This is a genomic window from Novipirellula galeiformis, from assembly GCF_007860095.1.
Classification (GTDB): Bacteria; Planctomycetota; Planctomycetia; order Pirellulales; family Pirellulaceae; genus Novipirellula; species Novipirellula galeiformis.
On sequence record NZ_SJPT01000003.1, the window covers coordinates 261,107 to 318,777 of the forward strand.

Here is a 57,671-nt window from a genome sequence, read left to right on the forward strand (position 1 = left end):
AATCAATCCGATCGGATCCAAATTCAATTGCCCGTCGCTACAACAAAAACGCTGACGCCGAACTCGCGCGTCTCATTGCACCGAGCATGGTAGACGGCAACGCTTGGGGGTTGCCCATTGTCGCGACGACAGCGAAAACGGCCGCAGGACTAACCAACGATGTTGACGAGATGAAGCCGCACGCGGAAGACGCTTGAAGTCGCCTCAGCGGAAGTCACCTCAGCGATCGCAACGTCCTCTCATCGACTGCGCCGCATCGCAAATCAGACGCCATCGTTCCACCGATTGATAATGAGTTTCATTAACCGGAAATGGGACGTTTGCCGGCTTCTTTATGAATCGTTTCGCAACAAGCCGTTTCTCGCTTGTCATGCCATGGACGCGCCGATAGAGTCCCAATAGAGGCGTACGGAGATCGGCCAGCGAGTTGGATCCCCCGAGTACGCGTCTCACCTTGCTTGAACAACCCCCTACAGTGGAAGATGCTTTCGCGTTTTCCGCTTATAACAACTCACTCATTAGGATATCGATCATGAATAGCGATGCCGTCATTACTCAGCTCAACGAAATCCTCAAGCATGAATGGACCGGAGTAGCTCAGTATTCGCAAGCGTCCTTTATTATCGAAGGGCCTTGGCGAGAGGTTTACTCGGCAAAGTTTGAAGAAGACGCCGAAGAGTCGTTCAATCACGCCAAGCTCATTGGCAACAAGATTGTTTCGCTCGGAGGCGTTCCCGTTGCCCAACGCAATGAGATCAAGCAAACACGCGATCTAAGAGAGATGCTCGAAAACGCACTTGCGTTTGAGTCCAAGGCGGTCGAGATGTACGAAAAGGCCCTCGAATTGGCCGAAGGCACCCGCTCGCTGGTCGTCTTCCTCGAAGACATCCTCGTGCAAGAACAAGAAGGCGTGGACGAGTACTCCAAACTCCTTCGCGAAAGCTCAACCGCGCAAGCCGAATTGTCGGCTCGCAAATCAGGTTGATCTCTAAGCCCTCTTCGTCGCTGAGGCAAAGGAGAGGATCGATTGACCGCTCGCTTCGGAGTCGGTGGGGTGGATGTCGTGCAGCGTTTGGCTGCACCCCCGAGCCAGCGGTAGCCCTAAAACGTTCTTCAGCCCGCTAAACTCCGCGCGTGTTAATTCGAGCGATTGCTGAGTAAACCAACCGACATTAGACGAAAACGTTTCCGTTCTCAGCTCAAACGGCTTGGCATGTCGCTCGCGAAGCACCAGCAGCACACGATGTCCATCGGACGAATCGACGACGCCGAGAATCTGTTCAGTGAAGGGCATTGGGCTCTCAAGTGATGGAACTTCCGGGCTTCACTCCTGTGCCCAGTGCCCTCCTATTCTGCACTGAATTGTAGTCGCGTCAATCCGTTATTGAGAACCGCTTGCAATAACGAGTCGACACAGGCCCAACCCTCACCCATTCAATGGGCCAACCCAATAAGCAAACGAGCTATCCCCCCACCCCAAAACACTGGCATTGCGTACAGTACCCATGTCGTAATAAGGAGCCCGCTTCACTCAATGCGCCCAATGCTCAGTTAGAGCAATGCTCAGTTAGAGCGATGCTCAGTTCGAGCGTCGTGTCGTGTCCAGCGGGATGGCCACCTGGGCGGGATCATCCTGGTCGAAGGCAAGCACCGCCGTATCACCGAAAGCGTCGTATCACCAAAAGAGTCGTTATCGCGAACGATAAGCTTGCTCTGAAAGATTGTTTGCCCCGAAAGACTCGGGGCCAGATGTTCAACGCCCAGGTCGCTTTAACGCGGTTGATTAATCTTTGCTCGCCGGATTGGCGGCATCATCAGCGACTTCCGCGGGCGTGGGTACCACTTCGACATCGGAATCAAGCTCTTTTGCTGGAGTCGGTTCCAACTTCGGGGCAGCCTTGGTCTGCGTCTCCGCATCGGGCTGCGAGTCCGCTTTAGGGGCCACGCTCGGCTCGTCCGACTCCGTAACCGTAGCGGGTTCACCGCTGACCACTCCCGGCGGTGCAACCGAGATCACCGTTGATCCGTCCTCCAGAACCATGCCTGGGCGAAGATCAGCGGAGGAGGGATCGACACGTCCCGCCGCGTAAGGCGAAACGGCACGAGGTTGATGTTGAAACTCACTGCTATAGCCTGGAACGCCATAGGGCGACTCAATCGCCCCGTCGTACCGGTAGGAAGTTCCGTATGAATCAACCGGAACCTCGCCATAAACCGGATCCGGTGTGTAGCTCAAGCTAGGTTGAGTGAAATAGTCGGGAGCGAAACCACGATACGTCGTAGAGTAGCTCGAGGAGGGATAACGATAGGTATCGATCCCATAATCGATGCCACCGTAACCGAGACTGCCGTACCCGAAGCCACCGTAACCGTAGGGATAACCGCCCCCGATGGAGAGACTAAAGCCGCGGCCGGAATAGACATTGCTGCCATAGAATCCCCCGCCGTAATGGCCTCCGCCGTGATACACGTGCCCCGAGTGCCCATGACCCGAGTGCCCATGACCCGAGTGCCCGTGCCCCGAATGCCCGTGCCCCGAATGCCCATGACCCGAATGCCCGTGCCCCGAGTGCCCGTGACCCGAGTGCCCGTGACCTGAATGCCCGCCGCCATGACGTTGAGCCCACAGCGGCGCTGCAGCTAGCACCCCTACGGCAACGGTCGTGGCAAGAACAATGCGACGAAAATGAAACAGCAACATGGACCCCAACTCCTTCGCGAATAACGCGGTACAACATCAGGCGTGCCGACGGCGTTATCGTTTCGCCTCGGTGCATCATCTCGCGCACCAACCGAATCGCCGTCAATCATGCACAGCCTACCTTCTCTATCCTAGATCCCTGGTAGGGTTTGGCAAATGATTTAGCCCGCAAACGTCGAACAAGCCGCTCAAACGCTCAAACGGAGGGGCATATTGATTGCACACCACCCCATGGCTAGCCGCCGCGGATCACGCTTCCGTCTTTGCAGCCTTGTAGACGGCTGCGGAATCGACGTAGTGCTGCGCCGTTTCGATCAATCGCTGACGTTGTTCGGGCGTCACATCGGCGATGACCTTCGCAGGCACCCCCACGGCCAATTTACCTGGTGGAATGACCGCTCCTTCGGTGACAACCGCCCCGGCAGCGACGATCGCACCGGCCCCGATCTTCGCTCGGCTGAGCACGACCGCGCGAATCCCGATCAACGCGCCGTCTTCGACCGTAGCACCATGCACGACCGCGGAATGCCCCACCGTCACGTCATCGCCAATTTGGCAGGGCGCATCGTGATCGGTGTGCAACAGCGACAAATCTTGAATGTTGGTTCGCTTGCCGATACGCACGAACTCGGTATCCCCTCGCACGACCGATCCGAACCACACACTTGAGGATTCGCCGATCGTAACATCCCCACAAATGGTGACGTTGTCCGCGACAAACGCAGAGGGATCAATTTTTTCAGGACGAAAAACAGGATCGATTTGACGTTCCGACATAACCTCGCTGCATCCTTAATGAATTCCGCATCCTGGAATGCGGCGTCGAAAACTTGCCAGGCGTTTCGTGGCGACCCGACTTAGCTCAAAAATTCGCGTTCGACGAACTTCGTGTCGTGGCGACCTTCGAGAAACTCAGGGTGCTGCAGCACTTTGTCGTGGAACGAAGTGGTCGTGCAGATCCCTTCGACCTGCATTTCTCGCAGCGCCCGCCGCATCGTCGCGATCGCTTCGGCACGGGTCGGTCGATGAATGATCAATTTGCCAATCATCGAATCGTAATGCGGTGGCACGGTGTAACCGGCGTAGACATGGGAATCGAACCGCACTCCCATCCCCCCTGGGACAAACATCTTCTCTATCCGTCCCGGATTGGGCTGGAAGTTCTTGTCGGGATCTTCGGCGTTGATCCGACATTCAATCGCAGCACCTTGGCACTTCACGTCCTCTTGTCGGAACGAAAGCTTTTCGCCAGCGGCAACACGAATTTGTTCCTTGATCAAATCGATCCCAGTGATCATCTCGGTCACAGGATGCTCGACTTGAATCCGTGCATTGACTTCGATGAAGTAGAAATTGTTATCGGTGTCAACGATAAACTCGACTGTTGCGGCATTGGTGTATTCCGCACCACGAATCATCCGCACCGCCGCTTCACAGATTTCGATTCGTCGATCTTCGGGAAGACTTGGACTCGGTGCTTCTTCGATCAACTTTTGGTGACGTCGTTGCACGCTGCAATCACGCTCGAACAAATGGCAAACATTGCCATGCGAGTCGGCAATCACTTGAACTTCGACGTGACGTGGCGAACCGACATACCGTTCAAGGTAAACGCCGCCATTCCCGAATGCCGCTTCGGCTTCGGTACGTGCTTGCGACAATGCCGTCGACAACGATTGCTCGTCCACGGCGACTCGCATCCCTTTGCCACCACCACCGGCGGTCGCTTTGATCAAAACAGGGAAGCCGATTTTTTTGGCGATCTCGACCGCATCCGCGTCATTGTCGATCAAGCCATCACTGCCTGGAACGACCGGAACCTTGTTCGCGATCGCCATCGAGCGAGCGGTGTTCTTGTCGCCAAGCTTTTCCATCGCTTGAGGGCTTGGCCCGATGAACTCAAATCCGCTGGAGCGACAGACTTCGTTAAAGTGGGCATTCTCGGCAAGGAAGCCATAGCCGGGATGAATCGCATCCACGCCAGCCACTTCCGCCGCAGCGATGATTTGATCGATTTTCAAATAGCTATCGCTGCTGCGTGGTTTGCCCACACAATAAGCTTCATCGGCCAATTTGACGTGCATGGAGTCAACGTCGGCTTGGCTGTACACCGCCACCGAACCAATACCCATTTCACGGCAAGCACGAATCACGCGCAACGCGATCTCGCCACGATTGGCAATCAGGATTTTTTTAATCACAGAGTGTGTCTACGTTGGATGTTAAGCGCTGGGATCGATACGAAACATGGGCTTACCGAAGTCAACCGGTTGTTGATCGTTGGCAAGAATCTCGACAACCGTTCCACTGCATTCTGCCGGAATTTCGTTGAAGACCTTCATGGCTTCGACGATACAGACGATGGTGTCTTCGGTGACCCGTTGCCCGACTTTGACGAACGGCTCCGATTCAGGATTCGCACGTGAATAAAACGTGCCGATCATGGGCGCATCGATCGTAATCGTGTTCGCATGGGGATCCGCCGCTGCCGGAGCCGGAGCGGATGCAGAGCCAGCCGCCACGGGGGCTGGCGCCGCTGTGGGCACGTAGACTGGTGCTGCAGAGCCACGGTTAAGCTTGATTTTCTCATCGCCTTGCTGGAGATCAACCTCCGACAATTCGTGCTCTTCCATCAACGCTACGATCATGCGAAGTCGCTCGATATCGAAAATATCGGGCCCTGGCTTTCCGCCTTTACTCATACTGGACTCACCGTCAGAAAGATTGACGTTCATGTAAATTTTAGGAAGCGGAAGTTTTACAGCACCAAGCGACAATCATCGAGTCCCTTTGCTAGGGTAGTGAGCACTTCGCAACCAGAATTAGTCACAAGCACATCATCTTCGATGCGAATGCCAAACTCGTTACCGATATACACCCCGGGTTCGACGGTCACTATCATACCCGCAGCAAGCACATCTTCACAATTCGACGACATTCGTGGCGATTCATGGATTTGCAGCCCGATTCCGTGGCCGAGACTGTGATTGAACTTTGCGCCGAGCCCCGCCTTTTGGATCACATCACGGGCGACCAGATCCACCTTGTTGGCCTGCACGCCAGGCCGAATTGCGGCAATCGCGGCTAATTGAGCCGCTAAAACGGTTTCATAAGCTCGCTCAAACTCGCTAGAAATTTTTCCGCTCCAGAGGGTGCGGGTGATATCACTTGCGTAACCGCGATAGTTTGCCCCCCAATCGATCAAAATCGTTCCCGACTTCGGCAGAAAAATTTCCGCAGGCTGATAATGCGGCAGAGCGCCGGCGGCATCAAACGCAACAATCGGTTTGAAACTCGCCGAGTCGGCGCCCAAGAAACGCATTTTGGCTTCTAATTCATGAGCGATCGCGCGCTCGGTCCACTTCGGCGATAACATCGGCAATATCGCTTGGAAACTGCGTTGGGCAATCGAAACCGCTTCACGGGTCGTCTGAATTTCACTCTCGTCCTTGATCATTCGCTGTTTCTCAACCACTCCCGCAGTTTCAACCCAGGTGATCTCGGGACACTTCGCGGCCAACGCTCGGTATTGAGCCAGCGAAACAACGGACGATTCAATCCCAATGCGTCGATATTGCGAATCGGACAGCACTTGTTGCAGCAAATCCAACATCAATTGGCTCGGCGGGCGAATCACCGGCGACAACGAAGGGCACTCGCTGGCAATTTGAATTTCATAGCGACCATCGCTCAGAATCGTCGTTTCGCTCGGGGCGACCAGCAAATAACTGCTGTCGCCGGTAAATCCCGAAAGGTAGCGAACATTGATTTCATCGATCACCAACATCGCATCGATCTCGAGCGACGAAAGTGATTGCTGTAGCGTGTCGAGTCGTTGAGCCATGATTTAATCGTGATGCGGGTGTGCTTTGGGGTCGTAATCTTGGTGCGATTGATTCACGTGCACATGAATCTGGGGGTAGTTTGCGTAGAGCCAACGCCACCCCGATGCGGTCACCGCAGAATTATCTAAATACAGCGATTCAAGATAGGGCAACGAGGCCAACGACTTCAGCCCCTCGTTGGTCACGGCGATATCGATCAAATGAATCCCGCGCAGCGATTGGATCTTGGCGATTTCTCGACAAACTTCGTTACCTAGCTTGGGTGAGGCGATTCTCAGTTGTCGCAATTCGGGAATCGCCCTGAGCATCCCCACGCCCTTGGACGTGCATGCGGCATGGGGCAAATTGACGTACCACAGCGATTTGCACTCCGCCAACGTTGCCATCCCTTGGTCCGTAATCGGCGAATGACGCAATCGCACAAGCTGTAGCTTAGGAAACGTCGTGAATTTAACGATGCCCGCGTCACTGATTTTTCCTTGATCGACAATCACCGTCTCAAGTTCAGCCAACCCTTCGAGTTGAACGAGCATGTCGTCGTCGATTTCAAACGAGTCGATATGCAATGCGGTTTGCGTGCCATTTTCAAGCCCAGCCTTCAGCAGGCTAAAACGCGCTTGGTTCGACAGCGGAGCGGGTTGAACCGAAACCGGAGCTTGCCCCGAATTGGTGAACGCAAAACCCCCGTAGGCTGCCGCCACGGCGACAAGAAGCAGCGTGCTCGCCAACCCGATGCGGCGCCGATTCCACGACTTTTTCGTGACCGCAGCCACTTCGGAAACGCCCGCATCGTCGCTCACCTCAGCGGCGGTAGCGGAGTCGCCCAGCAATTCTTGTTTTGCGTCTTTTTCCATCACCACGTTCTTCATGAGGCCCCCTCTTTTCGAATGGGCCCTTTCGAGGAGGGCCTTTTGAGCAAGGCCCTTGGGGACGGAAAGCTCGCGTCCCGCGATTTTCGCGAGGCGAACTGCGTCCGGTTAGATCCTGGCATCGGGGTGTTACCGAAGTAAAACCCCGATGCACAGAGAAATTTCATCGCCGAGCGACTCAGTGAGACGATTGACCCAGTAACCGTCGCACTCAGACATGGATGCTCCAGCCATCACTTGATGACCTGTGAACGATTCCCGCAAAACGTTCACTTGCGATGAAATTCCTTGTTGTTTGTTTGGTGTTACGACCGCTTTGCGACCGTGGGTGTGGGATTAACACCTAAGGGAGAGGCCTGTCAACGCCGATTCCAAAAACAAACCATTTCGATCCGTTTCACCCCCAAATCGGCCCGCGTCTTCGCTGACGCGACGCAGGCCGAATGATTCCACCCCATCTTCAGCCCCATCGGGCGGGCGAAAGCTCCCGAACTTTCGCCTCGCCTAAAACATTCCCGAGGATGCGATTAGCGGATATCCGTTGCATTCTCGGAAACCGCTTCGCCCACCACTTCGGCAACTTGCTCGGCCGCCTCGGACGCTGCGACCGCTTCGGCACGAACCAACAAGGCTTGGCCAACCGATTCGGCTACGGGTTGCAGCGGGGTTACAGGCCAAATACCCGCGAGCAACTCAACCGCCTGGTCAGTGACTTGATTGCCCGAGGCCACCACCGAACGGAACCGAGAGCCAAGTTGATAACCGAGTTGGTGAGTCGAATCCTGACGGATAACCCGCGACACTTCGAGGGTCAACGTATCCATCTTCCAAACCAACTCGTCCAGCAAACAATCGGCTGAACATTCAATCACCACCTGGCTCGCCTCCGCTTCGTCTAACGCCACGGCGTCGGATGCCGGTTCGGCCGCCACGACGACATCCACGGACTCATCGCCCATCGACCAATCGTCCAGCATCTCATACTCCATCGCCACCGCATCGTAGGGCATGTCGTCCGCTCCCCCATCCTCCGACGCGATCGCTTCGGTCGCGACCTCGGACATCACCTCTTCGCGGGTGGCCGGCTCATCAATCGCCAACGCTTCGGCAATCGCTTCCTCCGCGGAAGCTTCATTCACGACGACTGCTGCGGCAGGCGTTTCATCCGCAACCGCGTCGTCCCCTTCCCGATCGTCCTCCATCGCCACGGCGTGGGAGGGCATTTTATCGGCTGCTTCCTCCTCCAACGCAACGGGTTCCGTCGAGACCTCGAGCATGACCACTTCGTTAGTGGCCGCCTCAGCAAACGCCAACGCCTCATCAAACGCCAACGCTTCGGCAATCGCGTCCTCCGCGGAAGCTTCATTCACGACGACTGCTGCGGCGGGCCCTTCCACGACAACCGCGTCATCCAACGCACTATCATCCTGCATCGCCAAGGCGTGGGAGGGCATTTCATCGGCTGCTTCCTCCTCCAACGCGACGGGTTCCGTCGAGACCTCGAGCATGACCACTTCGTTGGTGGCCGCCTCAGCAAACGCCAACGCCTCGCCAATCGCCTCCTCGCTGGAAGCTTCCTTCACGACGACCGCTTCCGCATGCACTTCCTCCGACGCCACTTCCTCCGTCGCCACTTCCTTCACCGCTACTGCTTCGCCTTCCGCCTCAACTTCGCCTTCCGCCCCAGCTTCGCTTTGCATCTCGACCTCGGACCACATATCGAACTTTTCGACATGGTTGTTGCGTTGGAGAATGCAATAGGGTTTGTAAACCAGCGGAGCGAAGTTCCAAACCGGAATATCGCGTGCTGCCAGATCATACGGCAGATACTCTTCGCTGATCGTCGCGATAATCGCCCCCGATCCGACCACGGGTGACGCGACCGCAAGTTCCTCGACCGCGGCTTCGCTTTCTTCGAAACCGGCTTCTTCGAGCACGAGCTCATTCAGCGAAGAACCGACCGATGAATCGCTCTTGGGAGGGTTGGTCGCCATGGCATTGCTGGTGTCGAGCAAGCCTTCGGCTTCGTGACCGGGAGCGTCCCCATCGATCGGTTCTTCGGTAGCGAGAAAATACATATCGCTACCCATCTCATCGGTTGTCGCGGAATCGGCGAAACAATGATTGTCTGTGGTGTCTACAATCGGTGCTGGCAAAATGCCCTCGTAATGAGTGGCCGTTTCCGCTTCAACTTCGTTACCGCTAGACGCGACTGCGTCATGCGTGCTGCTCTCCTCTGCCCTTAGCTGGAGTCGCGAGATTTCCTCGAGCGAGCTCTGAGCATACGGGGTTACCATTGCGAACGGTTCGATCAATTGTTGGATCGAAATTCCCGCTCGGCGACTGACGCTTTCCGCTACGGCAAACAACGCTGGCATCATCGCACTCTGCTCAGGTGCGTTAGGATGCTTCTCTTCAATCCCGTCTTGCGAAGTAGCGGAAAGCGTCGACGTTCCGACAGGACTCGAATCGTGAGTCCCCCATTCGCACCAGGCTTCGTATTCATCAATGGTCGAGCTCAGCGGCGCGACTTCCTGGGTGGTATCAAGGTCAACGTCCACTGCGTCACTCGCATAGGAGCCTGTGACGGTGATACCGGCAATCAAACATGACAATAGGAAGCGGCGAACACGCTGCGTCAAACAAACTTTCATCGATAAATCCTCATGATAAAATTCTATGAAACCTCGGTGAGCTGCCGACGTCGGAGGTGGTCGGAGACTCTAGATGGGGTCCAGCGAGGTACACAGAAGACGTCGCTAGCGAGGGCGACTCTGTGCGGATGGGGCTGGCGGGAATTCCGAAGATCCAATCGCTCTTCATGAGCTGATGGGATTCACACCCGTCGTTAGCAATCTTGCGGAACACTAAGCATATCGGCGACTTTCCGGACTACGGTCACCCTAGCGTCCACGAAAACCCTAACGATCCCCTGTGACTGTTCCGGTCGTAGCGACTAGGAAGAGCCAGGACCATGACGCACAATTCCGCACAAGTATGGCCGCCCGTCTGCTCCCGAGTGAGCGTGCCGGTTGCTCCCGAGTGGTCGGTCATTTCGACGGACGCAATCGCCAATCCGCATTCCCTTTGTCCTGGGCATACGCTTTGCGAAAAACATCAAAGTCCGTATTGTGAAGCACCGCATCGGTGGCGTTGCGAACATCGACGAGCCGGTCGTGCAGCGGGCAAAGATCACCAGCCCCACAGATGCCACCTCCAAACGGACAATGCGATGCGTCCCCCGCACGCTCGAACAAGCGATAGACGTCGTAAAGCTTGACGTCGCGAGGAGGCACGGCAAAGGTAAACCCGCCGCCGGGCCCACGCGCCCCCTCAATCAACCCGGCCTGAGCCAGTATCGAGAGCACTTTGCCAAGAAAAGGTCGCTGCAAACCTCGATCCGCAGCGATCTCCGTTGCCGACAAACGGGTCTTCCCACCATCATAGACTTCGGCAAGTCGGCTGAGCGCGGCGAGAGCCGTTTCAGTCGTTTTCTTGTACATGCGGTGTCTTCACTTGAATAAGGGCAACAACAACACAGCGGGACTGCATCGAAACGAATTGCCGCTCCACGTTGAATTCAACCGCACACCCCACAAGCAACTCGTAACGAGCAATGACCTTAGCGTGAAGCCGATTCCGATCCGGGCAGATTCAATTGGCCTGTAAACACATTTGCAATCAATTTTAACATCACCGTTAAAATCAACAATCCGAACGCCCAAATCCCCGCTGTCACCTTCCATTCCACCAAACTCGGTGCGTATTCGACAATCTCGTGCAACGTCGAGGGAATGAAACCGGGGATAATGAGGCCCATCCCCTTTTCGATCCATATCCCCACAATCACCAGCAAACAAGCCAAAATTCGCGTCCAACCTCGCTGCAGTGCTGCAGGGGTAAAGAACAACACCGTGCCGAGCAAATTCATTGCAATCGCAGTCCAAATCCAAGCGACCAAACCGTGATGACCATGCAATCCAAAGAACAAATATTCGGCGGACACCCCATGCGCCCCGCCGGTGTAAAAGAGCGTAAAGATCTCACTCGCCAACATCACTAAGTTGATCACCATGGCAACGCGAATGATTTGAATCAGCGTCCTTGCCGGACCGGGCGGTGCCGAATAGCCACTGGTGATCCGTAGCACTCGCATCACCAAAATAATGAACGCAGGCCCACTGACAAATGCCGAAGCCAAAAATCGTGGCGCAAGCAGAGCCGTGTTCCAGAACGGACGTCCACCCAAACCACAATACAGAAACGCGGTCACCGTATGGATGCTGATCGCCCACGCAATCGACAAGAAAACAAACGGGAAGTACCACACCGGATTCGGCTTGCGGCCCAAATACCGCATGTATAGCAAGTAGCCGACGATGTGCAGATTGATCACCAAGTAACCGTTGAGCACGATGATATCCCAGGTCAACATCGACATCGGCCAATTGAACCGGCCAATGCCTGGGATCAAATGCCAAAACCGATCGGGACGCCCAAGGTCCACCAACACACTGAGCGTACACATTACGATCGCCGCGATCGCCACGGCTTCGCCAATGATCACGACCTTGTGCATCTCTTCGTCGTCATACAAATAGGCGGGAATCACCATCATCACGCCGCCCGCCGCCAACCCCACGCAAAAGGTAAAGTTAGCGATGTACAATCCCCAACTGACATGGTCGGTCATGTTGGTCGTGATCATCCCCGTCGCGACTTGATTCGCCCACGCATTGGCGCCGACCAAGGCCACGGCGGTTAACGCCGTCATCCATGCATAGAACCTAAGTGAGCCATCGGTCGCGAGAGAGAGCGAGCGACGCAAAAATGCGGGATAGCTTAAGATCGCCGAAGGTTGATTGGTGGTGCTCATAAGACATTCGTCAGTCGCGGCGGGCCGGATCGTTCTCGCGCTTCCATTCGCTATCGCTACTTGGCTGTAGAAAATTTACTTATCGAAAAAGTAGAAGAACGCGGGCTTCGTCCCTAATTCTTCTTTCAATACATACACACGCTTGTTCTCGAGCAGCCAGCGAATGTTGGAATCAGGATCCAAGATATTGCCGAACACCCTCGCCCCGGTGGGGCAAGCCTCTAAGCACGCGGGCAAGCGCCCCCGCCGAGTCCGGTGCAAACAATAGGTGCATTTCTCCACGACCCCTTGAGGCCGAATGCGATTGCTGAGGTAACTTTGATCGGGGTTCACCTCCGCCGCCGGCACCTCTGGCTTCTTCCAATTGAAACGCCGCGCGTGGTACGGGCATGCTGCTTCGCAGTAGCGACAACCGATGCACCAGTTGTAGTCAACCACGACGATGCCATCCTCTTCCTTCCACGTCGCTTGGACGGGGCATACGTCGACGCACGGCGGCTCGTCGCATTGCTGGCATTGCACCGGCAAATAAAACTTGCCGTCGTCGGGAACGGTATGCGTGTACGTCGTATTCCCCTGTTCCATATCCATCGTGCCCTTGGGCATCTCCAGCACACGGATATAAGACTGGTTTGTGGCGCGGTCGTGATTGTTTTCTTTGTGGCACGCTTCGACGCACTTACCATTGCCGTTACATACACTCAAATTGATTGCATAGACGAACTTCGTGCCGGGCAGGGGGCGATCATCACCGATCGTCACGTCCGCACCATATTCCTCTTTGGTCTCATCTTCGAGACGCGCAATCACCTTGCGTTTGTCTTCATCGCTCAACTCTTGGTAGTGCTGCTGCATGAACTCCGCAGCCGTTGTCTCCTTGGCCGCATGACGCAGCGGCGAGATTGCCCCAACAAACGCAGCCGCCCCAAGCGTGGCAAAACCGCCTTTGACCGCCGTTCGACGAGTCACGATCGGCAACGATTTTTTCAATTGCGAATCACTCATACCGCCCACCTCAAGTTCAAAAGTCGAATTGGATCATCGCAATTTTCAGTGAGCCGTGATGCGTAAGCGGCCGGGTCTCGCACGCACTCTGGCTCTAGCCGCCGCACCTCTCGAGAGAGCGCGGAGTTCAGAAAGACCTCGTCATTTAGGAGCCCGCAGAGCCATCGCGATCCTAAACCGACGCGTAAGTGAGGGACCACCGTAAACGTGATGCGATCCACATCGAGTCCCTCGCTTACGCTTCGGGTTATGATTTCCCTAAGTCGGACGCTCTCGTTTGCGTCCGCTTCGTTTACACAGCAAAAACCGATTGCCATCGTCCGGCTGAACGGACGGACTGCGGCACCATGATCCTTATCCGCGGGCGGGCTTAGAAAACGATCGCGAGGTTTAAACGTCGGCGTCATCTTGGGAAACGCAGGAACATGGGGGTCATGACAATCGATGCAATTGTTTCGCGTCTGCGGCCCACGCGACAGATCCCAATAACCATTCATCCCGCCGTGAGCCCCATGTTGGTAATCACGGTACTGAGCGCCGTGACACTGTGCGCACAACGTCATCACATCGACATACTCCACCGTGGTGCTGTCGGCCAAGCGAAGCGTGTCGGCATCGTTCGGATTGTGACATGAATAACACGTGATCGAGCCATGCGTGAACGTCATGCCTTGATGAAATTGGTCTAAATCCGCCGGCGCGCGATTGGCAAAGTTCGGCTCGCGAACGCTATGGCACGTCGAACAGGCCACTGTACCCGAGCGGCCCTGCGGATCCACCACCCCCGCATCAATCCGGGGCGGCCCGTCGGGACGACGAATCGTTGCCACAAACAAACTGGCGGTGTCCTGGGAACCAACCGTATTCTCATGTGTGCTCTCGGGCACACCCGATCGGTTGTGTGCGGTTATGTCACTTAATTGAGACGCGAGTGTTTCCGGGGGCGGAGCATCATTGGCCTGCGCCGCTTCTCGAACGTCACGCCCTGCAACCAACAACGCGACCGCGAGCCAGCCCACCAGCAACACAAACACTGCGAATCGATAGATATTTCCTTGATACACGCAGTCCTCTCTTTGTTTGCAAGAACGAGTTGTTGCAAGAACGAGCCTGTGATCGAAGGCTTGTCATGGACGCTCGCGTTGACGCAACAAGATCTTATCAATTACTCAAACCTATTCAAGACAAGTTGGTCCTTTGTTATTGTTTGTCTGGGACAAATTGATATTTTAGGCACAGACATGCCGGAGTTTCTTTTCGATTTCAACCGCAGGCGAATGTTACCATGCCCATCAGTGGACTTGTCGTCACGCTCTCGGACAACGCTACCGAGCGTGCCGATGTGTTGAGTTCCCTACGCCGTGATCCGCGAATCGAGTTAGGGATAAATGAACCGGAGCAGCAACACGCGGTGCGAATCCCAATCGTGGTCGACACCCCATCTAACGACGAAGACAAACAGGTTTGGCAATGGCTAAACCGTCTCCCCGGAGTCGTCTTTGTGGATGTGGCCTTGGTTGGTTTCGAGTCCGATTCGACCAACGATTCCTAGCACAGACGGTTAACCTGCACTACGACAATCATTGACCGCACGACTCCTCATCCCTTCCACTCGCAGCAAAAACTTCAGGACGAAACGATGGATAACGATCGCCGGGCCTTCATGAAACAGGCTGCCATGGCAGCCGCGACCGCCGCAGCCTCTCGATCGGGCAGTGCGTTTGCGCTGCCAGTGGTCGATCCGACGGAATCCGATGCTTCATCTGCAATCAAATGGAACAAAGCCCCCTGCCGCTTCTGTGGCACCGGTTGCCATGTGCAAGTCGGAGTGGAAGAGGGACGGGTTGTCGCGGTGGCTGGTGACAAGCATGCCGATGTGAACAAGGGACTGCTGTGCGTAAAAGGCTATCACGTCGGAGGGATCCTGTACGGCAAAGACCGTTTGACCAAGCCGCTATTGCGCGATGGGGATTCGTACAAAGAAATCGATTGGGACGAAGCAATCGATGTCGTGGCCAAACGGATCATGAAGTCGCCCAAGACGTTTGCCTTTTATGGTTCCGGCCAATGGACGATCCCAGAAGGCTACGCCGCTCAAAAATTCATGAAAGGCGGACTGTCGAACAACCACATCGACCCCAACGCTCGGCTCTGCATGGCGTCGGCGGTAACCGGGTTCCTAGCGACTTATGGCGTCGATGAACCGGCCGGATGTTATGCCGACCTCGACGAATGCGACGTCTTAATCACCTGGGGAAACAATCCTGCCGAAATGCACCCCGTGCTCTTCTCGCGGGTCATCGATCGGCGATCCAAAGGCGAAAAGGTTCGTTTGATCGACATCGGCACCCGCCGCACTCGCACGACCGACGCGGCGAACGACTTTCTGATGATGAAGCCGCACGGCGATGTCGCGATCGCATTGGGGATCATGCATCTGTTGATCGAAAACGGAACCTACGACAAGAAATTCGTTGAGAACTTTGTCAACTTTCGTGCCCCGGAACCAGAAAACCCAACGCTGCAAGGCGTAGCGATCTCGTTCGATGAATACAAAAAACGGATCGCAAAGTACACCCCTGAACATGTCGCCGAATTGTCAGGATTATCGGTCGAGCAAATCCGGTTGCTCGGAGATCTGTTTGGCAATCCAAAACTGAAGATCACCAGCCTGTGGTGCATGGGGATGAACCAGCACACGATGGGCACGGCGATCAACAGCTTGGTGCACGGCGTCCATTTTTTAAGCGGGCATTTTGGCAAACCAGGCGATTCGCCCACCAGTCTGACCGGTCAACCATCGGCTTGCGGCACCGTTCGCGAAGTCGGCACGCTGGCGCATGCGTTGCCGGGCGGACGAGTCGTCGCCAAAGACGAACACCGCGCTCAGGCCGAAGCGATCTGGAACATGCCGGCCGGTCGCATCGATGCGGTCCCTGGTTATCACACGGTGAAAATGTTCGAGCAATTCACCAAGGCCACCGATGACGGGGGCGACATCGACACGATGTTTGTCCAGGTCACCAATCCCGGCCAAACGCTGCCTAATTTGAACTTGCTGTTCAATGACAAAGCAAATTTGAAAGACAAATTTCTGATTGTTTCGGACGTCTACCCGACGGCGACCACCCAGCTGGCCGACTTGATTTTGCCTGCCGCGATGTGGGTCGAAAAGAATGGCATGGTCGGCAACTCGGAACGACGAACTCAGCAATGGTTCAAGATGGTCGATCCGCCGGGCGAAGCTCGCGACGATTGTTGGCAAACGATCGCGATCGCCCACCGACTGTTCGAACTCGGTCACGAGGGCATGAAGGACAAGGACGGTAAATTTATCTTTGCGGTTTATGACGAGGACGGCGAAGAGGTTCCGGTGTGGCAATGGGAACACTACTACGACGTCAATGTCGACAAGGCATTGTTCGAAGAGTACCGCAAGTTCACGGTGATGAAACACAAGAACTTGGCACCGTACGAAGAGTACGTAAAAGCTCGCGGGTTGCGTTGGCCGGTCGTTGAACAAGCCGACGGATCGTGGCGAGAAACCATGTTCCGCTTCGCCGGTTTTGACGATCCGTTTGTTGCCGAAGGAAAAGAGATCGACTTTTATCATTCGGTCACCGGCGATGGTCGCGGGCAAGTTTGGTTTCACGACTACCAACCGCCACCGGAGGTGCCTGACGATGAATACCCGCTGTGGTTATGCACCGGTCGCGTATTGGAACACTGGCACTCGGGGACCATGACGCGGCGGGTGTCGCAATTGAACCGCGCGATGCCAACCGCCTATATCGAAGTCCACCCCGACGATGCATCGGCGCTGAATATCCGCCAAGGCGAAGTGGTCACGATCGAATCTCGCCGCGGCAGCTGTGATTTGCCTGTCTGGATCAACGGTCGCGGACAACCGCCCAAGGGATCGATTTTTGTGCCGTTCTTTGACGAGTCGAAATTGATCAACAATGTGACGCTCGAAGCTTACGACCCGTTCTCGAAGCAGCCCGACTACAAGAAATGTGCCGTGCGAATTCGCAAACCGAACGCCGAGGTCGCGAAGCAATGAACAACGAAAACAACTCGAAACACATCGCCGCGCGCGGTTCGATCGCCTTTCTCGTCGGTGTCATCGGTGTTGCCGTGGTCGGCTATTTCGTCGGCATCAACGACGGGGTGCCGCAAGAAGACTTTGAGCAACACGCTCCGTGGTTGTCATCGCAAGTCACGGGAAGCGATCCGCCTACTGAACCTCCGACCACGTCGACCATTGCCGCAGTCACTTATGCTGAAATGCGTCGCAGCGAGACGGGCCCGACGAGTCAGTGGAAGCCGAAACTCGCCCAGATCCCACAGCCTCAATATGATTTGTTTGCGGAGATCAAACCGAGCGAAGACGACAAATTACAGTCGACGCTGACGCGTGCATCTCGCCGAGCCTTCAACGGAGCTCCGCCGATCATCCCGCACGTGGTCGAAGGCACAAACGACGCGGCTTGTTATGCTTGTCACGGCGAAGGCAAACGCATCGAAAACCGAGTCGCAAACCGGATGTCGCATGGATTTTTGGCAAACTGCGTCCAGTGCCATGCTCCGCCGCCCCCCAAACCGTTCACCGACGTGGATGCCGAGGTGCAAACCAGCTTTGTCGGACTGCCCGCACCGCTCAACGGCGAACGCGCCTTCCCCGGCGCACCGCCCACGATCCCGCATTCGACGTGGATGCGAGACCAGTGCCTGGCGTGTCATGGCGGCAACACGGGCTGGGCAGGCCTCGAGTCGACTCACCCGTGGCGAAGTAATTGTCTACAATGCCATGCTCCTTCGGCAACGCTTGACCAATCGATCGTGCCAGACAAGATCGGTTTCTTGCCAGAACCCAACGTAAAGTAAACGTGATGTCAGACCCGCAACCGCCTCGCGATGGTCTTTCTCGACGCGACCTCCTGCACGGCCGGTTATTTGGGCATCGCGAGTCCGAATCGACCGCAGATCCACCCGAAAACCCGCCGCGCGAACGGCGTCACGCGTCGTTGGTGATGCGGTACCCGCGGACAACTCGCGAAGTCGGCGCCGTGGATGCGGAACCGGAAAAGGCCGGTGCATCCGGCGCAGCGCGTCGCCGCACGATTCCCGTCCTACGCCCTCCCGGCGCGATCGACGAAGAGAGTTTTCTGAACGAATGCACGCGGTGCAATCGTTGCATCGAAGTCTGTCCTCACGACGCGATCATCCATGCTCCGCCGCGAATGCGCGAAGCCGCCGGCACCCCGATGATCGATCCCGACCATCAACCGTGCATGATGTGCGACGATTTTCCTTGCATCACCGCCTGCGAACCGGAAGCGTTGACCACGCACGTGCGTCCGATGATGGGCACCGCGATCGTGACCGAGCATTTGTGCCTGGCGCACCACGGAACCACCTGCACGGTTTGCAGCGAGCGTTGTCCGGTCGAAGGTGCCATCCAAGTCAGCGAGGGGAAACCCAAGGTCAAGGAATCCGCGTGCACGGGCTGCGGTGTCTGCCGCTATGTGTGCCCTGCACCGGAAAACGCGATCCTGCTGATGCCCGCATTCATCCGCCCAACTCCGAAAACAAGACAACGAAACAAACCACTCGATGACTGAATCACACAACGCGTCTGATCCAAACGAGACCCCTGAAATACTCGAAGCTCACTGGGACCGCGAACAAGTGGTTCAGTTGTTTCACGATCTGAGCGAAGGTGCCAATGTTCAACACGTGCAAGTGCGAACGGTATCGGACAGTCGCTCGCAAGACCAAGCGGTCACCCTACTCGAGGCCAAAGAGTTGCTCGAGAAAGACGAAGCCCGTGCAATTCAAATTCGCTACGACTTTGACGGGCAAAATTGGTGCGACACATTGATGGTCAAGCCCGACGAAGTTCACATCATCCGCACGCGAGTGTAACGTGACCGAATCGGCGAGCATTCAATCCATCCGCCACCTTGCAGCGCGAGCGTTTTGTGCGGCGGTGGCAATCCCGTGCCTGACCATGCTTCCCGCGTGGTCTCAGTTGCCGTACGAGCGAAAGCCGATCGAGTACTCCGCGACGGCCGCGAACGATCCGGTAGCTCGCCTGCTGACGCGGCTTTCCACCGAAAACCAATCGCTTCCCAACGACCAAAAGTACGGCTACCTCCCCGCGTTACTTCACGAGCTGGACGTTCCGGTCGATTCTCAAACGCTGGTGTTTTCCAAAACCAGTCTGCAGCGTCATCTGATTTCGCCTTCCAACGCGCGTGCGATCTACTTTAACGACGAAACCTATATCGCCTGGGTTCCCGACGGCGAAGTGATCGAACTCGCGTCGATCGACCCAAGACTGGGCACCATTTTTTACACCATCGCGCAAGGACAAAAGAACACGACGGGAAAATTGATTCGTCACAACGACCGCTGTTTGTTCTGTCACGGTTCGAGCGACACCGGACGGGTGCCTGGTTTACTGATGCAGTCGGTTTACCCCAATTCCGATGGCAACCGCGTTTTTCCATCGCGTTCCATTCCCACCGACCCACGCGGCCCGCTCGCTGGACGTTGGGCCGGTTGGTACGTGACCGGCACGCACGCAGCCCAATCGCATCTGGGCAACTTGATGCTCTCATCGGGTGATGAAGTCACCACCCCCGAGGCACGCGGCAATGGAAACATCACCGACCTGTCGCCCTGGCTCGACGTTTCGAAGTACATGATTCCCGACAGCGATCTGGTCGCATTGATGGTGTTACAACACCAAGTCTCGCTGCACAATCGGATCACCGACATCCATCACAAAACACTGCTACACCAAAGCGAATCAACCGCGATTCAGGATGCGAATGACAATCCATCCTCTCACCCATCGGAGAATCGCGAATCGGATGAAGATGCCTTTGTCTTTGACCAGCTAGCGGAGCGACTCGTCGACGGATTGCTGATGGTGGACGCCCCCTTGCTGAGCGACCAAATCAGCGGCACCAGTTCGTTTACCGAGACGTTTCAAACGCGAGGACCGACGGATCCGCAAGGCCGCAGCCTGCGGCAATTGGATCTCCGCACTCGGCTGTTCAAGTACCGATGCAGTTACTTGATCTACAGCGATGCGTTTGATGCCATTCCCGATGCGGTCCGCAAACGAGCGATCAGACGGCTGAGAATGGTGTTGAGTGAAGCGTCTCCCGACGCCAAGTATTCATCGATGTCCCAAGCAGAGCGAACTTCGATCCTGGAAATTCTGGACGCCACCAAGCCTGAATTCTCCCACTAAGCAGGTAGGCAGGAGTCTTTCGGTAGATTCGCCGTTTTGGTTAGCCACGGTTCAAGCGGTTTAACCGAGGCTAACGCCTAAGCGGCTAATGGGATTTCACCCAATCATTCCTGCCTCCCTGCTTAGTCGCTCAGTGGATGTCCCTTCGGATCCCGCGTCGTTTGAGACCACCGCTCTATTTCCTAGCGTGGTCGTCTTGCTGTTCTTTCTCGGAACTCATCCCCAAACGCATCCGTTTTGAAGTTGCGTTATCGCAATCTCTCCCAGCAAATCACATCCACGACTAGAGCGTTTTCAATTTTGCTGTAGCTACTGTCGCCAGACAGTGGACCGCGTTCTTGCGAACGCAGCTACGGCTTGATTCCCACGTCATCTTTGAAAATGCTGTAGGCAAATTACTGGGTCTGCGGCCCGGGCAGTATCGTCAATCCGGGCAATTCGATTCGGTTTGTTGATGTTGTTCGATCAGCCGAATGCAGTCGTGCAGCGATATCGACATCGCATCCCGTTCGCGTATGTCGTGCGCCGGGGCGCAGTAGCGGGCAATGGCTTGCTTGATCGAATGTAGCATCGGTGGCTTCTTTGCTAAGTGAGTTTACAGAACCGCCCTGAGGGCGGTGGACGGAGGCGGAGTGCCGGCGTGTGAAAGAAGTATCGATTCGGCAGGTAAGCGTGCCGTGAAGCAAAGATAAAATCGGGTTCACCATGCCAATGCTGCCAGCCACTGAATCCCCCATCCCTGCGTGCGGGCGGTCTCGATTGCGTGGTCAAGCGAATGTTGAGCGGCAGCCAATCCCGTGTCCAGCCAATCCTGTGTACAATGGCCGTGCACAACAGCACCGCGAATTGGTCGCCTCCCATAACAGATGACCCAAATACGGATGAACGGGGCGGACCCCGTCGTTGCTGTACATTGTTGCTATACGTTGTTCTGTCGTGATGAATGCCAATGGACCCGATCGCGCTGTGCGGGTGCCTGTCGTGAACGAAGCGAAAATCGATCGCGTTCTAATCTTCGTCATCCGGCTTGGTGCATTTTTGTGTTTCGCCGGCTGGACCTGGGTTCATTTCTATTGGGAAGGACCTTATGGCATCCTACTTTGGCAGGATGCCACCTACGAGTTTGCCAGCCGCTTGGGCATCAGTTGGGACGAGTTTGTCGGGTCGGGCTCTGACGATGGCTTTGTGCAAAAGTGGCTCGCCCGCATTGGTTGGTTGTACCTCGTCTGTACCGTGCTGACGCTCATCGTGGTCAAGCGATCGTGGTTGCAAATGACCGGCCTGCTCGCGGGCAGCGGCTTGCTGGTCGTGCTGAGCTATGCCAAATACGTAGCCGCCCTGCGTCAACCGCCGATGTTTGTCGAGCATGGAGGCCAGATGCTAATGCCCGTGCTGTTGGTCTTGGCGCTTGCCTTGGGGGTTCGCCACCGCGCCACCCTGGTCACCGCGATGGTCGCGTTGATCACGACCTTCGCCGGCCACGGCAGCTACGCCTTGGACCTCTGGCCGACGCCGGCCACGTTTTACGCGATGACCTGCGTCGGTCTGGATGTCGAATACGAAACCGCTCGAACGCTGCTTCGCATTTTCGGTGCACTCGACTTGCTGGTCTGTGTCGGCATCTTCATCCCGCCTGTTCGCCGAGCCTGTGCGTTGTACGCCATCGGGTGGGGATTTTTGACCGCGATCGCCCGTCCGGTGGCCGGCATGTCCTGGAGTCTGAATTATTGGGGAGCCGACCAATTCCTGCATGAAGCCGTGCTTCGCGCCCCCCACTTTCTGATTCCTCTATACTTGTTTTTGCTGTGGCGAAAACCGCAGTCCGTATCGAATTCAACCGACAAGGAACCCTCATGAAGTTTCCGTCATATCTCGCAATCGTTAGCGTCGCCATTCTGTTCACCACAGGGCCGGCGGAGGCTCAGCAAAATCGTCAACGCAATCGGGCCCGGGCGATCTTGACGATCCCGGAAGTCGAAAGCAAAGACATCATCTGTTTTGCCTTATACACCGTCCACGACAAAACACTCAAACTGACCGCCCAGCTGTATCCGCTTGCCGAGGGCGACTCGAAAACGGTCCGTCTGGAAATCGAGAAAGACGGCCAATGGGTCGAGGTAGCCAAGACAACGGCCATCGAACCGGGCTGGACAGCCCCCTTCCGCGTCGCCGACTGGGACGATTCCAAAACGTACCAATACCGCGTCTCCCATGGCAGCGAAGCCACTTATCAAGGCACGATTCGCAAGAACCCCGTCGACAAGGACGAGCTAATTGTCGCGGGCTTCACCGGCAACTCCATCCACCCGGTGCATGGCGGCGATATTTCTCGCCAAGATATCATCGACAATGTCAACAAGATCGATGCCGACGTGCTGTTCTTTTCCGGCGACCAGGTCTACGACCACAACCGTCACTATGCAGCGTGGCTGAAGTTCGGTCGCGACTTCGGCGCGATCATCAAGGACCGTCCCACGATTTGTCTGCCCGACGATCACGACGTTGGCCAGCCTAACCTCTGGGGCGAGAGTGGAAAGATCTCGACGCTTTCGGGTGCCGCCGATGGTGGCTACTCCCAACCGGGCGTCTATGTCCAAGAAGTCGAACGGGCCCAAACCAGCCACCTGCCGGATCCTGCCGACCCTCACAAAATCGGTCAAGGCATCGGCGTCTATTACACCAACTTGAACTGGGGCAATGTCGACTTCGCGATTCTTGAAGACCGCAAATTCAAAACCGGTCCGGCGGGTCGAGTTCCCAAGCAGGGACCACGTCCAGACCACATTCGAAACCCCGACTACGACCCCTCGAGTGTGGATGTTCCCGGTGCGATCCTGATGGGGGAACGTCAGCTGAGATTCATCGACCAATGGGCTCAAGATTGGCGCGATGCCGATATAAAAATTGCACTCTCGCAAACCATCTTTTGCGGTGGCGCTCACATTCATGGCGATGCCAACGGCCGCTTGCATGCCGACATGGACTCCAACGGTTGGCCGCAAACCGGACGCAACCACGCCCTGGCGTCGCTTCGCCGAGCGTTCGCGTTTCATTATGCTGGCGACCAACACTTGGCAACGATCTTTCATCACGGCATTGATGAACATCGCGACGCCGTTTGGTCGTTCTGTGTGCCGTCGATTGCCAACCTGTATCTACGCTGGTGGGCACCGCTCGAGCCCGGCAAGAACCGCGAAGCCGGAGCCCCTGACTACACCGGGGACCACCTCGATGGCTTCGCCAACAAAGTCACCAACTACGCGGCAGCCAACCCCGAGAAAAAACCCGCCGGCAATCTGCTGAACACCCGGGCCGCTGGTTACGGAGTCGTGCGGCTGAATACCAAGACACGCCAGATCACCATGGAATGCTGGCCGCGGAATGTCGACGTTACCGATCCGGCGGCCCAGCAGTATCCCGGCTGGCCACGCACAATCTCACAGTTTGACAACTACAACCCGCCGTCTTGGGGCAGGCTCGGCGAGTTGACGTTTGATATCCAAGACCCCGTCGTCCAACTGGTCGACGCCGACACTGGCGAGATTTTGTACACGGTTCGCGCAGCCGGAAAAACGTTCACGCCGGGAGCCCCCAAGGGCAAGACGTTCATCGTCAAAGCGGGCAAGGACGCCGCCGATACAACGGTGATGAAAGATGCCATGGTTGGCAGCGAACCGCAAACCATCCGGCTAAGCCGGTAGGCAGAGCTCCTCTCGTTTAACGCTCAGCCGAAGGCGTCGCTTACAGGGAAACTCGGACGTTTCGGCTTGTCGTCTTCCAAAAGCAGTGAGCCAGCAATCACGGAGAACTTTTGAACAGGAGGAAACAGAGATTCAAAACAAGAGCGGGCTAAGCATTCACCAGCTCTCTCCGTGTCCTCTGTTCCCTCCTGTCAACACATCACCAGCATTGAAATTCACCGTCCGCCAAGCTTCCTCTGTTTGAAACAGCTTCCGATTTGCCCGAATCGATCATCCGTGCCACGATAGAAGTTCATCGCGATGAAGGCCTCGGACTTTTTGAACAGGAGAGAACGGAGGAAACAGAGAGTCAAAGAGTGAGGGGGGCTCAGTATTCGCGATCAGCTACCTCCGATTCCTCTGTTCCCGCCTGTTAACAAATCACCAGCATTGACCTTCACCGTCTCCCAAACATCCTCTGCTTGAGAAAGCCTCCGGCCTGACCGAATCGATCGTCGGTGCCGCGATAGAAGTTCATCGCGATGAAGGCGTCGGACTTTTTGAACAGGAGGAAACGGAGGAAACAGAGAGTCAAAACGAGAGCGAGCTAAGCATTCACCAGTTCTCTCCGTGTCCTCTGTTCCCTCCTGTCAACACATCACCAGCATCTACCTTCACCGCCAACCAAACATCCTCTGTTTGAAAATGCTTCCAGTTTGCCCGAAACAATCATCGGTGCCACGATCAAAGCTCATCGCGATGAAGGCGTCGGACTTTTTGAACAGGAGGAAACGGAGGAAACAGAGAGTCAAAACGAGAGACGGCTCAGCATTCGCGATCGCTCTCTCCGTGTCCTCTGTTGCCTCCTGTTAACACATCACCAGCATCATTTACCTTGAATGTCCACCATGCATCCTTTGTTTGAGAAAGCTTCCGGCCTGACCGAAACAATCATCGGTGCCGCGATCGAAGTCCATCGTGACAAAGGGCCCGGACTTATTGAATCGATCTATGAGTGGTGTTTGTTGAAAGAGCTTGAATTGCGAGGCCTCGCATGTGTCAGTCAGAAGGTCGTCATCGTTGAGTACAAAGGTTTTGTACGCGAAGAACCACTACGTTTTGACATCCTGGTTGAAGACTGCCTGTTGATCGAAGGGAAAGCTGTCGAAAAGGTCGTTCCGATCCACAAAGCGAAACTACTCAGCTACATGAAGCTGCTCGATGTACCTGTTGGATTGGTAGTCAATTTCCATGAGATAAAACTCGTCGATGGCGTTAGTCGTCTGATTCTGCCGGGCGCAAATGATGTGTAGCTTGGCACGAACGCTCAACACAGGAGGAAAACAGAGATTTAAAGAGGGAGCGGGCTCAGTATTCGCGATTGCGTTCTCTCCGTTTCCTCTGTTCTCTCCTGTTAACAAATCACCAGCATTGACCTTCACTGTCCCCCAAACATCCTCTGCTTGAGAAAGCCTCCGGCCTGACCGAAACAATCATCGGTGCCACGATCAAAGCTCATCGCGATGAAGGCGTCGGACTTTTTGAACAGGAGAGAACGGAGGAAACAGAGAGTCAAAGAGTGAGGGGGGCTCAGTATTCGCGATCAGCTACCTCCGATTCCTCTGTTCCCTCCTGTTAACAAATCACCAGCATTGACCTTCACCGTCTCCCAAACATCCTCTGCTTGAGAAAGCCTCCGGCCTGACCGAAACAATCATCGATGCCGCGATCGAAGTTCACCGAGACAAAAGGCCTCGGACTTTTTGAACAGGAGAGAACGGAGGAAACAGAGATTCAAAATGAGAGCGGGCTAAGCATTCACCAGTTCTCTCCGTGTCCTATGTTCCCTCCTGTCAACACATCACCAGCATTGACCTTCACCGTCCACCAAACATCCTCTGCTTGAGAAAGCCTCCGGTCTGACCGAAACAATCATCGGTGCCGCGATCGAAGTCCATCGTGACAAAGGCCCGAGACTTTCTAAACAGAATAGAACGGACGGCATGCCCAAGTGATCCTGTATTGTCGTAACAGCCCTTCTCAGTTCTCTCCGTTTCCTCCGGTTCAAAACTTCCCTCCGCTCGAAACTCGACCGTCGATTAAACATCTTGAGAAGATTTGCTTATCATGAATATCGGCGTGGCCCAACCTGGGCTTAGTCGTCGTGCCGTGCTTCGTGGTCTCGGTGTTGACGGTTGGAACACAGCTCGATCAATCATCCAGCGTCGACGCAGGCTTCTGAAACCCTGCTCAGGAAAACCCAAAATGACTCGATGGCCAGGCATTTCTCAGTTTCAAATGAACGATCACGTAGCGATCGTCACCGGAGGATCCAAGGGTCTCGGCGAAGCGATGGCAGCGGGACTGGCCTCGGCCGGCGCAAATCTGATGCTGGTCAGCCGCAATGAAGACGAAGCGAATGCCGCTGCGGCAGCGATCGTGGATGAATACCCCGTCAAAGCGATTGGGATGGCGGCGGACGTGTCCAGTGAAGAACAGGTCGTGGCGATGGTGGCTCGCTGTCGAGCAGAATTCGGACGGATCGACATCCTCATCAACAACGCCGGCATCAACATTCGCGGAGCGATCGAAGAGCTCTCGCTGGACGATTTCCGTAAAGTGCAACGCATCAACGTCGATGCGATGTGGCTGTGTTGCAAACACGTTTCGGCTGTGATGAAAGAAGCCCAGTACGGGCGAATCATCAACATGGCCAGCACGCTGGGATTGGTCGGTTTAGCGAACCGCACACCGTATGCGACTAGCAAAGGGGCGGTCGTCCAGATGACCCGAGCTCTGGGGTTGGAACTTGCTCGCAGCAAAATCACGGTCAACGCCATTTGCCCTGGGCCTTTTCTGACGCCGATGAATTTGCCGATTTCGGAGAGCGAAGAGACGAAGCGATTCATCGTCGGAGCGACGGCGTTGGAGCGTTGGGGCGAGATGTCTGAAATCCAAGGCGCGGCGATATTTCTCGCCAGCCCGGCGGCCAGCTACATGACTGGCAGCATGCTGACCGTCGACGGTGGCTGGACAGCAAGGTAGCGTCCAAGGGCACGGCAGGTTGTCGTCTTTAACCCTCTTGCCCCGATGGGCATGCACGCTGTGGAATAGCTATAAAAACACAATGCGTTGGAATCAAATGTGATCAGACTTTTTTAGATTGCATCTTCTACAAAGCAGCTGAATGTTCGAGTCCATGTTACTTCCACCCTTGGCGACGGGGATAATGTGATCGAATTCCAAATAATCTCGGGCACCGCAGTCGGCACATTGTCCACCATATCGCTGCCATACTCGTTGCCGAACGTCACGTGGTATATGTCGTGAAGTCGCCATGTCGCTGGTACGTGTCGCTGTCTGGTTGGCGAGTTCAACCGCCTTACGAAAAATCAAAAGGAACCACGGGTTACTACGATGCAGTCGCAATGTCCAAACGGGCTTACCATTCAACTGAAAGTTGATCTGCCTTGCATCCCCCCCCAAGCCGATGATCTTCCTCAAGTTTACTGACTGAGCGTGAGTTGCGCTCTGAAACACAGCTCGGCTATCTAGCAAGAGCAGTGCCCCTTGATGTACGACCTGTACTGGACCTGACTTATGAACTTTTGTAACGACTAGGTCAGCACCGGCGTACGCGTGAACAATTTCTCCTGAACGTATTTCAAACGATTTAGGTACATCGAGAGTAGGCAATCGTCCCTGTGAAATGTTACACAACATTACAAATTCATTCATCTGACGGCGAACGTAAGTGCAAAAGTCGTCGTCCAAACTCAACATTTCTAGCAAGGATTCAATCTGTTCTCGTTCCTCATCCGTTAAAATTGCGTCAGCCTTCGCATCTGCAAGAACATGTTCGACAAACTGTTTCGCAGGACTTTGAACGAGCCGACTTAACTCTCTTTCAGAGAATCCGAATCGCATACTGGTTTGCACTAGCGTCTGCCATTCTTCGCGTGTGAGTTCACCACTCTCCGTTGCTGATAAAAACATTGCTCGAATAAAACTCTCACCTTCTGACTCAAAGTACTCTCTTGCGATCCTGGATGCGGTAGAGCCTACGACCGACGCTACGTGTTCCAAATGAAGGTACTCATCATCCGACAAAACCCCATCATCCATTGCATGTGCCAGCGATGTGCGAAACTGCTCCACTGCGTATTCTCGCTGAAGTGCAAGTGCATCTTTGTCGGACAGTTCTAATGCTCTTACGACCCACTGCACCGTTTCTTTCTCCTTTTCAGAAACGACTCCGTCTTTCCAAATGTTTTGTAATAACTGCCGGAAAGCTAACTTAGTCGCTTTCCGGATATCCGAATTGGTAACATCGAAACGTGCGATCTGTTTCTCAAGACTGAACTGTTGGCGTTGAGTCTTGAGGCCGAGGAAAAATTGAGCAGCAATTGATTTCACCCTTTCATCACGATCAGGGTCGTAGGCGTCAACGACAGACTTCTGTATACGTTTCAAGAAGTTCTTTACCATCTTCGATCTCCCACGCTTTCAACTGTGATAATGACACCAAGCCGGCGGGTACAGAGACGCCCACCAATCCCCTCTTTGTCACTCAACGATCGGCTCTGTTTTTTGGGGAGCAGGCCACTGGGTTCGACGTGGAGGGCCAGGAATTCGGCTGACCGGTATCCCTGCTGCAGTGCTCCCAGGTAACGCCCTGGCCGGTTCCGTCTCCTCGAAAGTGAATCAGTCCGTTTATTTGTTTTCTGTTTAGACACTTGATCGTGTCTGACAAACGTCGCTTGGGATCCTGGTTTGGCTGAGGATAGAGTGGATCGTCGATTCGTTCAGGCCAACTCTCTTCTTGAAACGCACCGAGAACCGTTTCTTGGTTAGCAGCGGGCCATTTGAACCGCTTCACTAATGCACCGCTGAACGAGAGCCGTCGCGACTGAGGATCCCAATCAGGCGTGTCTTTCGGATCCCATCGCCCATTTGCATCGGGTATGGTGATCCCGCCTAACCGATGCGGTGGCTCGGTGGGGCGGGTGCCAATCAATCTCGCACCAAAATCCGTTAAAACAACGCAGGTGCATTCACAAAACGTAAGGTTGCCTGTGGGACGGAACTGGCGGCCATCATCCCCTTGGACTGTGACCTCGCGTGCATGCTTGCCCCATCCCTTGAGCGTCAACCACCGAATGTCGCTGGGATTGAATCCAAGCTGTTCAAGTCGATGCATCGAAACCGCAAAATCCCACGGTTCACTCCCTACATCATGCGCATACCTGAATGCTTCATGTAACGCATTCAACCCCTCACAAAGCTTTTGAGGAATGTCAAAAGAACAGGACTGTACTTTTGCTTCTCGCAACATTGACGTACCTCGAGAAATGACAAAACCACCTGTGGGTGGTTTATACACGGCCCGGCAACACAATGCAACGAATTGCTACTGAAGCTAACGAGAAAGTGAAAAAGTCAATGCGAGTCATTCCTCCAAACATCGCCCCTCTTTGCCTTAGTAGCGATAGCGACACCACGGCGTAGCTTTCGGCGTAAGCCCTCTTTATCTAACACTTCTTTTTAGCCCAAACCCGAGAGGGATTTTAGAAATTAGCCGGTGGTTTGAGCGTAGCGAACACCACCGGAAAACTAATCCAACCTCTGACATTGACCCTGAAGGGGTCACAGACAACCGGGCTACGCCCCCGTCAGGGTCGAAAGCGATTTCGCACTCTCGACTTTCCGCATGTGGCGTTTCGCTCACCTACGGCTAATGTCCTCAATCGCTAACGGGATCGGGGCGAAAACCATTCGTTGTGACGATGCATTAGATAAAGAGGGCGTAAGCTGTGGGGAAATCGAAACACACGGCGTGCGCGTCGCGATAGCGACGTCAGCAAATCATGCTCACGTGCGGTCGTCGCTATCGCGACTGAAGTTGTAGGCAATGACAAGCTGCTCGAGAACATTTTCAATTTTGAGGTAGCGAGTGTCGCCCAATGGTGGACCGCGTTCTTGCGAACGCAGCTACGGTTTGAATCCGATGACATTTTTGAAAATGTACGAGGTAAACTTCCGGGGCTTTGCCTCTAAAGACAAACACGCAACCTCAAAGGTAATTGCTGGGCAGCTTGAAGCCCGCTTCCTCTAGCAATTGACGATCGCGGCGGTAGCGTGCTCGACTAAAAAATGGCTTCATGGGCCAAAGCTGTTTCCACGCCATCAAATAAGCGCCAACGAAGGTTGCCCCGTATTGCGGTTTATTGAACGGGGGGGATGGACGATAGGGCGAATCTTTCATTGCTGCGGTGACCCCATCGTGATCGCCACCAAGGTATCGCAAATAGCCGCATGCTTTGGCATATTCAAATTCGGCAGTCATCCCTGCTGAGATGTAGGCGGCGACGTCGCCACCAAATTGCTCATCGAGTCGATTCAGCGGCCGACGTCGCAACGCGTGATGTCGCTGGATTGCTTGATGAGCCGCGAACAAATCCTCGACGTCCCGAATCCGAGGATGCTGTGTCGACAAATAGCTTGATGGGATAGGAAACGCTCCAAGCGTGTTCTGGTTACCGGTGTTAATCTCGCTGTCATCATCAAACCGCGTACAGAACTCCGTAAAACTTTCTTGCAAACTCCAACTGCCATTTTGATCGGCATACACCACCGCGGAAACGGCGCCCGTCGCCTCAGCGCGATTGATGAAGACCACGATCAAACTTTTGACGTTCGCGACCGCTTGCGGCAGAAAGAACGTCCCCTCGTTGCTAAATCCCAAACGAGTCAGTGATTCATGGACTTCGAAAAAACGCTGGCGGACCACCTCCGGTAGCGGCTCGTCCGGTGGGACCGGCTCAATGGTTGGGAACGCTTCGGCGCGAAACGTCGCGAGGATCAGAAGCGGAGTTCCAAACAAATAGAGCAGAGGAAGCCCTAATAAGATCAACGTTCCCGTGGTAGGAAACGAATCGAAGATATCCATGCGCAGGACCGATTTGATAGAGAGTCAATTCGTGCCACCCACCAAGCATCCGCCCTCGATCAGTCGCAGTAATGAGTGGTGATGCGTGCAGATGAGTAGTCTTGGGTTTGAACCACTAATCGACACTAATTTACGCTAATCGGAGGTAGACAAGTTGAGCAGTTGATCCACGATGTTCCTTACTATACTTCACTCGCCTAAAACTGGACGACTTCATTGCCTTGGTAAGTGAAGAGGGCTTTCAGGGTTTCAGGCACGATGTCTGTCGTAACAAACCGAACCACTCCATCGGCCATCAACACGTGAAAGCCACCTGGATGCGTATTGCCTAACTGGGGCAGCGGATTGTTGATATCGATCTCGATATCGGCTGGCTTGGTCCATGGAACGGCCAGGGAGCGATTGGTTTCCACGGCCATGATCGTGTTAGACAAGCCATCGAGCACGTCTCGAAACTTGCGTTCGCCTTGCTCGGGAAAAAGAGTCTCCGCGCCGACGGGCAATTGGAACACGGTGTACCCCGGTTCGGCAGGAACACTTGGGTCGACATAGTTTTGCGGCATCAGCGGAAGCAGTTTCAAGTTGTGCTCACTGTCCCAAGGTTCGTCCAAGTGGAACTGACTGTACAAACCTTGCTCGTCGATAAACGGCAGGAGTTTCACTCGCCAACTCAACAACGGTTTCCCATCGGCGTCGCGAATCGCGCGGTCCGGAAGTGAACCGAAGGCGGCGTGATGGTTGTGCATCGCCAAAGCGATTTGCTTCATGCCGTTGCTGGCCGACATTCGGCGTGCCGCTTCGCGAGCCGCTTGGACTGCGGGCAGCAACAATCCCACCAAGACTCCCGTGGTCGCAAAGTTGCTTTCAAGTTGAACGCTGACGCGATGACCGGATTTCTGAGGCCGCAGTGATTCGGTGACCTTGGCCGCAATCCGGGCGGCATACTTGGCCGTGGCTTTGTCCACTTCCGTGCCTCCCGAACTTTGCGCACTCACGAGATTCATCACGGTATCGCGTCCATAGTCGATCGCGTCGTTCAAGATGCGATCGAGTTCGGTGGCCGCGGCATCGTCACGAGCCATCGCAGCGAGACTCACCTTGCCGCCGCCGAGTTGATAGTCCACGTTCAGAATCAAAGCGTCGGTTAATTCAGCGACCTCGGTTAGCTCGCGAATTTCTTGGGGCATTTGGTCTGCATTTTGACGGAGGATCCCGCTGACCATCGGACGAATGCTCTGCAACACCGCGACGGCGGTCACTCCTTTTTGTGGTTGGAGGCTAGAAACCAGCTTGGGCAATGGCCCCGCTTCGCCGTTGGCGTCCACCACCTGCTTTAGATAACCGCCCATTGCCACGATCCACGTTCTCGCGTCCTTGCGATAAAGCACGGTTCCCGGAGGACCATCGAACGGAAACACCGAGAGCCCCTCGATCTCTTGCGGTTCGGTTGAACGAAGTAATTTTTCGTTCAAGTCGCCAATGTCATAGTCCTGGGACAACTCGATCACCGCGCCAAATTGCGGTCCGGCGGGTCCAGGGAAACCTACGACGAGCTTCACCTTCGAAATGTGCAGCGGGTCGATGCCCACGTTCTCTTTCAGTTGTGCCTGAACAATCTCGATGGGAAACATTTCCATACCGGGATCGCTAAGGATCGATTCCACAGGAACAAAGACGGCGGCAATCGCATCGTCCGGGAGATATTGGCTCGAAAATCCCGCCCCGTCCTCCGCACGCCCGATGTTGGCAACAACACCACTCATCAGCATGACGAGCAGGGGTAAATAGAGCTGATTGCGAAACATGATTCACTCCGAACGTTAGGACAAAGCTGGGCGATATACTACGACTTCGGTACACGGTGATCATTATGCCAGATCCCCCCGTGGGTTTGTTGCAATCGATTGCAGAATCTAGCGAAACCGAAGGAGTTTCCACGCATTAAGATACAGGGCAGACCAATTTGTGGCCCGACGAACCTCAGGACCTGAACGATGGCTGATTTAAAAAACCCGAAAGTGATCTGGGCGAAGGGGATTTTGTTCCTGCTAGTCGGGGTGCTCGCGTCGGCCATGTTGATCGCCCAGGCGGCAAGTTTACAAGTCGCCGTTTTGCTGGGGATTTCGATTTGGGCGTTTTGTCGATTCTACTATTTCGCCTTTTATGTAATCGAGCATTATGTGGACGCCGAGTACAAGTTCGCGGGTCTGATTGCGTTTGCGCGTTATACGCTACAATCGAAACGCCGTTAAGCGACCGACGCATGACGCGCATTGGGCCGCAGCCTCATCGAGCGGCCGCAACGAACTCTCCCCCCACCCTCTCTCTTTCATCATGCTCTCCCTGCTTGCACGATCCATCGGCACCCTGCTGTTGAGTTTCATTGCCACCAACGTCGCGGTCGGCGCGACGTCGCCGGCCCCGTTGCCCGACCAGCTCAATGACGGCGAAATCACGTTAAACCTAGGCGGCGTCGGGGGGGTTTACTTGTTGGCGGAACCGGGCGAGTTGATCATCGACGTACAGAAACAAGATTTGAATCGCTCGACCCGCGAGACCTCGTTACGCGCGATTTTGGTTGCGCCCGATCGCAGCATCGTCGCGGAGCAAATCATTCCCGATGATCATTTGGCGCGCGGCGTGAAGGGACCGACTCAGCGGATTCGATTCTCGACAAAGGTCCTACACAAGGGGATCTATGCGCTCAACATTACCGTCTCGAATGATCGCTATGGCACCGCGATGCGTTGGGGTTTCCGAACCAATTGCGCACAACACGTCATCGAAACCTCGCGTGGCCATCGTGACTCGGCGCATGAAGAACCGATCGTGGTTGACTCGCCCGAGCATGCCGGCGATCTCTGTTTTCTTCCTCGCCCCAGCGCGTTTGGTGTCGAGCTAACCGACCTCCCCGCCTCCCTTCGCCAGGTTTCGGTGTTTGATGCCGACGACGCCTTGGTGGAAACAATCCCAGTGGATTCCCAACGCCAAGCGGTTGGCAAATTTCCCGCGGACTCCTCTCGCGGTGATCGACCGTGGCGTCTTCATCTCGATGCCTACCAAGCGACGGTTCATATCGATGGGGTTACCCGTTGGGACCGCGGAGATGAATATCGGAACCAGGGCTATTGGACTCCAAGACGCGACGCATGGTTTCCGCTTGCCCCATTTCGTTGGCTCGTGACTCCGTATCAGCAAACCGTTTATCACAACGCGGAGCAGCACGGTAAACAAACGTTTCGAATTCACAACAATTCACCTGAACCGCAAACGATCTTACTCGAACTGCTGTTCCCCGAACGACCGTGGTCGGCGACGGTGTCGCATGACCACGTCCGATTAAAGCCAAAGGCATCGGCCGAGGTGACCGTCTCTTTTCCATCACCAAGCGAGGACGCTGCTCAGCGGGTTTATCTTCGTGCGACACCGGCAAACGCCCCTGAGTTCTCAACCTATGCCTCGTTGACCGTCCGACCGGGTCCTTCGCCGGCGTCTTCTGCATTGCAGATGCCGATCACGCTCAAGCCGTACCAGCACGAGAACCAACAGTTTGGCTATAGCGCCGATTACCCGACCGACAACCAAGTTTACTTTGATCCACAGAATCGGCCCTACGTGCTAGCCGGTCGGCGGCTGTGGCGCCGAGAACGGGGGCGTTGGATTTCCAGCGATCTGAGCAAGGCGGGGCGCGTATCCGCCGTTGGCGATGGCCCGATTGCCGTCTCGAGTACCAAGGTTGCGTTTGATCAAGACGACGATCTCTACATCTTGGGCATGCGTGGCTCGACGGCGGTGCTACTCCACTCGGCGGATCATGGCAGTCGCTTCACCGCCTACCCGATCCCGGGCCATGAAACCCTTGCTCGCGGATTTGACCTGGAAACCTTTTCGGGGCACAACGTGCCGACCGGCCCGCCGCCGATTGTTCGCTACGCTCGGACGGCGTCCGATCCGAAGCTGATCTGGCGCAGGGTTCACAATTTGGATTTGTTTGTGCCCGAAAAGGTGAAGGGAGAGATCTTGATCAACGATCCGATTGCGATCTCGGATCAATGCATCGGATTCTCAGCTCATTCGGGCATCCCATCGTCGGTCGTTTCACGTGGCGACAAGGTGCATGTCGCCTGGGGCGAGGCTACGGATCCAAAACAAAAGGTTGCCGGGGTGCCTGGATACGTTGTCACCTACAGTCGCAAAACGAAGAAACGGAGCCAACCAACCTTGGTCGGTTATGGTCCGCCGGCCAATGATGTTCACAACACGCCGAGCATTACCATGGACGGTGAAGGATTTTTGCATTTGTTGATCGGCACGCACGGAAAACCATTCCCCTACGGCCGATCGCTGCAACCGAACGATTCCGCAGCAGGTTGGACTGCCGCCGAGCCGATCGCGGACGTCAGGCAAACGTACGTTGGGTTGGTTAGCGGTCAAGACGGCACGCTGCACGCCGTTTACCGCATGTGGCGTATGGGCGAACAGCCCCATCCCGATAGTCATCATGCGGTGTTGGCGTATTCACGCAAACCACCCGGCCAGCCATGGAGCGATCCAGTGCCACTCGTTGTCTCCGCATTTTCAGAATACAGCGTTTTCTACCATCGTTTAACGATCGATCACCAAGATCGATTGTGGTTATCGTACGACTACTGGTCCACGTTCTGGTTTTATCGCAATGATCATGTCGGATCCCGCCGCAAGCTTCTGACCAGCCCCGATGGCGGAGAAACCTGGGAACTGGCGCGCGATGATCACTGGAACGACTAGTGCGTTCTGAATTTTGAGGTTGCTACCGTCGCCCGACGGTGGACCGCGTTCTGGCGAACGCAGCTACGGTTTGAATCCCACCTCATTTATCCAATGGCACTAGCCAGGCGATCGCGCGTATCGGGGGTAGGCGTGAGCGAAACATTTCTGAGAACCACTCGATTTGCGAGTTAGCAGGTTCGTCGGTTAGCCGAGCGCCTCTTCGGCCGCACTGGGCCTAAGGTAGCGTGGGACCAATTCAAATGGATCGCGGAACATCGATTGGTTTGCCGCGCGCAGCGCGATCAACCCGACGCCAAACGCATCGACCGCCGAGCGAGTCAATCGCTGCTCGGCTCGATCTCCAAATGGCTTCGCATCCCCAGCCAATCCCAGGGAAGCTTCCAAGCCGGATGCCAGCAAAGCGGCCCAAGCTTCGGAGCTGACAATTTGAACCGTTGCGGGATATGGAGTCCAAGTCGTTGGAATCGCATCCAGCTCGGGTAAAATTTCAGTCCGTGCGAACTGACCTGTGAAAACCTGGCCGCGATACGCATCCAACCCCACGATCAACGCATCGACATCGGTGTGCTCCGCGAAGACGACCGCCGCGACGGAGGCCAGTGAATCGACCGAAATCAGTGGCAATTGCAGCGCGTAGCTCAGCATTTTTGCAGCGGTCACGCCAATTCTCAGCCCCGTAAACGAGCCTGGACCGTCGGCGACCGAAATAAAATCGATCTTTTTCTGCTCCGATCGACACCAAGCAAGCATTTCATCCAGACAGGGGCCGATCGCTGCCGCGGTACGCGATTGCTCTCCCACTTGGCGTTGCAGCAACACGTCGGTTCCCCGCATGAGCGCCGCCGATCCCGTCTTGCCGGTCGTTTCGATCGCCAACTGAATCGGCAATTCGCGTGGATTTCCAACGTTCATGAGTGTCGCGGGCTTCCGAACCGAGTGAGAAAGGCAACGCGGAAAGACGACGAGAATGAACCACGTCTTGATAGCGTTGTAGATAAAATGCCTATGATCCCCACAATGTAACGGATTCGGTAAACTTGATCATGCCCGGCAGCCCGTCCCCCCTCGCCATGATTTCGAGAGGGAACGACCGTTGATGGGATTGCCCAAAAAAAATGCTGTAAACTACACTTTAGTCTTGGCGTTCACACGCTAAATATCGCACAAGGGACTAGTGCGATTCTGTTGAACGAATTTTTCACGAATTAAAGATTCGTCTACGGTAAACATTTTCCCTTTCCACCAGCTTCCCACCACCGAGTCTTTTAGTGAAACGCGCGCTGATCAGTGACATTCACGGAAACCTTGAAGCACTGACTGCAGTGTTGGCTGACATTAAATCAATCCCTGTCGACGAGATTTACTGTCTTGGCGACGTGATTGGTTACGGCCCGAATCCGTGTGAATGCCTCGATTTGGTAATGCAGCATTGCCAAGCCACCATCCTGGGCAACCACGATCAAGCGGCCTTGTTTGATCCGGATGGTTTTAACCCGATGGCGTTGCAAGCGATCTATTGGACGCGTGACCAATTGGACAATGGTCCGGGATCGGCTCAGCAAATCAATTCGCGATGGGATTTCTTGGGTGAGTTGCCACGGTTGGTTGATCAGGGGGAATACCGTTTTGTGCACGGTTCACCGCGGGACCCGACGAACGAATACGTCTTTCCCGAAGACATCTTCAATCAACGCAAGATGGAGGTGCTGTTTGCCAAGCTCGAGTACGTTTGCTTTATGGGGCACACCCATCTTCCCGGCGTGTTCACGACCGAGTGTGAATTTGTCTCGCCCGATGAGTGCGACAACGTGTATCAATTGGGAGCGTCCAAAGCGATGGTGAACGTCGGCAGCGTCGGTCAGCCACGTGATGAGGATAACCGTGCGTGTTACGCGATTCTTGATACCGATGCAAAAACGGTCACGTACCGGCGAGTCGATTATGACCGCGATGTGACGGCCAATAAGGTTTATGCGATCGCCGAACTTTCCAATGCACTGGGCGACCGACTCAAGCATGGGCGTTGATCAGCGCCGTCCAGGCCAGCACCGCCCTTAGAGCGGTCGCTAGCCAGGTCCCACCGGGCGTCCCACTCGGCTTCGCACGTCGGAGGTGACGCGTGATTGGTTTTCGGGTTAAGATTACGGCTGTGAATCGGTAAACCGTTCCTCCGTTATCCATTCGAGCCTGTACATTGACCCGGACCGCCATTCTTAGTGATATCCACGGTAATTTAGCCGCCTTGCGCGCGGTGCTCGCAGACCTCGAATCCAGAAACGTGGATCGCATCGTTTGCCTGGGAGATGTCGTCGGCTATGGCCCCCAACCGTGTGCGTGCTTGGACCACGCGATCGAATTCGCTTTCTGTGTGTTAGGCAATCACGACAGCAGTGCGTTGTTTGACCCGGAGGGGTTCAATATCGCCGCCGAGCAAGCCATTTTTTGGACGAGAGCCCAATTGGAATGCGGACGCGACGGCCCCGAAGCGAGCCGCCGGCGAATGGAGTTTCTGTGCAAGTTGCCCCGCACGGTCCGCGAAGGGGGAGTGTTATTCGTGCACGGATCCCCGCGAAGCCCTACCAACGAGTACGTCTTCCCTGAGGACACTCAGAACAACAAAAAGATGGAAAAGCTGTTTTCCATGATTCCGCATCTCTGCTTCCAAGGACACACGCACGTCCCCGGAATCTTCACCCCCGAATTACGCTTCATTCGGCCGATGGAGTTGGCCGGAGGTTACGGCGTCGCGGACAAAACCCAGCGATTGATGATCAACGTCGGCAGCGTCGGACAACCGCGTGACGGGGATCCACGCAGTTGCTACGCGATCTATGATGAAGAAATCGTCGAGTTTCATCGAGTCGAGTACGACATTGAAGAAACGGTCAAAGAGATCGAGGCCGAACCCGAGCTGGACAACTTTTTAGGCTACCGGTTGCGAGAAGGCCGCTAAACCAATCCTGTGCACGCCCCCACAGCAGCGAACCGGACACGAGAGCATTTTTAATTTTGATGTAGACAGTGTCGCCCGACGGTGGACCGCGTTCTTGCGAACGCGGCTGCGGCTTGGTCAACGAGGGCAGGTCACTCTTGACTCGATCACCCTTGACTCGGTCACTCGCTCACGCGTCGGGTAATGATTTGCTGGGAAAAATGGCGATAACGCCACTTCCAAACGGACGCCTTCGAATTACGAAATCAACCGTCGGCATGCGTGCGTTTTAGGGCGTTTCCGATTTGCGTGCATCGCCATCCACGACGGGAGGCATGACGGCTTTGGGTTTCTCGGTAACGGTTCCAGGCACCAACCATGGCCCGCGCGAATTCTCTTTGATCAAACGCATCAATTCGTCACTGTCGATCGCTTCGACTTCGAGCAATCGCTGGGTGACCGCTTCGAGCACATCGCGACGTTGCTCGAGGATTTCACGCGTTTGCACCAAGGCGTCTTCAATGATGCGAGCGACTTCCTTGTCGATCATCTTCGCCATTTCTTCGCTGTGGTTCATTTGGTAGCCATCGCCACCACTGCTGGCCAGAAACGCGGATCGCGAACTGCGGCGAAAATTGATTCGCCCCATCCGGCTCATGCCGTAGTCCATCACCATGCTGCGCGCGATCTCGGTGCAACGTTCCAGATCATTCTGGGCTCCGGTGCTGATATCCTGGAACGTCATCTCTTCGGTCAACGTGCCGGCGAGCAACACTTTCATGTTGCTTTCCAATTCGGTCTTCGTCATCAAGTAACGCTCCGACTCGGGACGCTGCATCGTGTACCCAAGTGCGGCCAAGCCACGTGGAATGATACTGACCTTGTGAACGGGGTCGGTGTTCGGCAGCGCCGCGGCCACGATCGCATGACCGGCTTCGTGATAGGCCACGCGAATTTTTTCCTCTTCGTTCATGACGCGGTTCTTTTTCTCGAGCCCCGCGGTGACTCGCTCGACCGCTTCATTGAACTGCTCGATTCCTACGGTTTGCTTTTCAGCGCGTGCCGCCAGCAAAGCTGCCTCGTTCACCAGGTTGGCCAAGTCGGCGCCGACGAAACCAGGTGTAATCGACGCGATCTCACGCAGCTCGACCTTGTCATCCAAGCGAACGTTTTTGACGTGGACCTTGAGGATCTCCTCACGACCGGCGACATCGGGCCGATCGACCAAAACGTGCCGATCGAAACGCCCCGGACGCAACAATGCCGGATCCAAGGTCTCCGGACGGTTGGTTGCGGCAACGATAATCACTCCCGAATTCGAATCGAACCCGTCCATTTCGACCAACAACGCATTGAGAGTTTGCTCGCGTTCATCGTGCCCCCCCACGACGCTGCCGCTGCGGCTTTTGCCTAACGCATCGAGCTCGTCGATAAAGATGATGCACGGGGCGCGGCTGGTCGCTTGTTGGAACATGTCGCGAACACGAGCGGCACCCACGCCGACAAACATCTCGACAAAATCGCTGCCCGACAAACTGAAAAACGGCACTCCCGCTTCGCCCGCGATCGCTTTGGCGAGCAACGTCTTGCCGGTTCCTGGAGGGCCAACCAACAACACTCCCTTGGGAATACGGCCCCCCAGCGATTGGTACTTATCGCTGTTCTTTAAAAAGTCGACAACTTCGCGCACTTCATCGACCGCTTCTTCGATCCCCGCGACGTCGCCAAACGTGAGCGGCAATTCCTCTTGACCGTAAAGCTTCCCGCGACTTCGCGAGAACGACATCGGCGACCCCACGCCCCCGATGCGACGAAGCATCATGATCCCCAGCAACACCAACACGCCAATCATCAGCAACTCGGGCCAATGCTGCTCAAAAAACCGACTGGGGCGATCGTTGTCCCAAACCACTCCCGAAGCGGTCAACAGTTCTGCGAGCCGTCGATCTTCGGTTTCGTTGCCCGCGGTGTGGATCGTTTCAAATGGGCTCCGCTGAGCAGTGTCCGCGGAACTCGATCCCAGGGCACGGAACAAAATGGTGCCGGTAATCTTTTCCTCGGACACTTTCAGATCGCGAGGACGACTGTATTCGACCGTTTTTTCCGAATCGCTAGTCGACGAGACGACCAAGACCCGCGAATTGGGCCCCTCGAAATCGGCAGGCTTTGCGTCGCCAGATTCCGTCTGCGAGTCGACGGGCTGCGATTCGGAGTCCGATTGCGGCTGTGAGTCGGCTCGCTCCGCCGGTTTGGCGTCGGATGCGAGCAGAGCAGACTCCTCGCCACGGGCGGATTCATCACTACGGGCGGATTCATTGCTACGGGCGGATTCATTGCTACGGGCGTCCGCTTCCTTTTGCAGCAATGTCAACAGGTCGGGATAGCGCAAGCGGTGGTTCTGATTGCTGAACAAGAACGTACTTAGCAGAACGGCAGCCACGATCGCGGCGAGCACCAACCACATGTTCCCTCCGGAACGCGGTTCGTTATTACCCGATTTCTTTCGTTTGTCGTTTCGCTTTTCGTCGGTCATTACGTTACCAGAGAAGAGTCTCGATTTTGTTTACTTGCGCTGCGTTACAGTAAAGTAGCTTGTGGGAAAGTCCGATGGCAGCCATGCGGCGAGATTCACCGCCGCGAGCGCCGTTTTACTTTATTAAGCATTGTTTGATTGCCCACACCGATCGGCAAGCCTATGTTGGGCGGAACCGCATGGGACGATGGATCGTAACGAAGGTTTCGGTCATCCGACTTCGCCCGTGGTGCTCGTCTGGTGCCCCCCCCACACCCATGCTCACTCGCCCGTGCTCACTCGCCCTTGCACTGAACACTTCGCTTCCCTGACCAAGAAAATCTCGTGCCCGCGAATTTTGACGATTCTGACAACGCTCACCCCCGCCATCCTATCGCAAGTTCCACTGCTGCTGTTTCTGTGCAACAGCGTGACAGCGGCTTGGAAAAGCGAAACGATTGCCCCACGGTGAATGTCGCGGTTCTCGGAGCGACGGGCAGCATCGGCACGGCAACGATCGACGTGCTGCACCACTTGGACCGCATTGACCCCACAACGACGTGGAACCTATGGGCGGCATCGGGACACCGGAACGTCGCATTATTGAGCGAATTAGCGGGACAATTCACTCGCCCCCCAACACAGATTGCGGTTTCGGATCCCGCATCGGCGGCAACATTCGCCGCCGGAAAATCGCTGGCCAAGACCCAGCTCGTCACAGGCCCCGAGGCGCTGGTCGAGATCGCGTCGGCCCCGGAAGTCGATGTGGTGGTGGCCGCGATCGTCGGTCGTGCGGGACTCGAAAGCACGCTGGCGGCGGTGGAGTCGGGCAAACGAGTCGCTTTGGCAAACAAAGAAACCTTGGTCGTTGCCGGCTCGCTCGTGCAATCGACGCTGAAGAAGGCTGAATCGGTCGCCGCTCGTTCTGGCCCCGCTCCGTCCACCCCCACTCCGTCTGGCCCCGCTCGTTCTAGCCCCGCTCGTTCTAGCCCCGCTCGTTCTAGCCCCTCTGATGCTCCCCGCAGCGGCGCCGAGTTATTGCCGGTCGACAGCGAGCATTCGGCGATTTTTCAGTGCTTGGGGGAGCAACAAGCTGCGGTTTCGGGCGTCCCCGCCTGCAAACCACGCAAATTGATCCTGACGGCCAGCGGCGGCCCGTTTCGCAATGCATCGATGCAGGAGATGCACGACGCAACGCCTCAACGGGCGCTCCAACATCCGACCTGGGAGATGGGGAAAAAGATCTCGATCGACTCGGCAACGATGATGAACAAGGCACTCGAAGTGATCGAGGCCCGTTGGTTGTTCGACATTCCTGCCGAATCGATCGAGGTCGTCGTGCATCCGCAATCGATCATCCATTCGATGGTGGAATTCGAGGACGGCTCGGTGATTGCCCAACTGAGCCCACCGGATATGCGTTTACCGATTCAGTACGCATTGACCTACCCGAGACGCTTGGCCTGCGAAACGCCAACCTTGGACCGGTCACGACCATGGGACCTCACGCTGCAACCGGTCGACCGAGAGCGGTTTCCTGCGTTGGAACTTGGATTCGAGGTTGCCCGGGTGGGCGGAACGGCCGGATCGGTGGTCAATGCGGCCAACGAGGAAGCGGTCGGTCTGTTCTTGGACGGAAAAATTCGCTTTACTGACATCGTGCCCGCTTGTCGCCGAGCGTTGGAAAACCATCATCACGAAACCCAACCGACCCTAACCCGGTTGCTGGAACTCGACCGTTGGGCTCGTGCCGAAGTTCGCAAACACTATGCTTAAGTAGCCAATCACGGGATGAGTCCCCCCGCGTTTTGCGTCGCCGATCGATGCTCGAGAACCCTCGATCGACGATCGTCCAACCAATCCTTCTACACCAATAAAATATGTTCATCGATCTACTTGCCCAAGCTTTGCCATTGGCAGCCACCGACGAGGCTGGCATTCTCTCTTCGCTGGCGACCCAGATTTGGCAATGGGGACTCGTCGCCCTTGGCATTGGATTGGTCATTTTCGTCCACGAACTGGGGCACTTCGTCGCAGCAAAATCGTTTGGAGTGAAGTGCGAAAAGTTCTACGTTGGTTTTGATGTGCCGATTCAAATTGGCCCGATCAAATTCCCTCGCACGCTCGGGAAATTCCAATACGGCGAAACGGAATACGGCATCGGCATCGTTCCTCTCGGGGGGTACGTCAAGATGTTGGGTCAGGACGATGACCCTCGCAAAGCGGAAGAGGAAGCCAAGCGAATCCGCGTTGCCGGGGATGATTCCGAGGGCGACGAGGATGTCAACGACGCTGCCCCCGCCCAGCTTGATCCACGCAGTTTTCCCGCCAAACCCGTTTGGCAGCGCATGATCATCATCAGCGCCGGCGTGGTCATGAACTTGATCACCGGCATTTTGTTTGCCGCGATCGCGTACGGTTACGGAGTCGGCTACAACCCCTCGATCATCGGCGGCGTCACGCCTGGGGGTCCGGCGTGGCAAGCCGGCATTGAACCGGGCGGACAAGTCGTCTCGGTAGGTGACTTTCATGACGATCAGATGCATTTTCGCGAAATGCGAATGGCGATCCTCACCGAAGGGCTCGACAATCCGACCAAGCCCATCGATTTGGCGATCCGTTACGATGACGGGATTCGCAAATACAGCCTAAAAACGGCATCGCATCCGGAAAATGCCGACGTGCGGATGATTGGCATCGTCAGCCCAACCTCGCTCGAACTGGGCTCAAAAACGATGGCGATGCCCGGCAGCATCGCCGATTCGGTGCTGACCTCCGAAGACGCCGGCGCGACGATCGTGGCCTACGACGGCCAGCCCGTAAAACAGGACTTGATCGTCCCTTCGACGCCCTTTTTCAACTACCTGTATTCGCATCCCACCAAGACGATCTCGTTGACCCTTAAGCGGACCGATGGATCGGAGCACCAAGTCGAGCTGCCGCCGCAACAGGCCAAGATGCTCGGGGCGCGCTGGGCGATGAGCCCGATCACCCGCCTCGTCGAAGATGGCGCCGCGGCAAAAGCGGGAGTCCAAGTGGGGGACGTGATCACGGCGTTTAATGGCAACCAAGAAATCGATGCCTACCTAATGCCACTCGAACTGATCTCCGCAACGGAACCGGTCTCGATGACATTGCGACGGGGTGAAGGCGAGGCAGCCAAAACGATCGAAGTCGAATTGACGCCTCAAGAGGCACTGCAAACCCACGCTCCGGATTCGCAGATTTCGGGTGAAATTGCGATCAATCGCTTTGGATTTTCATTCCACCCGCTGCCCATTGTCGCGAGCGTATTGCCGAACCTGCTTGCCGGCGACGCCCCCGCTCCGGACAGCGAATTGCAACCGGGCGACGAACTCCAAGCGGTCCGATTGATCACGCCCGATAGCGAATTACCCAAGCAATTGCAGGACAAACGCTTTGAGCCGTTGGTCGCCCAACTCCGCAAAGGCTGGGAAAAAGATGGCCCCATGCCCTGGGGAGCCGTGATCGAAACGGTTCAGTACTTGCCCGAAGGGACGGAACTGCAAGTGCTGGCCACCCGATCTCCCAAAGGTCGTGTGATTGAATCCCAAGTTGTTGTTCAGCAAGACGAGCGGGTTTGGTTCGAGCGTGGCATTGGGTTGACCGCAAGCGAATCGATGCAAAAGGCCACGTCGGTAACCGAAGCGATGACGCTCGGATTTCGCGAAGCCAAACGCCGCTTGCAAGATGTCTTCCGTTTCTTACGCATGGCCACTCAAGGTCGCGTAAAAATGCGTCACGTCGGTGGCCCGTTGGCGATCATGGACCTTGCCAAGCAGGAAGCCGAACGCGGCATCTCGCCCCAATTGTTGTTCCTGACAATGTTGAGCATGAACTTGGCCATTTTGAACTTCTTGCCGATCCCCGCGCTTGACGGGGGTCACATGGTGTTCTTGATTGCCGAAGCGATTCGCGGCAAGAAACTCAACGAGCAGCTCGAGATGCGGCTGACGATGGCCGGGGTGCTGATGATCCTGCTGCTGATGGTGGTGGTGTTTGCCAACGACATCCTGCGTCTGCTGTAATTGACGCGATTTTTCAATGCCATTTGCGCGGCGGGCCCCCTTGCCCGCCGTGCCACTCGATCTCCTTGGCGACGTGCTGTGAAACGCGCCACCGAAGCGACTGCAACGACCCAAGCGATCGCAATTTAACCGGAGCCCTCACTTTAGCGATGCAACAAGGCCCCCCCGACGAGCAGATCGCCGCCTATGAAGCGGCGATCGCAACGCTTGAAACGACGCTAGCGGGTAACCCCAATTCAGCGCTCGTCAAACAACTTCGCCACGAGCTAGGGGGGGACCAGGTTCTTGAATTGACCGCGATTGCGTTGCTGCAAAAAAAAGCCCGTCACAAATTGGGCCCCGGAATCTGGTGGGCGACCGACCGCGCCCTACAACAAGCCACCCCTTGGCAAGTCGCAAAGCTAAAGGCCAGTTGGTTCGGCGAACAACTAGTGTACGACCTGTGCTGCGGGATCGGAGGCGATGCAATCCAGCTCGCCAAACGGCCCGGTCAACCCCAAGGGGTGATCGCCGTCGACATCGATCCGGTGATCATCGCCTACGCGGCCGCCAACCTTCGCCACGCGTGCTCCGAAACACAGCTCGACTGCGAAGTAGCCGAAACGCGTTGCCAAGATGTCTTGCAGCTCGAGATCCCTGCCCACGCCGCGATTCACTTGGACCCCGATCGCCGGATCGGGGGAAAACGCACGACTCGGCCCGAAGACTATCAACCACAACTCAGCGAAGTGATGCCGCGAATCAAGGCGGCTCCCGCGGCGATCATCAAATTGGCTCCCGCAGCGAAACTCGATCTTGATCCCGATCTCGGGGAGCACGCCCACCGTTGTTGGATTTCGCTCGCTGGCAGCGTGCGCGAACAATCGCTCCTGCTTGGCGATGCGTTGACTCGTGCGGGAATGATCTCGGGCTCGTTGTCCGCGATCGCAGTAAACAACCGGGGGAGCGTCGCCCGTTTCGATTTAGGGGATTACCCCGTTGCCAAGCTCGATTCACTTCGCGTGGCGTCGGTTGCATCGCCGGGACGCTGGATTGTCGATCCCGATGCGGCGATTCGCGCGGCCGGTTTAACCGAAGCGTTCGCGATGGAGCATGGGCTTAAAACACTCGGCGGCCCCCCCGGCTTTTTGACGAGCGAGGGCGATCTCGACTCTGAAACACTCGAAAAGGTGCGTTTGATCGCCACCGTTGGGGAAGTGATTTGGTCAGGAAGTTGCGATGAGCGAAAAATTCGCCGCGAGCTTCGCCGTCGCAACTCCCACGCCGAACGGATCAAGGTGCGCGGCAGCGGCCATGACCCCGCGGTGCTGAGCAAACGATTTCGCGAATGCGGTGAAACGCCGATCGGGTTGTGGATCGGACGTGCGGGGCGGGGCGTTTTTGCGGCATTTTCCGATTAAATGCCATTCACAACGTCGATCCAGCACCCGCTTCGACGAATCGCAGGGGGAGCCCCTCTGGCATGGCGATCCTTTTCAATCATCGCGAACCTTGTCGCGCACCGAGCCCGTTCCTAACGCGCGACACAAACGGTGAAAACCGTCATCACACTGGCATCCGGCAGTGATCCAGAAAAATCGACAAGAAATGCTGGCACGAAACACCCTCTTTGGGCTTGCGTGACGAAGCGAAACCGGCATACTTACGCGCTTCCTCCGGCCGCGATCGTTTTGATACGCCGCGGACAGGGACTGTGGAGCCGGCGTTCGGCGTTTACCGAAATTTATTGATGAATCACAATCTGACTGGAAGGTTGATCCAGCCATGGCAGACGTATTGCAGGTCGAGAAGCGTGAGCTAACAGGCTCCGCTGCCACTCGGCGTTTGCGTCAGAGCGGTCGAATCCCCGCTGTACTGTACGGACACGGCGAAACTACTGAGTCGCTATCGGTCCCATCGGACGAAGTTAAAGCTCTCTTGCGCCATCACGGCAAGACGGTGGAACTCGCTGGTGCACTCAATGAAACCGCGATGGTTTACGCGATGCAGTGGGATCCCTTGGGGATCGAAGTACTGCACTTGGACCTGATGCGAGTCAATTTGTCAGAAAAAGTGGACGTGACCGTCACGATCCTTCTTCGCGGCGAACCCGTTGGCGTTCGTGAAGGTGGAATCCTGATCGAAAACCACCACGATGTCGAAGTCCGATGCTCGGCGGGTACAATCCCTGAAAGCGTTGACTTGAACGTCGCGGACTTGCACCTCGGCGCCTCGTTGACCGCGGCTGACATCGAGCTACCTGAAGGCGTTGAACTAGTCACGCCAGCGGACACCGTTGTCGCCCACGTCGAAGCACCCCGTGGCGAGCAGTCAGCCGATGAGGCTGAGGAAGCCGGCGCGGAGCCCGATGTGATCGCCAAGGGCGCACCGAAGGACGAGGAAGACTAAGCCCGTTCACCCGGCTTTTGAACCACTGCCATGAAACTGATCGTTGGCCTAGGGAACCCTGGGCAGAAATACGAGCAAACACGACACAATGTCGGTTTCATGGCAGCAAACAAAGTTGCGGCACTGATCTCAGCAAGCCCCTCGAAGGTTCGTTTCGAGGGTCATTGGGCTGAGGGCAATTACCGCGGCGAAAAACTTGCAATCCTGTGGCCACAAACGTTCATGAACGCGAGCGGCCAGAGCGTGAGGAAGGCACTCGATTTTTTTAAGCTGACCCCCGAAGAGATGGTCGTCCTTTGCGATGACCTGAACCTCCCCTGTGGACGACTGAGACTTAAACGCTCGGGATCCTCCGGAGGCCAAAAAGGGTTAGCGGACATCATCCGGCATCTCGGTGCAGAGTCGTTTCCACGACTCCGAATCGGGATCGACCGCCCTCCCGAAGGCTGGGAAGTGGTCGACTACGTGCTGGGGAAGTTCAATAAAAGCGAACAAGCGACCATCGAAGAAGCAACGACCCGCGCCGCCTATGCCACGATGGACTGGGCAACCCTCGGGATCACGCAGACGATGACCGAGTACAACGGCGCGGTCGATACCAAGCCAAAAAAGTGACGAGATAACCCCAACGCGTTGACGACACCGCAGCCGACAAGCGACTGCGATTGGCAAAACGCTGCGGAGATAGAAGCAAGATTGGAAACGGTGCTGGGCATAAACGCACAGTCTCGCTAACATACCGCTTCGAGATAGACGATTCCCCCCGAAACAGCGATGCGTCGATCGCACCCAATCAGACCGTAGAGAGACGATAAAACCGTGGCGAAAAACACTTACGAAACGCTATTCATCCTCGATAGCAACCAATACGCACGCGATCCAGGCGGCGTTAGCAAGCAGATCGAACAGATCATCACCGAACACGAAGGCAACGTTCTCGTTAGCCGATTGTGGATGGAACAACGCTTGGCTTACCCAATCGACAAGCACCAAAAGGGAACGTATTGGTTGACCTACTTCGAGATTGAAGGTGCAAACCTCGTCAAAATCGAACGAGCGTTCCAACTCTGCGAGCCAATCTTGCGTGAACTCACTCTGAAGCTCGATCCACGCTTGGTTGAGCCGATGCTCGCCAACGCCCGTGGCGAGTTGTTCACTCAATCTTCGGCAGGCGATGACAACGCCAGCGGCGAAGGTGGAGCCAAGGACGCGGAAGCCGAAAGCGATTCGGTTGCCACCTCCGAAGCGTAGTGTTTGCTTCACCAACGCAGCAGCGGTAGGATGAAGTGGGGTGCATTTTTGTCCCCTATGCCATCCAACCGCGAAACGTTCGTTGGCAGAAACGCACACTGAGCAAAACATTTCGACTCCCAAAATGTTTCGGGGAACACCATGGCAAGCTATAATCGCGTCGTCCTTGTTGGCAACATTACGCGTGACATCGAACTGAAGTACACCCAAGGTGGCACGGCGGTTACGGAAGTCACGATTGCCGTCAACGATCGCCGAAAATCGGCTACCGGGGAATGGGTCGAAGAGACGACATTTGTGGATGTGACTTTGTGGGGGCGAACCGCCGAAGTCGCAAGCGAGTACCTGAGCAAAGGATCACCCATCCTTGTCGAAGGTCGACTGAAGCTCGACATGTGGGAAACCGATGGCCAGAAGCGCAGCAAGCTTCGCGTCGTCGGCGAGCGCATGCAGATGCTAAGCGGGAACAGTGGTGGCGGAGGAGGAGGCGAGCAGCGTCAGCGCAGCCAACCTCAACAGCGTGATTCGGTTCACGAAAGCAACTACGAATCCCAAGACTACCAAGAGCCACCGAGAAGCCGCGCCCCACAGCCCCATCCGGGCGGTGGTCAAGACGCGGGTCAACGCGAGGCGCAACCGACCGGCAACGGGCCCGGTTACGATGATCCGAATATCCCATTCTAGCGATCTGGATCCCTCGAGATTCCTAGAGCACGTCAAGCTAACAATACATTCCAACCTATTTTTGTTCACTCGAGTTTTGTGATGCCGAAACCAAAGACAAGCACTGGTCGAACGTTCAATCGACCCTTCAAACGTTTGCCCAAAGGCGAAAACGGCGGTATTCAACTGCTGTTGATCCACAACGTCGAACATCTCGGCAAGCAAGGCGACATCGTCGAAGTGCGATCCGGTTACGCGTTGAACTACCTGTTGCCTCAGGGGCTGGCCACCTTGGCGAGCGACCACCACAAGCGGATGGTCGAAAAGCATCGTGAGAAATTGCGTGCCCTGGAGCTCGAAAAGCTCAAGAGCTACCGCGACTTGTCCGACGAACTCGGCAAGCAATCCATTACAATCGAAGCGAACGCAAACGACGAAGGCCACCTCTACGGCAGCGTCGGAGCCCACGAGATCGTCGATGCCCTCAAGGGTGCTGGGTTCACGTTGGCACAAGACCAAATTCGCCTCGAAGGTCCCCTCAAGGAACTCGGCTTGTACACCGTCAAGGTGCACTTGCACAGCGAAGTCGAAGCGTCGCTGAAAGTTTGGGTGGTTCCAACCGTGGTTTCGGAAGAAGTCTAACTTTCTCTCGATAAAATAACGCAGACGGGCTGTTAAGCCCGTCGTGCAATTTACTATCATCAGATGATCACGTCGGGGCTGTGGCGGAACTGGCAGACGCGCTGGATTTAGGATCCAGTTCCTTTACGGAGTGCAGGTTCGATTCCTGTCAGCCCTACTGATTGAACGAAGACGGCTGTGTGAGTCATTCACACAGCCGTTTTTTCGTAACCGGTAATCTGCTTCGTTTTCCGCACGCTCGGAATAACCGCTCTCGTTTAACCCATTTTCCCGTTACGACCTACGACGCTTTGGCGCGATCAGGAAAGAGACGGTGACTTTTTGGCAAAGGATGGGGCGTCAGAGGTCGAAGTCGTTTTTGGATCAAAAGGTTTTCACCTTCGGTTGAGTGCCGTTCTCACACAGGCAACCGCAAGCAAACCCAACCAACATCCACACGATTGTTTGGCGACACCTCTGAACTTCTCGATATCGACTGTATTCACAGTGCAATGCGTTACCCCTCCGCACGACGCGGTGCGACGGTACATTGCGATCGAGGCTGCGGAGCCGATCACACAATGACAATCGTTGCACAAGGACAATCGCCACAACCGGACCACTCCACCTAAGCGGAATGACCGCAATTTTGCTTGTAGTCATTGACCTTGACGCAAATGGCAAATAGAGTTTCCCCGTAAAAGGCGTTGTTTTCGTGGTAAAGAGCCGCCAATGCCTTGTCGTCGGGACCGCTCATACTGTTTGGTGCTCCCTTTTAGATCTGTTTTCAATCTCTTACTCACAAACCACGACGGTTCCTTCAGAGACATATTATGGCAAAGAAAGCTGGCTCAGCTGACAAGATGGTCTATTACTTCGGCAAGTCAAAAACCGAAGGCCGCGGTGCAAGCAAATCGATCTTGGGCGGCAAAGGGGTGAACCTTGCTGAAATGACCGCGATTGGTCTTCCGGTTCCTCCGGGATTCACCATCACCACCCAAGTTTGCGACGCGTATTACAAGTCGGGCGAAAAGATGCCCAAGGGCTTGATGGACGAAGTCAACCAAGCGGTGAAAACGCTTGAGAAAGAAACGGGCAAAAAGTTCGGTGACGACGCAAACCCATTGCTCGTCAGCGTTCGCTCCGGTGCAGCGGTAAGTATGCCGGGCATGATGAACACGATTTTGAACCTGGGTCTGAATGACGCGGCCGCCGAAGGGCTCGCCAAAGCGACCAAGAACGAGCGTTTCGCGTATGACGCGTACCGCCGCTTGATCAACATGTTCGGTGACGTGGTCATGGGCATGGACCACCACGTCTTCGAGAAAGCATTCGATGCGGTCAAGAAGAAATTCAAGGTCAGCGAAGACACCGATGTTCCCGCCGAAGGTCTGAAGCAACTTTGCGAAGACTACAAAGCGGTTTACAAGAAGGCGACCGGGAACGATTTCCCGCAAGACCCGATCAAGCAACTTGAGCTTTCGATCATGGCGGTATTCTCGTCATGGAACACGACCCGCGCGGTCCGCTATCGCGAAATCGAAGGCATCCGTGGCTTGCTCGGAACCGCCGTCAACGTGCAATCGATGGTTTACGGCAACATGGGCGAAGACTCGGGAACGGGCGTCGCATTCACCCGTAACCCGAACACCGGTGAAAACAAATTCTTCGGTGAGTTCTTGATCAACGCTCAGGGCGAAGACGTCGTCGCGGGCATCCGAACTCCACAACCTGTGGCTGAAATGCCAAAGTGGAACCGCGCCGTTCACAAAGAATTGTTGGCGATCAAAAAGACGCTCGAAGATCACTACACCGAGATGCAAGACATCGAGTTCACGATCGAGCGTGGCACGTTGTACATGCTGCAAACCCGCACCGGAAAGCGAACCGGCGTTGCCGCCGTCAAGATCGCTTGCGACATGGTCAAGGAAAAGTTGATCGATCAAAAGACTGCCGTTTTGCGTGTCCCCGCGAACGACTTGACCCAATTGTTGCTGCCTAGCTTCAAGCCGACGGCGCGAAACGCGGCGGACGTTCTGACACGTGGCTTGCCCGCTTCCCCAGGTGCAGCGGTTGGTAAGTTGGCGTTCAGTGCCGAAGAAGCACGCCAACGAGCCGATGCTGGCGAAATGGTGATCTTGGTTCGTAAAGAAACCAGCCCCGAAGACGTCGACGGCATGAACGCCGCTGCGGGTATTTTGACCAGCACCGGCGGGATGACCAGCCACGCTGCGGTTGTCGCTCGCGGTTGGGGCAAGTGCTGTGTTGCCGGTGCCGGCGATGTTGAAATCAACGAAAAAGGCAAGAAGATCAAAGTCGCCGGACGTACCTTCGGTGTCAAAGACGTGATCAGCCTTGATGGCACCACCGGCGAAGTGATGTCGGGCGAAGTGGAAACACAAGAGCCGAAACTGTCCGGCGACTTCGCCAAGTTGATGAAATGGGCCGATGAGTATCGCACGCTGGCGATTCGCACCAACGCGGATTCGCCCGCCGACAGCAAGCGAGCTCGCGAATTCGGTGCCGAGGGAATCGGACTTTGCCGTACCGAGCACATGTTCTTCGACGCCGAGCGAATCACGCACATGCGTACGATGATCTTGGCTCAAGACGAAAAAGACCGTCGCGCCGCACTGAAGAAATTGCTGCCGTTCCAACGCAAAGACTTCGAAGGCATCTTCAAGGCGATGAACGGACTTCCCGTGACCGTTCGCTTGCTTGACCCACCTTTGCACGAATTCTTGCCTCACGAAACCGCGAGTCAAAAAATCGTCGCTAAAGAGCTGGGCGTTTCCGCTGCCGAAGTTGCCAAGCGTGGCGAAGCGCTGCATGAGTCCAACCCCATGCTTGGACACCGCGGTTGCCGCTTGAGCGTGACCTATCCGGAAATCCTCGAGATGCAGGTGCGTGCGATTGTCGAAGCGGCAATCAATTGTGCAGGCAAGAAGATCAAGGCGATGCCGGAGATCATGATCCCGCTTGTGGGTACCGCTAACGAACTCGAGCTTCTTCGCAAGAAGGTGGAAGCCACGATCGAAGAAACCAAGGCAGCCAAGAAGTTCGATGGCAAGTTGGACATCTCGATCGGTACGATGATCGAGATCCCACGCGCTGCGTTGACGGCGAACGAAATCGCGGCTCACGCCGACTTCTTCAGCTTCGGCACGAACGACTTGACCCAAATGACATTTGGTTATAGCCGTGACGATGTGAACACGTTCTTGCCAGATTACTTGCAACAAGAAATTCTGAACGTTGACCCCTTCCAATCGCTCGACACCAGCGGCGTAGGCCAATTGGTCGAAATGGGCGTCGAGAAGGGACGCAGTGTCAAGAAGGGCTTGAAGGTCGGTATCTGTGGCGAGCACGGAGGGGATCCTGCCTCGATCGATTTCTGTCACAAAGCCGGCTTGGACTACGTCAGCTGCAGTCCGTTCCGCGTGCCGATTGCACGTTTGGCAGCGGCTCAAGCGGCATTGAACGCCAAGAAGTAGTTCGACATTTTGTGGAACGAATGAATCAGATCAACAGCGGCCCTTAGCGGCCGCTGTTTTTTTATACTCCTAGCGGCCAGCTTTCACTGTCCCCCCGATCCACTGTCTCCCCCCGATCAATCACTGTCCCCCCAATCGCTTTACTCGCGATTGAGAGCGGCGATGTTGCGGGGTTGGCAAAGATATCGGTTTCTATGGCCTCGTCGTGAACCTTGCTTCGGATTACCATTTTCGCATGGAAAGAACAAACATTGCCATTGTTGGCCTGGGAACCGTTGGCTCCGGCGTCGCTAAGTTACTGCTTGATCATGGTGATCGCACCGCTCGACATGCTGGCCGCACACTGTGGTTAAAAAAGGCAGTCGTTCGCGACCTGGCAAAGCCTCGCGAGATCGATCTTCCCGCAGGCGTTGCCACCGATTCGCTTGACGACGTGATCAACGATCCGGAAATTTCCGTTGTCGCTCAGTTGATTGGCGGCTTGGAACCGGCGCGTTCGATCATGTTGAAGCTGCTCGAATCGGGCAAGGACATCGTCACGGCCAACAAGGCTCTTTTAGCCGAGCACGGCCCCGAATTGTTCACGCGAGCCCGTGAACTTGGTCGCAGCATCGCGTTCGAAGCCTCCGTCGCCGGTGGCATCCCGATTATCGCCAACATCAGCCAATGCTTGTCCGCCAATCAGATTTGCTCGCTTGAGGGGATCCTTAACGGCACCAGCAATTTCATCGTCACTCAAATGGACGAGAAAGGGGCTTCGTATAACGACGTCGTTCGCAAAGCCCAGGAACTCGGTTACGCCGAAGCGGATCCCGCCATGGATGTCGATGGCACCGATGCGGCTCAGAAACTGGCGATCCTTTCGCATCTTGCCTTTGGGGCGACCGTGAACTGGTCTGAGATCCCCCGGATAGGAATCGACGGGCTCGATCCCGATGATTTGCGTTACAGCCGACAATTGGGCTACCGAATCAAACTGCTAGCGTTGGCTAACCTTGCCGACGATGGACTCGAGCTTTCGGTCGCGCCGACGCTGGTCCGCATCGGAACACCGCTGGCCGAAGTGCGTGACGCGTTCAATGCAATTCGAGTCGTGGGGGATGCGGTGGGGCCGGTGTTCTACCATGGGCTGGGGGCGGGCCAGATGCCGACTGCCTCAGCGGTCGTCGCGGACCTGATTGACACAGCGGTAGGTCGCACCCGTTTGACCTTCCAAACGCTTGAATACTTTTCCATCGGCCAACCGCCGCGAGCTAAACTCCGCGATGCCGACACGTTAGTCGGACGTAACTATCTACGTCTGAATGTTGCCAATCATCCCGGGACGCTGGCCTCGATCACAACGGTCTTGGCGAAGCATCAAATCTCGATCGCGTCGGTGATGCAACACGAGGGTGAAAACGGAGCGACACCGCTCGATTCGGTACCGTTGGTGATCATGACGCACGAAGCCACCGAGGGGTCCGCCCAAGCCGCCACGCGAGAAATCGAGTCACTCGACTCCATCACCGGTCCGGTTGTACGGCTTAGAGTGAAGGATTGACGGTGGGGACGGGATCTTTGACCCCGTTTTGCCATGTTCATTGAATGAAAGCCCCACTTGCACCATAACGGGGGCTACGATTCCGTAGCGGTTTCTTCGTGCGCACGCGACAACGCTGGTTTACCCAACGCACGCAAGGGCAACGTTTTTAGGAACGACCGCTACGACCGCGCTGACCGTTAAACCGCGAGTCAACGCCGCACGGCAATCCGTCCCCGGGGCAAATGGGCATCCATGATTCAAGTTCAACACCTAACCAAGGCCTACGAAGATGTGCACCGTGGTCGCTTTATCGCCGTCGACCGCGTTTCGTTTTCAATCGGTCCCGGTGAAATCTTTGGTTTGCTCGGGCCCAATGGCGCAGGCAAAACCACGGTCCTTCGCATTCTCAGCACCGTGCTGAGCCCCACCTCGGGGATCGCCAATGTCGCCGGGCATGACGTCGTCCATGACTCGGCCGAAGTGCGACGACGGATCGGCTTCGTGAGCAATAACACCGCCATGTACGACCGCATGACGGCTTGGGAAATGGTCGGCTATTTCGGTCGCTTGCACGGCATGACACGCGACGAACTACGCGAGCGGTTGGAAACGTTGTTCACGCAATTACGCATGAACGATTTCCGCGATGTTCCCGGCGCGAAGATGTCGACCGGCATGAAGCAAAAAGTCTCGATCGCACGCGCCTTAGTTCACAACCCACCGGTGCTCGTTTTCGACGAAGCCACGCTCGGACTCGACGTGATGGTGGCCCGCAACTTGTTAGCGATCGTGCGAGATCTCCGCGATCGCGGCAAGTGTTTGATCTTCTCGACTCATATCATGAGCGAAGTGGAAAAGCTCTGTGATCGGATTGCCATCATGCATCAAGGTCGCATCCTCGATAGCGGCACTCTGGAAAATTTGCGTGAGCGTCATGGCGAAGAGGACTTTGAGGAAGTCTTCTTTGGATTGCTCAGTAAACATGAACAGGGGGACGCTGAATTGCACGGACAGGCGAACTCAGGAGCGATGGCATGAACCAGTCCGCAAAACAAAAACATTTAGCTGCCAAGAATCACGATCGCTTGGGCTGGGCTTCGGTTTGGTTGATTTATGTTCGCGAGATGCGAGATCAACTGCGGGACCGACGCACGCTCTTTACGATCGCGGTATTGCCGGTGTTGCTCTATCCGTTGGTCGGCACGCTATTGCTACAAATGGTGCAATTCACCCAACACCACAACACCAACGTGTGTGTGATTGGCACCGATCATTTGACGGATGTTCCCGAATTGGTTGGCGATGATTGTTTTGTGGAGAGGTTGGTCTCCGAGGACGATCCGCTGCAAGTGGTGACCTATCAATGGGACGATGTCGCGACCAATCGGTCCGTGGACCAACGCGCTCGGGACTGGGTCAGCAGCGGTATGTTCGACGTCGTCGTGATGGTCCCTCCTCAATTTGCCAATTCCGAAAACCGCGTGAATGACAAGGAAGCGGCAATCCAATTGCTCTACAACGTGGCGTCGGATCAATCGATGGTCGCGCGAGAACGCGTAGCAAAGATTCTCGGCAGCTGGCGATCCGGATGGATCCACCAGCGGCTGTCGGAATCCGGCATCGACATGATGTCACTCGAACTATTCCAGCTAGACGACGTCGATATCGCTCCCTCGCAAACTCGCGAAGCGGCGCTGTGGAGCAAGCTGTTGCCGTTCATCATGTTGATTTGGGCGATGACCGGCGCCTTCTATCCCGCGATCGACTTGGTCGCAGGGGAAAAAGAGCGTGGGACGCTGGAAACGCTGCTATGTAGCCCCGCCCATCGTTCTGAAATCGTCGCCGGCAAACTCGCCGCGGTAACCACCTTTAGCATGCTGACGGCGATCTTGAATGCCGGCAGTATGTTGGTCACCAGCTCGTTTGTAGTTGGACAAATTGACTTTGGCGGTAGCACCTCGATTGGTGCACCCCCGATCGGACCGATGTTGTGGTTGCTTGTCGCGTTGGTCCCGTTGTCGACCTTGTTCAGCGCCTTGGCACTGGCCGTCGCCGCGATGGCGCGGAGCAGCAAAGAGGGGCAATACTATTTGATGCCCTTGATGATGATCACCCTGCCATTGGTGATGCTGCCGATGTTGCCCGGCACCACGTTGACCGTGGGGACCAGCTTGATCCCCGTCACCGGTATGTTCCTGATGGTTCGCGCGTTGGTCGAAGGCCAATACGGCATCGCCCTGTGGCACCTGCCGATGGTGGCCGGTGTGATGGTTA

Annotated in this window: 47 protein-coding genes and 1 tRNA gene (2 of these 48 running past the window's edge); 29 read left to right on the forward strand and 19 right to left on the reverse strand. The window is 55.7% G+C overall.

Features of this window, described 5'->3' with window-relative positions:
• Positions 1 to 93, forward strand: partial view of a PAS domain-containing protein gene (locus Pla52o_RS09150; RefSeq protein WP_146594310.1) — the final stretch only. Its footprint begins 1,056 nt before the window's first position; the window shows 93 of its 1,149 coding nt (coding positions 1,057-1,149); the start codon falls outside the window, past its left edge; its stop codon occupies positions 91 to 93.
• A 439-nt stretch (positions 94 to 532) separates the two neighbouring features.
• A complete protein-coding gene (locus Pla52o_RS09155; protein WP_146594311.1) occupies positions 533 to 985 on the forward strand; it encodes a ferritin-like domain-containing protein in 453 nt (150 codons plus the stop codon).
• A 3-nt stretch (positions 986 to 988) separates the two neighbouring features.
• Here the strand turns inward: Pla52o_RS09155 and Pla52o_RS09160 are convergent, their stop codons facing one another.
• The 12 genes from Pla52o_RS09160 to Pla52o_RS09215 all read right to left on the reverse strand — a co-directional run bounded on the left by Pla52o_RS09160 (position 989) and on the right by Pla52o_RS09215 (position 14,360).
• Positions 989 to 1,294, reverse strand: a complete 306-nt coding sequence (locus Pla52o_RS09160; RefSeq protein ID WP_146594312.1) for a hypothetical protein — start codon at positions 1,292 to 1,294, stop codon at positions 989 to 991.
• Between the two features lie 489 nt (positions 1,295 to 1,783).
• The gene (locus Pla52o_RS09165) at positions 1,784 to 2,701 is read right to left on the reverse strand and encodes a hypothetical protein (protein WP_146594313.1); all 918 of its coding nucleotides are present in this window, start codon (positions 2,699 to 2,701) and stop codon (positions 1,784 to 1,786) included.
• A 249-nt stretch (positions 2,702 to 2,950) separates the two neighbouring features.
• The gene (locus Pla52o_RS09170; protein ID WP_146594314.1) at positions 2,951 to 3,478 is read right to left on the reverse strand and encodes a gamma carbonic anhydrase family protein; all 528 of its coding nucleotides are present in this window, start codon (positions 3,476 to 3,478) and stop codon (positions 2,951 to 2,953) included.
• An 80-nt stretch (positions 3,479 to 3,558) separates the two neighbouring features.
• Positions 3,559 to 4,902, reverse strand: a complete 1,344-nt coding sequence (gene accC / locus Pla52o_RS09175; RefSeq protein WP_146594315.1) for an acetyl-CoA carboxylase biotin carboxylase subunit — start codon at positions 4,900 to 4,902, stop codon at positions 3,559 to 3,561.
• Between the two features lie 21 nt (positions 4,903 to 4,923).
• Entirely contained in the window at positions 4,924 to 5,403 is a 480-nt protein-coding gene (gene accB, locus Pla52o_RS09180; RefSeq protein ID WP_231612212.1) for an acetyl-CoA carboxylase biotin carboxyl carrier protein, read from the reverse strand.
• Between the two features lie 56 nt (positions 5,404 to 5,459).
• Entirely contained in the window at positions 5,460 to 6,545 is a 1,086-nt protein-coding gene (locus tag Pla52o_RS09185) for a M24 family metallopeptidase (RefSeq protein ID WP_146594317.1), read from the reverse strand.
• A gap of 3 nt (positions 6,546 to 6,548) precedes the next feature.
• The gene (locus Pla52o_RS09190; protein ID WP_146594318.1) at positions 6,549 to 7,415 is read right to left on the reverse strand and encodes a hypothetical protein; all 867 of its coding nucleotides are present in this window, start codon (positions 7,413 to 7,415) and stop codon (positions 6,549 to 6,551) included.
• A gap of 527 nt (positions 7,416 to 7,942) precedes the next feature.
• Positions 7,943 to 10,069: a hypothetical protein gene (locus tag Pla52o_RS09195; RefSeq protein ID WP_146594319.1), complete on the reverse strand. Its 2,127-nt coding sequence runs from the start codon at positions 10,067 to 10,069 to the stop codon at positions 7,943 to 7,945.
• 396 nt (positions 10,070 to 10,465) lie between these two features.
• Positions 10,466 to 10,918: an RrF2 family transcriptional regulator gene (locus tag Pla52o_RS09200; protein ID WP_146594320.1), complete on the reverse strand. Its 453-nt coding sequence runs from the start codon at positions 10,916 to 10,918 to the stop codon at positions 10,466 to 10,468.
• 119 nt (positions 10,919 to 11,037) lie between these two features.
• Positions 11,038 to 12,291, reverse strand: a complete 1,254-nt coding sequence (dsrP, locus tag Pla52o_RS09205) for a sulfate reduction electron transfer complex DsrMKJOP subunit DsrP (RefSeq protein WP_146594321.1) — start codon at positions 12,289 to 12,291, stop codon at positions 11,038 to 11,040.
• A 75-nt stretch (positions 12,292 to 12,366) separates the two neighbouring features.
• Positions 12,367 to 13,296, reverse strand: a complete 930-nt coding sequence (locus tag Pla52o_RS09210; RefSeq protein WP_146594322.1) for a 4Fe-4S dicluster domain-containing protein — start codon at positions 13,294 to 13,296, stop codon at positions 12,367 to 12,369.
• The gene (locus Pla52o_RS09215) at positions 13,293 to 14,360 is read right to left on the reverse strand and encodes a hypothetical protein (RefSeq protein WP_146594323.1); all 1,068 of its coding nucleotides are present in this window, start codon (positions 14,358 to 14,360) and stop codon (positions 13,293 to 13,295) included. Before Pla52o_RS09215 ends, Pla52o_RS09210 begins: the two co-directional genes overlap by 4 nt.
• Positions 14,361 to 14,581: 221 nt before the next feature.
• Here Pla52o_RS09215 and Pla52o_RS09220 point away from each other — a divergent pair, with 221 nt between their 5' ends.
• The 6 genes from Pla52o_RS09220 to Pla52o_RS09245 all read left to right on the forward strand — a co-directional run bounded on the left by Pla52o_RS09220 (position 14,582) and on the right by Pla52o_RS09245 (position 20,563).
• Positions 14,582 to 14,848, forward strand: a complete 267-nt coding sequence (locus tag Pla52o_RS09220) for a hypothetical protein (protein WP_146594324.1) — start codon at positions 14,582 to 14,584, stop codon at positions 14,846 to 14,848.
• A gap of 87 nt (positions 14,849 to 14,935) precedes the next feature.
• A complete protein-coding gene (locus tag Pla52o_RS09225) occupies positions 14,936 to 17,359 on the forward strand; it encodes a molybdopterin-dependent oxidoreductase (protein WP_146594325.1) in 2,424 nt (807 codons plus the stop codon).
• Positions 17,356 to 18,183, forward strand: coding sequence for a diheme cytochrome c precursor (locus Pla52o_RS09230; protein WP_146594326.1), 828 nt, complete (start codon positions 17,356 to 17,358; stop codon positions 18,181 to 18,183). Before Pla52o_RS09225 ends, Pla52o_RS09230 begins: the two co-directional genes overlap by 4 nt.
• 5 nt (positions 18,184 to 18,188) lie before the next feature.
• Positions 18,189 to 18,920 carry a 4Fe-4S dicluster domain-containing protein gene (locus tag Pla52o_RS09235; protein WP_146594327.1) on the forward strand — a complete coding sequence of 244 codons (732 nt, stop codon included), beginning with the start codon at positions 18,189 to 18,191 and terminating at the stop codon, positions 18,918 to 18,920.
• Positions 18,913 to 19,224, forward strand: coding sequence for a hypothetical protein (locus tag Pla52o_RS09240; RefSeq protein WP_146594328.1), 312 nt, complete (start codon positions 18,913 to 18,915; stop codon positions 19,222 to 19,224). Before Pla52o_RS09235 ends, Pla52o_RS09240 begins: the two co-directional genes overlap by 8 nt.
• Before the next feature lies 1 nt (position 19,225).
• The gene (locus tag Pla52o_RS09245) at positions 19,226 to 20,563 is read left to right on the forward strand and encodes a hypothetical protein (protein ID WP_146594329.1); all 1,338 of its coding nucleotides are present in this window, start codon (positions 19,226 to 19,228) and stop codon (positions 20,561 to 20,563) included.
• A 424-nt stretch (positions 20,564 to 20,987) separates the two neighbouring features.
• Here Pla52o_RS09245 and Pla52o_RS26795 read toward each other — a convergent pair whose 3' ends face one another.
• Positions 20,988 to 21,134 (reverse strand): hypothetical protein, encoded by a 147-nt coding sequence (locus tag Pla52o_RS26795; protein WP_197169126.1) that lies wholly within the window; start codon positions 21,132 to 21,134, stop codon positions 20,988 to 20,990.
• Between the two features lie 368 nt (positions 21,135 to 21,502).
• On the opposite strand from Pla52o_RS26795, the gene Pla52o_RS09250 reads away from it, so the two are divergent.
• The 4 genes from Pla52o_RS09250 (at position 21,503) to Pla52o_RS09275 (ending at position 27,288) form a co-directional block, all read left to right on the forward strand.
• Positions 21,503 to 22,420, forward strand: a complete 918-nt coding sequence (locus tag Pla52o_RS09250) for a hypothetical protein (protein WP_231612213.1) — start codon at positions 21,503 to 21,505, stop codon at positions 22,418 to 22,420.
• Entirely contained in the window at positions 22,417 to 24,264 is a 1,848-nt protein-coding gene (locus tag Pla52o_RS09255; RefSeq protein WP_146594330.1) for a hypothetical protein, read from the forward strand. The genes Pla52o_RS09250 and Pla52o_RS09255 overlap by 4 nt, the downstream gene beginning before the upstream one ends.
• A gap of 887 nt (positions 24,265 to 25,151) precedes the next feature.
• Complete coding sequence (locus Pla52o_RS09265; protein WP_146594331.1) at positions 25,152 to 25,556, forward strand: GxxExxY protein; 405 nt, start codon at positions 25,152 to 25,154, stop codon at positions 25,554 to 25,556.
• A 952-nt stretch (positions 25,557 to 26,508) separates the two neighbouring features.
• Entirely contained in the window at positions 26,509 to 27,288 is a 780-nt protein-coding gene (locus Pla52o_RS09275; protein ID WP_146594332.1) for an SDR family NAD(P)-dependent oxidoreductase, read from the forward strand.
• A gap of 93 nt (positions 27,289 to 27,381) precedes the next feature.
• Here Pla52o_RS09275 and Pla52o_RS09280 read toward each other — a convergent pair whose 3' ends face one another.
• From Pla52o_RS09280 to Pla52o_RS09290, 3 genes are all read right to left on the reverse strand, one after another.
• Positions 27,382 to 28,731: an HNH endonuclease signature motif containing protein gene (locus Pla52o_RS09280; RefSeq protein WP_146594333.1), complete on the reverse strand. Its 1,350-nt coding sequence runs from the start codon at positions 28,729 to 28,731 to the stop codon at positions 27,382 to 27,384.
• Positions 28,732 to 30,316: 1,585 nt separating this feature from the next.
• A complete protein-coding gene (locus Pla52o_RS09285; RefSeq protein ID WP_146594334.1) occupies positions 30,317 to 31,192 on the reverse strand; it encodes a hypothetical protein in 876 nt (291 codons plus the stop codon).
• Between the two features lie 197 nt (positions 31,193 to 31,389).
• Positions 31,390 to 32,997, reverse strand: coding sequence for a DUF1559 domain-containing protein (locus Pla52o_RS09290; protein ID WP_146594335.1), 1,608 nt, complete (start codon positions 32,995 to 32,997; stop codon positions 31,390 to 31,392).
• A 189-nt stretch (positions 32,998 to 33,186) separates the two neighbouring features.
• On the opposite strand from Pla52o_RS09290, the gene Pla52o_RS09295 reads away from it, so the two are divergent.
• On the forward strand, positions 33,187 to 33,444 hold the full coding sequence (locus Pla52o_RS09295) for a hypothetical protein (RefSeq protein WP_146594336.1): 258 nt from the start codon (positions 33,187 to 33,189) through the stop codon (positions 33,442 to 33,444).
• Positions 33,445 to 33,526: 82 nt separating this feature from the next.
• Complete coding sequence (locus tag Pla52o_RS09300) at positions 33,527 to 35,959, forward strand: BNR-4 repeat-containing protein (RefSeq protein ID WP_146594337.1); 2,433 nt, start codon at positions 33,527 to 33,529, stop codon at positions 35,957 to 35,959.
• Positions 35,960 to 36,145: 186 nt separating this feature from the next.
• Here Pla52o_RS09300 and tsaB read toward each other — a convergent pair whose 3' ends face one another.
• Entirely contained in the window at positions 36,146 to 36,874 is a 729-nt protein-coding gene (gene tsaB / locus Pla52o_RS09305; protein WP_146594338.1) for a tRNA (adenosine(37)-N6)-threonylcarbamoyltransferase complex dimerization subunit type 1 TsaB, read from the reverse strand.
• Positions 36,875 to 37,230: 356 nt separating this feature from the next.
• On the opposite strand from tsaB, the gene Pla52o_RS09310 reads away from it, so the two are divergent.
• Entirely contained in the window at positions 37,231 to 37,989 is a 759-nt protein-coding gene (locus Pla52o_RS09310) for a metallophosphoesterase family protein (protein WP_146594339.1), read from the forward strand.
• Positions 37,990 to 38,156: 167 nt separating this feature from the next.
• Positions 38,157 to 38,915: a metallophosphoesterase family protein gene (locus Pla52o_RS09315; protein WP_146594340.1), complete on the forward strand. Its 759-nt coding sequence runs from the start codon at positions 38,157 to 38,159 to the stop codon at positions 38,913 to 38,915.
• 268 nt (positions 38,916 to 39,183) lie between these two features.
• Here the strand turns inward: Pla52o_RS09315 and ftsH are convergent, their stop codons facing one another.
• Positions 39,184 to 41,427, reverse strand: a complete 2,244-nt coding sequence (gene ftsH / locus Pla52o_RS09320; protein ID WP_146594341.1) for an ATP-dependent zinc metalloprotease FtsH — start codon at positions 41,425 to 41,427, stop codon at positions 39,184 to 39,186.
• A gap of 399 nt (positions 41,428 to 41,826) precedes the next feature.
• On the opposite strand from ftsH, the gene Pla52o_RS09325 reads away from it, so the two are divergent.
• The 9 genes from Pla52o_RS09325 to Pla52o_RS09365 all read left to right on the forward strand — a co-directional run bounded on the left by Pla52o_RS09325 (position 41,827) and on the right by Pla52o_RS09365 (position 50,556).
• Positions 41,827 to 43,182: a 1-deoxy-D-xylulose-5-phosphate reductoisomerase gene (locus tag Pla52o_RS09325; RefSeq protein WP_146594342.1), complete on the forward strand. Its 1,356-nt coding sequence runs from the start codon at positions 41,827 to 41,829 to the stop codon at positions 43,180 to 43,182.
• 104 nt (positions 43,183 to 43,286) lie between these two features.
• Positions 43,287 to 45,455: a site-2 protease family protein gene (locus Pla52o_RS09330; RefSeq protein ID WP_146594343.1), complete on the forward strand. Its 2,169-nt coding sequence runs from the start codon at positions 43,287 to 43,289 to the stop codon at positions 45,453 to 45,455.
• 149 nt (positions 45,456 to 45,604) lie between these two features.
• Positions 45,605 to 46,855 (forward strand): class I SAM-dependent methyltransferase, encoded by a 1,251-nt coding sequence (locus tag Pla52o_RS09335; RefSeq protein ID WP_146594344.1) that lies wholly within the window; start codon positions 45,605 to 45,607, stop codon positions 46,853 to 46,855.
• A 364-nt stretch (positions 46,856 to 47,219) separates the two neighbouring features.
• Positions 47,220 to 47,843: a 50S ribosomal protein L25 gene (locus Pla52o_RS09340; RefSeq protein ID WP_146594345.1), complete on the forward strand. Its 624-nt coding sequence runs from the start codon at positions 47,220 to 47,222 to the stop codon at positions 47,841 to 47,843.
• A 30-nt stretch (positions 47,844 to 47,873) separates the two neighbouring features.
• Positions 47,874 to 48,458 carry an aminoacyl-tRNA hydrolase gene (pth, locus tag Pla52o_RS09345; protein ID WP_146594346.1) on the forward strand — a complete coding sequence of 195 codons (585 nt, stop codon included), beginning with the start codon at positions 47,874 to 47,876 and terminating at the stop codon, positions 48,456 to 48,458.
• A gap of 204 nt (positions 48,459 to 48,662) precedes the next feature.
• Complete coding sequence (gene rpsF / locus Pla52o_RS09350; protein ID WP_146594347.1) at positions 48,663 to 49,094, forward strand: 30S ribosomal protein S6; 432 nt, start codon at positions 48,663 to 48,665, stop codon at positions 49,092 to 49,094.
• 141 nt (positions 49,095 to 49,235) lie between these two features.
• Positions 49,236 to 49,778 (forward strand): single-stranded DNA-binding protein, encoded by a 543-nt coding sequence (gene ssb, locus Pla52o_RS09355; protein ID WP_146594348.1) that lies wholly within the window; start codon positions 49,236 to 49,238, stop codon positions 49,776 to 49,778.
• A gap of 81 nt (positions 49,779 to 49,859) precedes the next feature.
• Positions 49,860 to 50,399 (forward strand): 50S ribosomal protein L9, encoded by a 540-nt coding sequence (gene rplI / locus Pla52o_RS09360; RefSeq protein WP_146594349.1) that lies wholly within the window; start codon positions 49,860 to 49,862, stop codon positions 50,397 to 50,399.
• A 74-nt stretch (positions 50,400 to 50,473) separates the two neighbouring features.
• Positions 50,474 to 50,556 (forward strand) — tRNA-Leu (locus Pla52o_RS09365).
• A 450-nt stretch (positions 50,557 to 51,006) separates the two neighbouring features.
• On the opposite strand, the gene Pla52o_RS27680 is transcribed toward Pla52o_RS09365, so the two are convergent.
• Positions 51,007 to 51,135 (reverse strand): hypothetical protein, encoded by a 129-nt coding sequence (locus Pla52o_RS27680; RefSeq protein WP_261343342.1) that lies wholly within the window; start codon positions 51,133 to 51,135, stop codon positions 51,007 to 51,009.
• Positions 51,136 to 51,211: 76 nt separating this feature from the next.
• Between Pla52o_RS27680 and ppdK the strand changes: the two genes are divergently transcribed.
• The 4 genes from ppdK to Pla52o_RS09385 all read left to right on the forward strand — a co-directional run.
• Positions 51,212 to 53,872, forward strand: coding sequence for a pyruvate, phosphate dikinase (ppdK, locus tag Pla52o_RS09370; RefSeq protein WP_146594350.1), 2,661 nt, complete (start codon positions 51,212 to 51,214; stop codon positions 53,870 to 53,872).
• Between the two features lie 235 nt (positions 53,873 to 54,107).
• A complete protein-coding gene (locus Pla52o_RS09375) occupies positions 54,108 to 55,415 on the forward strand; it encodes a homoserine dehydrogenase (protein WP_146594351.1) in 1,308 nt (435 codons plus the stop codon).
• Between the two features lie 234 nt (positions 55,416 to 55,649).
• On the forward strand, positions 55,650 to 56,435 hold the full coding sequence (locus Pla52o_RS09380; protein WP_146594352.1) for an ATP-binding cassette domain-containing protein: 786 nt from the start codon (positions 55,650 to 55,652) through the stop codon (positions 56,433 to 56,435).
• Positions 56,432 to 57,671 carry the 5' portion of an ABC transporter permease subunit/CPBP intramembrane protease gene (locus Pla52o_RS09385; RefSeq protein WP_146594353.1) on the forward strand. Its footprint extends 992 nt past the window's final position, so only the first 1,240 of its 2,232 coding nucleotides appear in the window; it begins with the start codon at positions 56,432 to 56,434; its stop codon lies beyond the right edge, outside the window. Before Pla52o_RS09380 ends, Pla52o_RS09385 begins: the two co-directional genes overlap by 4 nt.

Excerpts from the sequence above, each read along its gene's own strand:
- Pla52o_RS09330 (WP_146594343.1), top strand. The coding sequence starts at position 43,287 with ATGTTCATCGATCTACTTGCCCAAGCTTTGCCATTGGCAGCCACCGAC.
- Pla52o_RS26795 (WP_197169126.1), bottom strand. The coding sequence starts at position 21,134 with ATGCTACATTCGATCAAGCAAGCCATTGCCCGCTACTGCGCCCCGGCG.
- Pla52o_RS09195 (WP_146594319.1), bottom strand. The coding sequence starts at position 10,069 with ATGAAAGTTTGTTTGACGCAGCGTGTTCGCCGCTTCCTATTGTCATGT.
- Pla52o_RS09285 (WP_146594334.1), bottom strand. The coding sequence starts at position 31,192 with ATGGATATCTTCGATTCGTTTCCTACCACGGGAACGTTGATCTTATTA.
- ssb (WP_146594348.1), top strand. The coding sequence starts at position 49,236 with ATGGCAAGCTATAATCGCGTCGTCCTTGTTGGCAACATTACGCGTGAC.
- ftsH (WP_146594341.1), bottom strand. The coding sequence starts at position 41,427 with ATGACCGACGAAAAGCGAAACGACAAACGAAAGAAATCGGGTAATAAC.
- Pla52o_RS09265 (WP_146594331.1), top strand. The coding sequence starts at position 25,152 with ATGCATCCTTTGTTTGAGAAAGCTTCCGGCCTGACCGAAACAATCATC.
- Pla52o_RS09240 (WP_146594328.1), top strand. The coding sequence starts at position 18,913 with ATGACTGAATCACACAACGCGTCTGATCCAAACGAGACCCCTGAAATA.
- Pla52o_RS09340 (WP_146594345.1), top strand. The coding sequence starts at position 47,220 with ATGGCAGACGTATTGCAGGTCGAGAAGCGTGAGCTAACAGGCTCCGCT.
- Pla52o_RS09185 (WP_146594317.1), bottom strand. The coding sequence starts at position 6,545 with ATGGCTCAACGACTCGACACGCTACAGCAATCACTTTCGTCGCTCGAG.
- Pla52o_RS27680 (WP_261343342.1), bottom strand. The coding sequence starts at position 51,135 with ATGAGCGGTCCCGACGACAAGGCATTGGCGGCTCTTTACCACGAAAAC.
- Pla52o_RS09375 (WP_146594351.1), top strand. The coding sequence starts at position 54,108 with ATGGAAAGAACAAACATTGCCATTGTTGGCCTGGGAACCGTTGGCTCC.
- Pla52o_RS09380 (WP_146594352.1), top strand. The coding sequence starts at position 55,650 with ATGATTCAAGTTCAACACCTAACCAAGGCCTACGAAGATGTGCACCGT.
- Pla52o_RS09250 (WP_231612213.1), top strand. The coding sequence starts at position 21,503 with ATGAATGCCAATGGACCCGATCGCGCTGTGCGGGTGCCTGTCGTGAAC.
- accB (WP_231612212.1), bottom strand. The coding sequence starts at position 5,403 with ATGAGTAAAGGCGGAAAGCCAGGGCCCGATATTTTCGATATCGAGCGA.
- Pla52o_RS09280 (WP_146594333.1), bottom strand. The coding sequence starts at position 28,731 with ATGGTAAAGAACTTCTTGAAACGTATACAGAAGTCTGTCGTTGACGCC.
- Pla52o_RS09255 (WP_146594330.1), top strand. The coding sequence starts at position 22,417 with ATGAAGTTTCCGTCATATCTCGCAATCGTTAGCGTCGCCATTCTGTTC.
- Pla52o_RS09160 (WP_146594312.1), bottom strand. The coding sequence starts at position 1,294 with ATGCCCTTCACTGAACAGATTCTCGGCGTCGTCGATTCGTCCGATGGA.
- Pla52o_RS09170 (WP_146594314.1), bottom strand. The coding sequence starts at position 3,478 with ATGTCGGAACGTCAAATCGATCCTGTTTTTCGTCCTGAAAAAATTGAT.
- Pla52o_RS09200 (WP_146594320.1), bottom strand. The coding sequence starts at position 10,918 with ATGTACAAGAAAACGACTGAAACGGCTCTCGCCGCGCTCAGCCGACTT.
- Pla52o_RS09190 (WP_146594318.1), bottom strand. The coding sequence starts at position 7,415 with ATGAAGAACGTGGTGATGGAAAAAGACGCAAAACAAGAATTGCTGGGC.
- pth (WP_146594346.1), top strand. The coding sequence starts at position 47,874 with ATGAAACTGATCGTTGGCCTAGGGAACCCTGGGCAGAAATACGAGCAA.
- Pla52o_RS09335 (WP_146594344.1), top strand. The coding sequence starts at position 45,605 with ATGCAACAAGGCCCCCCCGACGAGCAGATCGCCGCCTATGAAGCGGCG.
- Pla52o_RS09210 (WP_146594322.1), bottom strand. The coding sequence starts at position 13,296 with ATGAGTGATTCGCAATTGAAAAAATCGTTGCCGATCGTGACTCGTCGA.
- Pla52o_RS09295 (WP_146594336.1), top strand. The coding sequence starts at position 33,187 with ATGGCTGATTTAAAAAACCCGAAAGTGATCTGGGCGAAGGGGATTTTG.
- Pla52o_RS09155 (WP_146594311.1), top strand. The coding sequence starts at position 533 with ATGAATAGCGATGCCGTCATTACTCAGCTCAACGAAATCCTCAAGCAT.
- dsrP (WP_146594321.1), bottom strand. The coding sequence starts at position 12,291 with ATGAGCACCACCAATCAACCTTCGGCGATCTTAAGCTATCCCGCATTT.
- Pla52o_RS09290 (WP_146594335.1), bottom strand. The coding sequence starts at position 32,997 with ATGTTTCGCAATCAGCTCTATTTACCCCTGCTCGTCATGCTGATGAGT.
- tsaB (WP_146594338.1), bottom strand. The coding sequence starts at position 36,874 with ATGAACGTTGGAAATCCACGCGAATTGCCGATTCAGTTGGCGATCGAA.
- Pla52o_RS09275 (WP_146594332.1), top strand. The coding sequence starts at position 26,509 with ATGACTCGATGGCCAGGCATTTCTCAGTTTCAAATGAACGATCACGTA.
- Pla52o_RS09230 (WP_146594326.1), top strand. The coding sequence starts at position 17,356 with ATGAACAACGAAAACAACTCGAAACACATCGCCGCGCGCGGTTCGATC.
- rplI (WP_146594349.1), top strand. The coding sequence starts at position 49,860 with ATGCCGAAACCAAAGACAAGCACTGGTCGAACGTTCAATCGACCCTTC.
- Pla52o_RS09225 (WP_146594325.1), top strand. The coding sequence starts at position 14,936 with ATGGATAACGATCGCCGGGCCTTCATGAAACAGGCTGCCATGGCAGCC.
- ppdK (WP_146594350.1), top strand. The coding sequence starts at position 51,212 with ATGGCAAAGAAAGCTGGCTCAGCTGACAAGATGGTCTATTACTTCGGC.
- Pla52o_RS09300 (WP_146594337.1), top strand. The coding sequence starts at position 33,527 with ATGCTCTCCCTGCTTGCACGATCCATCGGCACCCTGCTGTTGAGTTTC.
- Pla52o_RS09220 (WP_146594324.1), top strand. The coding sequence starts at position 14,582 with ATGCCCATCAGTGGACTTGTCGTCACGCTCTCGGACAACGCTACCGAG.
- Pla52o_RS09235 (WP_146594327.1), top strand. The coding sequence starts at position 18,189 with ATGTCAGACCCGCAACCGCCTCGCGATGGTCTTTCTCGACGCGACCTC.
- Pla52o_RS09165 (WP_146594313.1), bottom strand. The coding sequence starts at position 2,701 with ATGTTGCTGTTTCATTTTCGTCGCATTGTTCTTGCCACGACCGTTGCC.